Consider the following 57,671-nt stretch of genomic DNA (forward strand, 5'->3'; position numbering starts at 1 on the left):
TATTGCCCCTGACGGCTTTCTTGTAGATCACCAATAACCAGATCTCACCATTTGCCAACTTGGTGAAGTAAATGACTCGCACCCCACCGCGCTTCCCTGAACCCGCTACCGACCAACGAACCTTTCTACATCCGCCGCTACCCGGAATGGGGTCACCAATTTCCGGACTTGCCGCAAGCCAGGCAAAGAAAGCGCTTCGCTCTTCCTCAGTCCAGATTTTTCTGGCATCTGCTTCAAATGTAGGGGTTTCGATGATGGTAAACATGACAGTCAATATACGTCATTGACGGAGTTTTGCAAGATACTGGTCACAAGGGTTAACGCCTTGCTAAGCGGCAAATGTTTGATGGCGGTTTTTATGCGTGTTTTTGCATAAAAAGTGACAGCGAATATTTGTCCGTTTGAGCTTCTGGTTAGGCATGTTGTTCCAACACTATTGGCTCACTCCTAGAAAATACATGCAGCCACTCGTCAGCTGTTGCTACACAATAATGACTTATTTCACCAGTAGTCACCAGATACATCAGTGTTTTTTTTATGGAGGTAGTCTTGTAACGGAGATTCACTTATTAATGTGATAACACCACTATCATCGGCCTTATTATCTTGCCAAATATTAGCAGTCTCTCCAATTACTTGATACGAGACAGTATCGTCAAATACAACTTTATAACTAATACTATTCTCATCAACACCGACTGAGTAACAGTTGTTGATTACATGCCCCTCGCTAACTTCAAGGTCGGTAGATTCATCTAACCTTGAAGCCGACACTAGGTTGATAGTTAACACACCGTCTTTAAAAAACAACTGTATCGAGAAATAGGTATGCAAACCCAATATTATCAAGTATTGACTTCATAGCTTTGCCTAACGCCCAATTAAGTAGCCCGAAACGCTACTACCAACTTTCCGCACAACACCGTAATCACTAAACTCAACGCATAATAAAAATGCCACGCGTTGAGGGTCTGCTTGAATTGTTTGTTATGTTTATTTTTCGTACAACTCTAAGGGTAAACCATCTGGGTCTTTAAAAAAGGTAAATCGTTTACCTGTAAATTCATCAACTCGAATTGGCTCAACATCAATTCCGTGTGATTGTAACTCGTTAGCTGTCGATTCCACCGAGTTAACAACAAACGCCAAATGCCTTAAACCTTGAGCTTCTGGGTTACTTAATCTGGACGGTGGCTCTGGAAAAGAAAACAGCTCAATTTGTCCACCATTTGGTAACGCTAAATCTAATTTGTATGAATCTCGGCTTTCTCGATAATTTTCGGCAAGGATCTTGAGACCTAATATTTCAGTATAAAATGACTTAGATCGTTGATAATCTGAGCAAATAATCGCTACATGATGAATACTTTCTAAATTCACAACATTCTCCGATTTGAACTTTATCCGAGTAAACATAACGCCCGGCACAGCGGAAACCGTAACGGAGCGAATTTTTGTGTAAAAATGAGCGCCAGCGAATACACAAAAAGGCGCGTAGTGTAGGTTTTCCGGCTGGTGCCGATTGTTATCTGCATTCAATGTCCTGGCTCCCACTCCGAATACGCCACAATGTGGGAGCCATATTCTAGCCAGGGGACTTCGTGCGATCTCCAAATCTGACGCTCAGGTCTGCTGAGCGGGTCTTCATCAAGGCTGGCCACCCGCAAAATTACACGAGGACTTCCCTCTTTGTACGCGACCAGTTGTGAACCGCAGTTTGAGCAAAAGAAGCGGAATTTTCCGGGAGAGGATTCGAAGCTTTTTAACATTTCCTCGCCCTTCGTCCACCGGAAATGCTCGTGAAGGACTCCCGCTCCGGTATTGAATGCCGCCGAATGAGCTTTCCGGCACGTGCTACAAGAACAGTGCTGAATCGGGGTGTCCAATCGGTCCACCTCGTAACTAACTCCGCCGCAAAGGCAACTCCCTTTCATTTCTCATTCTCCGATGATCCGACACAGATAACAGTGATTATACGCCCTTCCACATAACACTTTTGAACGCGCCAGCATGATTATTGATGTTATATCGCCACTCAAGCAAGCATAAACCACTGTTTCTAATAGTCTATGCCTAGCACATGGCAGCATAACCAAAATTCGCGTGCCCGCTGCTTTTTACGACTCAATCATACTCTATTCATAAATTTGGCTTAGGTCACGCAGATTTTCGGAAAAATTGAGTTGGGTCAAGGGATGGAGTAGTTGAGGGAATGTGGCGGGTTCGGGGCGGCTGGGGGCCGCCTTCGCGGGTGCCTTCCTCGCTCGTTGCTCTCGCTCGGGCGTTACGCCGCGCTACGGGTGGGCTGAGGCTTGGTGACTTGATCGTCGCGAGCTGAAGCTCCCTCCCACAATGGGGGCTTCGTGCCGGTGTCCGCGGCGGGTGGTTGGGGCTCAGTTCGCAACGTCTCGCACTAACCTGTCACTCCTCTCCCCTTCCACTTTTCGCCTCACTTCAAAGCTCGATGCCTTTTTGGGCTTTGATGCCTTGGTCTTTGAAGGCGTGTTTGACGACTTTCATTTCGGTGACGGTGTCGGCGAGGTCGATGAGGGGTTGGGGGGCGTAGCGGCCGGTGACGATGGCGTGTTGCATGTCGGGGCGGGCTTGTAGGTCGTCGAGGACCTGGTCTAGGTCGAGGTACTCGTAGCGTAGGGCGATGTTGAGTTCGTCGAGCAGTACCACGTGGTAGCTGTCGTCTTGCAGCATGCGCTTGGCTTGTGTCCAGGCGGCGTTGGCGGCGGCGACGTCGCGTGCGCGGTCCTGAGTGTCCCAAGTGTAGCCTTCGCCCATGACGTGGTAGTCCACGTTGGGCAGGTTGCGGAAGAAGGCTTCTTCGCCGGTGCTGAACGCGCCCTTAATGAACTGTACCACGCCTACCTTCATGCCGTGGCCCAGGGCGCGGGCGAGCATGCCAAAACCGGAGCTGCTTTTGCCTTTGCCGGGGCCGGTGAGCACCAGCAAAATGCCCTGCTCTTTGTCGGCGCGGGCAATGCGCTCGTTCATGATTTTTTGCTTGGCCGCCATGCGCTGGGCATGGCGTTCCGGGGTTTTGGCATTTTCGCGCATGGGGGCTCCTTGGGGTGTTTTACCTTTACGCTTTCAATACGTAGCGCAGGGTTTCCACGACCTGATCGGTGGTGGTGCACCAGGCTTGGGCCTGGGCGTCGACTTCTTTCAGCGGGTGAACGATCTCTTCGCTGTGCAGCGTGATGTAGGGCTTGGCCAGGGCTGCGCAGTAGCCTGCATCGAAGGCGGCGTTCCACTGTTTGTACTTGTCGCCAAAGCGCACCACCACCAGATCGGCTTGTTCGATCAGGGTGCGGGTGCGGATGGCGTTCACTTTGGAGGACTGGTGGTCACGCCAGAACCCGTTCTCCGGTTTGCCCAGGTGGTCGCCAGCGGCATCAGAGGCGTCGTGGTCGGTCACCGGGGCGGTGAAGACCACGTCCAGGCCTGCGGCTTCTGCGCCGCGCTGGATCTCTTCGCGCCAGTCAGTGTGAATCTCGCCGGAAAGGTAGACGTAAAAGCTCATGGTAGCTCCTTTAGGGTTGGGGAGTGTCTCGCCGCTCTATGATAGCCCACTGCTGCTTTATGGAAAAACCTTCCATATTTTTTGGGCTAATAGCTGCGCGCTCCCCTGCCCGTTACTCCGCTTGGTGAATTGGTTGGCCGGTGAAAATATCCGCCACCAATTTAGGCGCGGAGGGAAAGTAGCCGTGGAAGTAGCTGGCCACCAGCGCGCCCTCGATGTAAATCGGTTCGGCTTCGCTGCCTGCCAGCTTGCGGGTGCGGGCCAGCGGCTTCAGGGAGGTGTCCAGCAGCGAGTGGTGGTAGGTGTGGCCGCGCAGTTCGCCGCGTTGGGTGTGCAGGCTTTGCAGCCCAAGCGCAGTGAGCTTTCCGGCCATTCTGGCGGTGCCGGGCAGTAGCCCCAGCATGGCGTGGCCGTTGCCGTCGCCATCTACCAGCTGCTCTACGCAGCTCATCAGCCCGCCGCACTCGGCCAGTATGGGCTTGCCTGCCCAGTGGTGGGCGCGAATGGCGTCGTGCATGGGCTGGTTGGCGCTGAAGCGGGCGGCGTGGAGTTCCGGGTAGCCGCCGGGCAGCCAGAGGGCGTCGCATTCTGGCAGTGTAGAATCGTTGAGCGGTGAGAAGAAGTGCAGCGCCGCGCCCATCTCCTCTAATACATCGAGATTGGCGCGGTAGATAAATGCGAAGGCGTCGTCTTTGGCGATGGCGATACGCACGCCGCGCAAATAGTCCGGTGCAGGCGTGGGGGCGTCAGCACTTAGCGATACCTCTTTAGGCAGGCGACCTAGCCCAGCTTCTTCTAACACCTTGGCGGCGGCGTCTAGCTGGGCATCCAGGCCGCTGAGCTCACTGGCTTGCACCAGGCCCAGGTGGCGGTCGGGGATCTGCATGGCCTCGTGGCGGGGAATGGCCCCCAGCAGGGCAATGCCTTCCGGCATGCTCTCATTCAGCAGCTTGCCGTGGCCGGGGCTGCCGATGCGGTTGGCGATCACTTCGTGAATGGCGAGGTCGGGGTGGTAGTTGGCCAGGCCTTGGGCCACCGCGCCGAAGGTTTGCGCCATGCTCCAGGCATCGATCACCGGCAGCGCGGGGATGCCCGCCAGGATGGCTAAGTCCGCGCTGGAGGGCGAGCCATCGAATAGTCCCATGGAGCCCTCCACCAAAATCACGTCGGCTTCTTGGGCGGCTTTGGCTAAGCGCCAGCGGCACTCATGCTCTCCGGTCATCCAGGGGTGAAGCTGATACACCGGCTGGCCGGAAGCGACTTCTTGCACCATGGGGTCTAGGTAATCGGGGCCGTGTTTGAAGACCCGCACGGTGCGCCCGGCGTTGCGGTGCAGCCGTGCCAGAGCCGCCGTGACCATGGATTTGCCCTGGCCCGAACCGGGGGCGCTGATGAGCGCTGCGTGTGCTTTACCTTGCAACATGTCTCTTCCTTAAATCACTCATGGTCGGTAAGGGGTGCCTGGATGGGCACAAACACCGGCGCACCATCCACATCTACCATAGCCAGCCGCTGTTGGTAGAGCCGTTCTAGGGCGCTGGGCACCAGCATGGTGTCTCGTGGGCCCCAGCAAGCTTCACCGCTGGGGTAAAGCAGCAGAATGTGGTCGCACCAGCGCGCGGCTAAATTCAAATCGTGCAGGCACATCATTACCGTGCTGCCCTTGGCGGCCTGCTCAGCCATTAGCGCCATCACCGCGCTTTGGTGGTGTAAATCCAGGTGGTTGGTGGGTTCGTCCGCCAGCCAAATATTGGGCGCTTGGGTAAGCACCGTCGCCATCGCCACCCGCTGGCGTTCACCGCCGGAAAGCGTGCTGACCAAGCGGTGGCGAAGATGTGCCACATCCAGCGCTTCCAGGGCGGCCTCGGCGCGGGCGTAGTCGTCGGCACCTTCCATCTGCCATAGGGAAAGGTACGGGTGGCGGCCAATCAGCGCGGTCTCCAGCACCGTGGCGGGAAAGCCATCTAGCCGCTCTTGAAACACCAGCCCTAGGCGTTGGGCCACTTGCCGCCTGCGCAGCTGGCTTAGTGGCGTGTCGCCTATCAGCACCTGCCCTGAACGGGGGGCGTTCAGCCCCGCCAGCGTATGCAACAGCGTAGTTTTACCCGCGCCATTGGGGCCAAGCACGCCCCACACCTGCCCCGGTTCAATGGTGAGGTTCAGCGCCGTGCCTTCGCTACGCTCTGGCACGTTAATGATCAGGTCTTGAGTCGCCAAGCGGGTCATCAGCGGCTCCGGTAGAGCAAAAAGAGGAAGGTGGGCACACCCAGCAGCGCGGTAATCACGCCTACGGGGAGCTGCTCGGGGGCAATCATGGTGCGCGCTAGGGTATCGGCGAGTACCAGCAGCGTGCCGCCTGCCAGGGCGCAGGCAGGTAAAATCAGCCGCTGGTCGTTGCCGAGCAGCAGGCGCAGCATATGGGGCACTACTAGCCCCACAAACCCAATGCTGCCTGCGGTGGTCACGGCGGTGGCGGTCAAGAGGCTGGCGGCAATGTAAATTCCCCACTCCAATGGGCGAACATCCACGCCCAGGGCGGCGGCCTGCTGGGGGCCACGGGCCAGTACGTTGAGGCTGCGCCCCAGGGGTATCAGCAATACACAGGTGGCGATTAATAGCAGCAGCGGCGGCCACGGCGCGCGAGCGTAGGATAAATCCCCCATCAGCCAGTAGAGCATCCCCGGCAGCCGCTCGGCAGGGCTTAGCGCGAGCATCAGGGTAATCACTGCGCCCCACCCCGCGGCCACGACCACGCCCGTCAGCAACAGCCGGGCAGGCGTCCAGCCGCCGCTGCCGTGGGCTAGGCCAAACACTAAAAACGTAGAGAGCAGCGCGCCTAAAAATGCCGAACCCGAAATAAGCACACCGCCCATCCCGGCCAACATGGCCGCCAATGCCCCCATCGATGCCCCGCCGGAAAGCCCCAGTACGTAGGGGTCTGCCAGCGGGTTACGCAGCAGCACCTGCATCAAGGCACCGGCCACCGCCAGCAGCCCGCCCACCGCAAAGGCAGAAAGCGCCCGTGGCAGGCGAAGCTCGATCACCATGGTACGCGCCAGCGCATCGCCCTGGCCCTGCACCACCGCCCAGAGCTGCGCTGCCGAAAGCTGCGCGCTACCCACCGCCAGAGACAATAGCATGGCGGCCACGGCGATCAACGCCAACAGACCAAGGGGGTGCCACAGGCGCGCCACCATCAAGAGGCCCCGCGCTTTTGGCGAGTTTGTTCAAGTTTCTCACACAGAATTTGTGCGCCTTCCAACAGGCGCGGAGTGGGCCGCTGAATTAAAGAAGGTGGCACAAAATAGAGGTTATCGCCCGTTACGGCGGCTAAATTGGGGTACTGTTCCCAGTGGGTGAGCCAGTGGCGGTTCTCCTCCCCCATTCCTCCAGCAATAATGGCCTCGGGGTTGGCGGCCAGCACGGCTTCGTCATCCAGTCTTGGCACCAGCCGTTCCAGCTCGCCAAAGACGTTCTCGCCGCCGCAAAGCTCTACTACCTGACCAATCAGATGTTCGTTATTAACGCTCATCAGCGGCTCGTCCCACACCTGATAAAACGTGGGTACCGGGTCGCGCTCCCTGTAGCGGGCGGTGAGCGCGGCCATGCCGTCTCTAAACTCGCTAGCCGCCTGCCGCCCAGTTGGTTCAGTTCCCGCTAAACGGGCCAGTCGCTCAATGGTGTGGGCGACGTCTTCCACGCTACGCGGCTCGATGTAGAACACCGGCATGCCCAGCGCTTCTAGGGTTTCCATCTGCTCGGCGGGGTTACCTGTTACCCAGCCGATGACTAAATCCGGGGCAAGCCCGACCAGGGCCTCTAAATCAATCCGCGTATGGCTGCCCACCGAAGCCACTTCTTGGGCTTGCGGCGGGTAGTCGCTGTAACTCACCACGGCCACGACCTGATCTCCTGCGCCTGCGGCGTAGGTCAGCTCCGTTGCCCCTGGGGAGAGCGTGGCAATACGCCGTGCAGCGTTGTGCAGGCATACTTCGCGGTCACGATCATCCACCACGCAGCGTGAGTGGTCGTGGCCCTGGGCGGGTATGGTTATGAGCAAAAACGCGAGGCCCAAGGCCCCGCGCATTAACCCACGTTGGCTACTGGCCAAAGTGAACACTCAAGAACCCTGCCCGGCCTGCGTTGATGTAGTCACGCGAGGTTTCATACTCTTTATCAAAGGCATTTTCTACCGTAACACGGGCCGTCCAAAGCGGTGCAAACTGCCATCCCGCACGTAGATTAACCAACCCATAGCCACCCAATCGCTGAGTATTAGAGGCATTATCATAGCGGTAACCTTGTGCTACTAACGACCCTCCCAATGACCAATCGCCAAGCTCGCGGTCAGCATCTAGCCGCACACTTTGGCTAGCACGGCGGGCTAGTCGATTGCCTGTTTCCTGATCTTCCGGGTCCAGGTAGGTATAGGCAGCTTGCAGTACCCAGTCGTTGACTTCTACGCCGCTTGAAAGCTCAGCACCGCGAATACGCGCATTATTGACGTTTTGTGGCGCCCACAAACCGCTTGGCGTCGGCGCCCAGGCAATCAGGTCGTCGTAGTCGTTTTGGAAGACGGCCACGTCCCAGAACCACTGGCTGTACTGGCCGCGAACGCCCACTTCAACGGTTTCAGATTTTTCCGGATTGAGATCAGGGTTGCCAGAGTTCGGCCAATAGAGGTCATTAAAACTCGGGGCTTTAAACGCCGTGCCTATACTGGCGCGCAGCGTATGGTAGTTATCCAGTTCGTAGCCCAGCGCCAAGCTGCCGGTCACTTCATCGCCATAGGCCTCGTTGTCGTCGTAACGCAGGCTTGCCTGAATAGCAAACGGCGAAAAGTCGAGCAGCGCTTGCGTAAATACCGCGGTGTTATCGCGACTGGTGACCTCAAACTCATTGGTGCTTGAAACGCGGTCTTCGCTAATTTCAGCGCCCGCGATTACCTCATGGGCGCCGAGCTGGATGTTGTTTTGCCAGCGAGCGGTTTGGGTGCGGGTATCAATCACCGACCCACCGAAGTTATCCATCGTGTCCAGCTCATCGCGGGCTTCGCTTAGCGTTAACCGACTGCGCCAGGTAGTAGTTACCGGTAGCTCACCGTAAATACCCGCCACCTGCTGAACGAAGTCATTCTCACCGCCATCATATTCGTTGTGGCCGCGAGCGCGCAGCGCCAGCACGCCCACTTCAGCGCCACTCTCGAAGGTGTGTGCAACACGGGCCAGCGCCGAGGTGTTGTCGTAGCCTTTGTCTTCGCCACCGCGACGAATGGGCTGGCCGTCGGTATTGAAATGGCTACCGGCAAAACTGTAGCGCGTGCCGCCTTCGCGTCCAGAAATACCGGCACTTACCCGCTGGGTATTGAATGAACCACCGCCGATGGAAATATTGGGTTGCGGGCCTTGTTCGTCACCATCAGGGGTAAAGAGCTGTATCACGCCGCCAACGGCATCCGCGCCGTAAAGACTACCCCGCGGGCCGCGCACGATTTCCGCGCGGTCAAACATACGAGGATCTAAATACTGAAAAGCGGCACTACCCGCTGTGGCTGAACGCAGCCGAATGCCATCTATCATTAGCACGTTTGCATCGCCGGGCGCACCACGCAAAGAAACGCTGCCGCTTTTACCAAAACTGCCGTTGCTGGTGACATCAACGCCCGGCTGGCCGCGTAGAAGATCGGTTAGGCTGGTGGGGTCTTGGCGGCGAAAAGTAGCTTCATCCAGCACGCTAACGGATGAGAGGCTTTCATTGGCGGTGCGGGGCGCTAATGCAGCGGTGACAACGACAGGATCAAGCGCCGCTAATTCCGTGGTCGCTTCGGCGTACTGGGCCTGGGCTGAAAAGGAGATGGCCAGCGGCAGTGCTGCCATCGCAAATGCCGCCCGTGTGGCGGTGGTGTGAAAACGGTGGTTCATGAAAGGTCCCTTGCTCACTGTGCTCACCCGCACAGCGTGTTTTTAGTGACCGGGCAGGGGCACACAAGGGAAAGCATCGGCTGAACGCCTCTGGTATTCGCCCTGCACATGCCCTCCGCATGCCGGTAATCTTTGGCTTTTTTAGTCGTCACTCTTAGGCCGGTCTCCGGGCTGACGAGCGAAAGGGGCGGCTTAACGTAAGCGCCATACCTTTCCGAACGACCACCTTCCCATGCGTAAGCACAGTGGCGTCTCTAGCCGTTCTTATCTCGATCACCGTTGCGGGGGCAGCGTTGGATTCACAAAAAACGTTCACCAACTTCCCGTTTAATTGATGGCGTTAGTGCCACCAGCACCTGAGAGTGCGCGTAAACTAGCAACTTGTTAGAGGTTGGTCAATTTACCGTCTAGCCTTTCAGCGCCTGTAATAGGCCGTGGCGCACGTACCATACCTGCTCAGCGTGGGCGGCGGCATCCTGGGTGAACCAGCCGCTTAAATCGCGCAGGCGGCGCTGGTCCCGGGCCATGGGCACCAGGCCACGGCCCAGTTCGTTGGCAATAATCACCAGCATGACGTTATCCTCTGCGGCGGTTTGGTTTAGGCGCTGTAAATCTTCCCGCCACTGGGCTCGCCACTCGTCGCTGCTGAAGCCAGAATCCAGCGCGGCGGTGAGCCACTCAAACAAGCCGTGGAGCACCAGCGGCGTATTCGGTAGCATGACGTGGGCGACCTCATGAAGGCGCTGGCCAGGGGCTAAGCGCCACCATACCGCACTGGGGAAGCGTTGTTTTACAGCGTTGCGCTTACCTGCACTGGCACCGCCGATGAATAGTTGCATTGCCATTCTCCTTTTCCATCCTCACCTGCCTGATACGCGAGCTGCCAGCGCCGTCCTTGGGCCTGATGCACAATTCCCTCCCAAAAATCGAGGGTTTCAAAACGGCGGCGTAGCTCACGAATCACACCGCCGTGGGTCACCACTAACACTTTTTGATAGCCATACTGCTGAGTGTGTGTCGCGACATCGTCGAGCCAAGCATCTAGACGTTCGCGCAGCTGGCCAGAAGACTCTCCACCGGGAATTTGCAGCTCTCCGGCGCTATCAATCCAGGCGCGATAGTGCGGCAATTCTTTTAATTCATCGTAAACCTTGCCTTCGTACTCGCCAAAATCGAGCTCCCGTAGGCGCGGTTCGGCATAGACGGGTATACCCGGTTTTGCTGCTTGTGACCACGCCAGCGTTTGCTGGCAGCGGCCAAGGTCACTGGCATAAATCGCGTCAAAGCGTTCATCCATCAGGGCTTTCCGAAGCGTTAGCAGCCCTTCCTCCGCATCGGGAAACAGCAGCGGAATATCCCGCTGGCCCTGGTAACGGCGCTCTAAATTCCAGGCGGTGATACCGTGACGAACTGCCACCAACTCCACATTAAGACCAGTAGCCAAAGCTCTCCTCCTTCAATGGTGGCACCGACCATATCGCCGTTAATGCCGTTAAATAGACGCAGCAGTGCCGCACGCGTCAGCGCTAACCAACACGCGACTGCGACCAGCCATAGCGCCATCGCGGGCCATACCAACACCAGCGGTAGCAGCGGCACCAGCGCTAGCCCAACATCGCGGCAGCTGAGCGACTGCTGCCAGCTCCAGGCCAGGCCGCGTGAGTGGGCGCATGGGGTCAGTACAAGTAGCGCGACTCCCGCCCAACGCCCCAACGCGGGCACCACCATCAGCCACCACAGCGGCGCGTGATACTGCAGCAGCGCCCAGAGCAGCACGCCCTTCCAGGCCAGCAAAAACAGCAGCGCTAACATACCGAAGCTGCCGATTTGTGGGTCTTTCATGATCTCCCAGCGCCGTTCCAGCGGCTGGTTGCTGCCCAGCGCATCGGCCAGGTCCATCACGCCATCCAGGTGCAGGCCACCGGAAATGGCCACCCACAGGCTAAGCAGTACCAGCGCCGCGATGGGCGATGGGGTTTGCCACTGGCCCAACAGCAGGGCGACACAGGCCAGCAGCGCCCCCACCATCAGGCCCACCAGCGGGTAGGCGCGAATGGCCCAGCGTCGGGTGGCTGGTGTCCAGGGGCAGGCAACGGGGAGCGGCAGACGCGTCAGAAACTGCAGCGCCAGCAGCATGCCGTAGAGGGCGTTTTTCATGGTGCGCCAGCCGCCTTCCATTCGATGGACTGCCCGGCCACCACCTCCACCACCCGGTCGGCCTGGGCCGCCAGCCAGCGGTGCAACCCTTGCAGGAATTCCACGTAGCGCCACACCTCTGCCGAGGCAGGCAAGGGCGCTTCGTTGAGGTCGTTGGAGACCACCACCAGCGTCACCCCCCGGCGGCGGGCATCGTGAAGCGCACGCACCAACAGTGCAAAGGCTTCCGTTTCGCTGACCGGTGCGGCGTCCTCCTGAGTATTGAACATCACCTGGCTGGCCCAGAGGGTCAGGCAGTCCAACAGGGCAGCATGGCCGTTGGGCACCTGGGCCACGGCCTGTTCGATGTTGAGCGGGGCTTCCAGGGTGACCCAGTGGTTGGCGCGGCGGGCCTGATGATGGCCTACCCGTTCGGCCATTTCGCTATCGTAGATGTCGGCGGTGGCCACGTAGTAACACGTCTTGCCGTCGGCGTACTGCTGAACACACTGCTCCGCCACCAGGCTCTTGCCCGACCGAGCCCCTCCACTAACAAAGACAATCATTCAGCACCTTTGACAACCGATCATTGGTCACACCATCGCGCAGTGCCAGCCTTAGCCAACCACCCTTCAAGCCAGCAAAACCATGGGTATGTCGCGCCAGCATACCTTGGTGAAGCAGGCGTTCAAGCAGCACGATACTGGAAATGCCCCGCTGCCACTGGGCGGCCCCAGGCCGCACCAGATGAAAGCAGCTGTGGCTGGGCACCACCTCCAGCCCCAGCGCGGCGAGGGCAGCCCCCATGCGCGGCTGCTCACCGGCCAACCACTGGTGGGTACGCCGGGCAAAGTTCTCATCCGCCAGTAGCGGCGCCACCAGTTCGGCGGCCAGATGATTGACGCTCCAGGGCGGTTGCTGCGCCTGAAGCTGAGCGATACGCCGCTCATCGGCCAGCACGTAGCCCAGCCGCAGGCCCGGCAGGGTAAAGAATTTGGTCATGGAGCGCAGCAGGATCAACGCCGGGTAGCGTTGGAGCAGCGGGGTCAGCGGTGCAGCCTCCAACGCCAGATCGATAAAGGCTTCATCCACCACCAGCGAGGCCCCCGATTTCAAGGCGTCCAGCAGCGCTTCGATAAGCGCCACGGGCAGCAGCGTGCCGGTGGGGTTGTTGGGGCGGCATACGAACACAACATCAGCGCTGGCCGCCGCCTGCAGCAACGCGGCCGCGGGCGGGTCGAAGGTGCCCGGCAACAGGCCAAGCTCGCTGATGCGCACACCGTGGGCGTTGCAGGCCCGGGCGTACTCGCCAAAGGTGGGGGTGACGATCATCGCCTGCTGGCCAGCGTGGTGCGCCGCCGCCAGAAAGATGGCTTCCGCACCGCCGTTGGTGAGCAGTACCTGCCCCGGCTCCACGCCTGCGTGTTCGGCAATTGCCTGCCTGGCGGCGCGGTAGTCCGGCTCGGGGTAGCGGCCCAGCCCAGCCAGACGCTGGGCCAGGTAGCCGGTTACCCAGCCGGGCGGGCCCAGCGGGTTCAGGTTGGCGCTGATATCTTCCAGCGGGTGGTCGGCAGGCAGGCCAAAGCGCTGCAGCAGCGCGGCGGCCTGGCCACCGTGGCTTGGCCAATGATGGAGAGGCAGGTTGCCGGGCTGGTCGCGCATCACCCGGCCCCCGTAGCCATCACGAGGCACAGCTGCAGGAAGAGCAGCAGCAGGAAGAACAGCAGCCAGGCCCCGTGCATCAGCCAAATCGTGGTAGTGATGTGGCTGGCTTTCAGTAAATCATGGGCGGTGCCCAGCGTGGCCCGGTGTGATACTTGCCCCTGGTAGACGTTGGTGCCGCCCAACTGGACGCCCAGCAAATTCGCCACCATCGCCTCGGGCCAACCCGCGTTGGGGCTTGGATGGCGGGGCGCTTCGCGCCAGGTGGCCGCCAGGGCGCCCCGCCAGCGCAGAGGTGAGCGGTGAAACACCCCATACAGCACGCCCGCCAGCCACAGGCACAGGGCGGTCAGCCGGGCAGGCAGCCAGTTGGCAAGGTCGTCCAGCCTGGCCGAGGCGTAGCCGAAGTCGCCGTAGCGCTCGTTCCGGTAGCCCACCATGGAGTCCAGCGTATTGATGGCCTTGTAGGCCAGCGCCAGCGGCGCGCCCCCCAGCAGCGCAAACAGCAGCGGCGAGGTAATGCCATCGACGGTGTTTTCCGCCACGGTTTCCACCGCGCCCCGGGTAATCTCGGCTTCATCCAGAGCCTGGGTATCACGCCCCACCACTCTGGACAGCGCCTGCCGCGCGCCGGGCAAATCGCCCTGCCGCAACGGGGCGGCAATGGCCCGCCCGGCATCCGCCAGCCCCTTGATGGCCAGCGTGGTGGCCAGCAGCCACAGCTCGGCGGCCAGCCCCAGCCAGGGGTGCACCCACGACAACAGCGCAAGCCCCAGCCAGGCCACCGACAAGGTGCCCAGCACCACCACCAGGGTAAGGCACCCGCCCAACAGGCGCCGCCGCTGGGGGCTGCCTTTGTTCCAGCGGTGCTCCAGGGCGCTAATCGCCTTGCCGATGATCACCACCGGGTGGGGCAGCGCGCGCGGGTCCCCCACGATCAAATCGATGACGATGGCCAGCGCGCCCCATCCGGCCAGAGCGGGCAGGCTCAGCAAGTCGAGGCTCATGGTGCCTTGCCACTCACCCCCGCCTGGGAGAACGTGGCCATGTCACTGAGCATAGCGGCGGCAGCCTGTAGCAGCGGGTAAGCCAGCGCCGCCCCACTACCCTCGCCCAGGCGCATTTCCAGGGCCAGCAGCGGCTGCGCCGCCAGGGCTTCCAGCGCCAGGACGTGGCCCGGCTCCGCCGAACGGTGGCCAAACACCAGGTAGTCGCACAGTGCCGGGGCCATGCGGCAGGCGGTCAGGGCCGCCACCGTGGCAATGAAGCCATCCACCACCGCAGGCACGCGGTGGGCCGCCGCCGCCAGGTACGCACCCGCCATGGCGGCAATTTCCAGGCCGCCCAGCTTGCACAACACCTCCAGCGGGTCGTCAGGATTCGCCTGGCGATTGGCCAGCGCCCGTTCGATGACCGCCGCCTTGTGGGCCTGCTGGGTGCTGTCGATACCGGTGCCCGCCCCCACCATCTGGGCGGCAGGCACCCCTAGCAAGGCCGCCAGCATGGCGCTGCTGGCGGTGGTGTTGGCGATACCCATTTCGCCCACGATGAGCCCATTGGCCCCCGCCTGTACGGCCCGCTCGACCGCTGCCATGCCGGCCTGCATGGCCTGGCGCGCGTCGTCCAGCGGCATGGCGTCGTGGTGCAGCATGTTGGCCGTGCCCGAACGCACGCGGGCATCGGTGGCTCCCGGCAGCGGTCGCGGCGACGCCACACCGACATCCACCACGTCCACCCGAGCTCCCAGCTGGCGGGCAAACACGTTGATGGCCGCGCCCTGCTGAACGAAGTTGGCGACCATCTGCGCGGTCACCTCCTGCGGAAACGCCGACACGCCTTCAGCGGCCACGCCATGGTCGGCGGCAAACACCACCACGGCAGGGCTATCCACCCGAGGGCGGGCGCTGCCCGTGATGGCGCTGAGCTGAATCGCCAGCGCTTCGAGCCTGCCCAGGCTGCCGGGCGGCTTGGTCAAGGTATCGAGGTAGGCACGAGTGCGCTCAGCGGCGGCGGCATCGACGGGGCCGATATCAGGCAGCCAGGGGTAAGCGGCAAGGGAGTCAGAAGCGGCAGCAGAGGACGCGCAGGGAGGCATGGCAGCTCCAGTGGCAGCAAAACCAGAGATGAAGTGATCGCAAGCGCAGCATGGTAACAGATGCGGGCGGCCAGCGGAGCCGCCCGGGCTGTGGTTACCGTACCGGCAATCAGTAAACGGGGGTTTCCTGCCAGCCACCCCCCAGCGCCTTGAACAGCGTGGCCGTGGCCGCCAGCTGTTCACGGCGCGCACCGGCCTGGGCCAAACGGGCCGAGAGCAGGTTGCGTTCGGCGTCCAGGCGCTCCAGCTGGCTCACCTGCCCCTGGTCGTACATCAGCACGGCCAGCTCCCGGGTACGGGCAACGGCCTCCAGCTGTTCGTCGATGGCGGCCAGCCGTCGCTCGCTGAAGTCGTAGCTGTAGAGTGCATCGCGCACTTCGTTGAAAGCGGTCAGCACGGTCAGGCGATACTGCGCTTCGGCCTGTTCGGCCAGCGCTTCGGCGCTTTCCACCCCGGACTGGCTACGACCGAAGTCGAACAGCGGCCCCATCACCGAGGCCCCGACGCCCCAGGTGCGGGCCACATCGCTGAACAGATCACTGGTGCTGGCGGCCGCAGTGCCCAAAAAGGAGCTGAGATTGAGCGACGGCAGGCGGTTGGCCTCGGCCACGCCGATCTGGGCGGTGGCCGCGATCAGCGCCGCTTCTGCCGAGCGAATGTCGGGCCTGCGCTGGAGCATCGCCGACGGCATCACGGCAGGTATGCCCACCGGCTGGGCCAGGTCATCCAGCCGCGACGTGCCGGTGTCCAGGGTAGTCAGCAGCTCATCAGGGGACATGCCCACCAGCGTGCCCAGGGCCCCGCGCAGGGTTTCCACCTGCTGCTTGAGCGACGGCAGCTCTGCCTGCAGGTTGCGCCACTCGGCTTCGGCCTGGCGCAGTTCCAGTTCGCTGATGTCGCCATGCTCGAAGCGCAGCGCCTGAAGGCGATAGGTCTCCTGGTACGCGGCCAGGGTCTCCTCCATCAGCGCTTGCTGGGCTTCGGCACTTTTCAGGCTGACGTAGGTGGTGACCACGTCACCGATCACGCCCAGCTCGGCGGCGTCTCTGGCAAACAGGCTCTCCTGCAGGGCGGCCATGGCCGCAGCGCGCTGGTTGGCCAGCCGCCCCCACAGGTCGATTTCATACTCCAGGCTAGCGGCCAGGGAGTACTGGTTGTTGGTGGAGGTCAGCAGCTCCTGCACGGACTGAACATCGATGGGCAGCAGCTCCTGCACGGACTGAACATCGATGGGCAGCGCCGCCCCCGGAGTGCGCTTACGGTTGGCTTCGGCCTGATAGCCCACGGTGGGAAAGCGCTCGGCATCGGCAAACCCCAGCTGGGCCCGGGCCTCGCGAATGCGCGCCAACTGAATCGCCAGTTCGAGATTGTCTTCGCTGGCGCGCTCGACCAGCCGGTTCAGCGCCGGGTCTTCGAAGCGCTGCCACCAACGGTGCCAGTCGTCACGGGCCTGCTGCTCCAGAGTGATATGGGCAGGCCAACTCTCCGGCAGCTCAATGTCGGGCGTTTGATACTCCGGGCCGACCGCACAGCCTGCCAGCAGCAAGGCCAGCGCCGAGGCAGTGGTGAACGGTTTGAGGCGGGGGCCCCACGGGTGATTCCTGTGCACGCTGATCATCCTTGCAGTTCGGGTGAATACCGATTTAGGGCGGCGTTTAACCAAACACCTGTTCGAAGTGGCTAAGAGTACCTATTATAGGGGGCTGACGAAACAGGGGATACATCACACCACCGTGATCCCCATTGACTTGCAGGGAGGCATTGAATGAGGTTCATCCGCAAGGGGAAGTGGCTACCCACTCTGGCCGGGTTGCTGGCATGCGTGACGTTATTGGCAGGTTGCAGAGACGCCGAAGAGCCCCCCGAGCTCCGGCTCAGGTGGTCAAACTGTTTGAGACTGGCCAGCAGCAGGCCTTTTCGGGCCGTCGTTTTGTGGGTCGCGTCGATGCCGTGAGCACCGTCAATCTGGCCTTTCAGGTGGGCGGCCGCCTGACCACCTTTCCAGCCGTACAGGGCACCACGCTGGCCAAAGGCGAGCTGATCGCCCAGCTCGATCAAACCGATTACGCCTTGCAGGTGCGCGCCGCGGAAGCGGAATTGTCCCAGGCCCGCCAGCATCTGCAGCGGCAGGAAAATCTGTATCGCCATAACGCCGTCTCCGCCTCGGTGCTGGAAGCGGCCCGCACTGATGCCGAGCTGGCCGCTACCCAGCTGGAGAGCGCCCGCCAGGAGCTGGCCTACACCTCATTGTACGCGCCCTTTGATGCGCTGATTGCCCGCCGCCTGGTGGAAAACCACACCACGCTGCCGCCCAATGCCGAAGTCGTCCGTATTCAGGACATCTCGGAGCTGCGCATTCGCATCAACGTGCCCGAAGCGCTGATGCAGCATCTCGATGGCGAACACGGTTTCAACGCCGAAGCCGAGATCGCCACGCTGCCCGGCGAGCGCATTGCGCTGGAGTACCGCGAACACATCACCGAGCCCGACGAGGTCGCCCAGACCTATCAGGTGGAGTTCGCGCCCGCCCAAGGCGAGCACCTGGTGGCGCTGCCCGGCACCACGGCCACCGTGTTCATCGAACCCGCCGAGCGGCTGGTGTCCGGGGTGATGATGATTCCAGCCAGCGCCCTGGACACCACCGAGAGCGGTGATTTTCGCGTGTGGGTCTACGACCCCGACGAGGGCACGGTATCGCCCCGGGAGGTCACCGTGGGTGAGCTGAGCGACGACGCCGTGATGCTGGTGGCAGGCGTTCAGCCTGGCGAGTCGATTGCGGCGGCCGGGGTACACCTGCTGCGCGACGGCATGCGCGTCAAACCGCTGGATAACGCCCTCTAGGAGCCGCCATGAACATCGCCAAGCTGTCCATCGAACGGCCTCTCAATACCTGGCTGATCGTGGTGATCTGCCTGTTGGGCGGTATCTGGGGATTCAATACGGTGGGCAAACTCGAAGACCCCGCCTTCACCATCCCCAACGCCATCATCAACACGCCCTACCCCGGCGCCACCGCCGTTGAAGTGGAAGAAGAGGTCACCGAACGTCTGGAGCGCGCCATCCAGGAGATGGAGCAGATCGACGTCATAGAATCGAAGTCGCTGCCCGGGCGCTCGGAAATCCAGGTGGAAGTCCACGCCAGCTACCGCAGCCACGAACTGCCACAAATCTGGGATGAGCTGCGCCACAAGATCAACGATGCCCAGGGGGCCCTGCCCGAGGGGGTGCTGGGCTCCCAAGTCAACGACGATTTCGGTGAAGTGTACGGCCTTTTCTATGCGGTCACGGCCGATGGACTCACCACGCGGGAGATCCGCGACATTTCGACGTTTCTTCAGCGCGAGCTGCTGGCAGTACCCGGCGTGGCCAGGGTGACCACCGCAGGCGAGCGGGAAGAGACCATCTACATCGACATCTCCAACGAGCGCCTGACCACCCTGGGCATTCCCATCAATCAGGTCATCAACACCATCCAGACCGAAAACGCCGTGGAAAACGCGGGCAGCCTGCGGGTAGGGGAACGCCAGGTGCGGCTGGTGGCGCGTAGCGACATCGACAGCACCGCGCTGATCGAAGCCATTCGCATCGGCCGCCCCGGCACCACCGAACAGGTGTCGCTGATGGATATCGCCACCGTCTACCGCGAGCCCAGCGACCAGCCCAACCAGCTGATTCGCTATAACGGCGAGGATGCCTTCACACTCGGCATTGCGGGCGCCGCCAACGACAACATCATCAGAGTGGGCGAAGCCGTCGAAGCCCGCATGGAAGAGCTGAAAAGCCGCCTGCCGCTGGGCGTAGAGCTACATCCTCTCTACGAACAGCACCATGTGGTCAACGATGCCATCAACGACTTCCTGCTCAACCTGGCCATGTCGGTGGCCATCGTGATCGGGGTGCTGTGCCTGGCCATGGGCTGGCGCATCGGCGTGGTGGTCGGCAGTACCCTGCTGCTCACCGTGCTGGGCACCCTGCTGTTCATGGGGCTGTTAAACATCGAGATGGAGCGTATCTCGCTGGGGGCGCTGATCATCGCCATGGGCATGCTGGTGGATAACGCCATCGTGGTCGCCGAAGGCATGGTCACCAACATCAAGCGCGGCCAGCGCGCCAAGGAGGCTGCAGGCAGCGCCGCCAAGCGTGCCCAGCTGCCGCTACTGGGCGCCACGGTGATCGGCATCATGGCCTTTGCCGGTATTGGCCTGTCGGACGATGTCACCGGCGAATTTCTCTACTCGCTGTTCATGGTCATTCTGGTGTCCCTGATGCTGAGCTGGCTGCTGGCGATCACCGTCACCCCGCTGTTTGGCTACTACCTGCTGCGCCAGAAAGGCGACGACGAGGATCAGCCCGCTGACGAGCAGCAAGCAGACGAGCACCAGGACGAAAACGAGAACGACGACGAGCCCAGCAAGCGCGAGCTGTACGGCGGCCTGCTCTATCGCGCCTATCGCCGGGTGCTGCTGCTGGCGCTGGGCATGCGCATCGTCACCGTCAGCGCGCTGGTGCTGATCACCGCCGTGTGCCTGTGGGCCTTCAGCCTGATTCCCCAGTCGTTCTTTCCGGACTCCAACACGCCGCTGTTCTTCGTCAATATGGAGCTACCCCAAGGCACCGACATTCGCTCGACCGCCGATTACGCCGCCGATATCGAGGCGTATATCCTGGAGCAGGAGGACGTGGTATCGGTGGCCAGCTTCATCGGCCAGGGCGCTACCCGCTTCATGCTCACCTACGCCCCGGAGCAGCCCAACACCGCCTATGCCCAGTTCATCGTGCGCACCGAAGACCTGGACGCCATTCCCGCGCTGGACCAGCGCTTCTACCGAGAGCTGAACGAAGCGTTTCCCAGCGCGCAGGTACGCACCCAGCGGCTGCAGTTCGGCCCGGGCGATGGCGCGGGCATCGAAGCGCGCTTTCAGGGGCCCTCCCCGGAAGTGCTGCGCTCGCTGGCCGACCAGGCCCAGCGCATCATGGCCGACAACCCCTACCTGATCGACCAGCGCACCGACTGGCGCCAGCAGGAGCTGGTAGTGCGCCCGCGCATCAACGAGGAGCGCGCCCGCATTGCCGGGGTCAGTCGTGAAGACATTACCCAGACCCTGCAGTTTGCCTCGTCGGGCATTCGGGCAGGCACCTACCGTGAAGGCGAGCACCTGCTGCCCATCGTCGCCCGCCCCCCGGCGGCCGAACGGGACGATGTGGCGCTGCTGGAAAACCGCAACGTGTGGAGCGCCGCGCAGCAGCGCTTCGTGCCCATCAGCCAGGTGGTCTCCTCCTTCGATACCGATAGCGAGGAAGCGCTGATTCAACGCCGCAACCGGGTGCGCACGTTGACCGTCGGGGCCGACCCCGCCGAGGGCTATACCGCCGCCCAGGCCTTCGGCGGCATTCGCGAAGAGATCGAGGCCATGACGCTGCCACCGGGCTACCAGCTGAGCTGGGGAGGTGAACACGAGGATTCCGGCGATGCTCAGGAGGCGCTGGCCCAGCAGTTGCCCATCAGCCTGCTGGTGATGCTGCTGACCTCGATTTTGCTGTTTGGCAAGCTCAAGCAGCCGCTGATCATCTGGCTGGTGGTGCCCATGTCGGTATGTGGCGTGGTGATTGGCCTGCTGGTGACCGGCCTGCCCTTCTCGTTTACCGCCCTGCTGGGCATGCTCAGCCTGTCGGGCATGCTGATGAAAAACGCCATCGTGCTGGTGGACGAGATCGATGGGCAGATCAAGGAGGGCAAGGCGCGCTTTTCTGCTCTGGTGGACGCCAGCATCAGCCGCTTGCGGCCGGTCTTCCTGGCCGCTGGTACCACCATCCTCGGCATGCTGCCGCTTTTGGCCGACGCCTTCTTCAACAGCATGGCGGTGACCATCATGGGCGGCCTGGCGTTTGCCTCGCTGCTGACGCTGATTGCCGTACCCACCCTGTATGCCATGCTGTTCCATATCAGCAGCGACGAGGTCGACTCCTGAGCAGGCGCGTTCGGCCCATGAGCGCTTTTTGGCTATCATGGGCTGGACGCTGGGATCATCCGACTCATCCTTTCGGGTAATAAAACTACAACTTAATCTATAAATAGCGTTTTTATTGCCGTAAAGTCTCTTATATCGACGCCATAAGATGTAAAATAACTACAAATCTGGATTCACCGTCTCTACACATGCAGAGGTCTCTATGCCTGGTTCAACACCCGCCACACTCAATCCTACGGTTGCTAAGGTTACCCAACGCATTCGTGAACGCTCTGCCGAGCGCCGCGCTCTCTACGAGCGCCGCATGGCCGACCAGCACAAGCGTGGCGTGCATCGTGCCGAGCTCTCCTGCGGCAACCTGGCCCACGGCTTTGCTGCCTGTAGCGCCCAGGAGAAAGACTCCCTGAAGCTGATGAACAGCGCCAACCTAGGGATTATTTCTTCGTACAACGACATGCTCTCGGCCCACCAGCCGTTCGAAACCTTCCCGGAAACCATCAAAGCGGCCGCCCGCGCCATGGGTTCTACCGCGCAGTTTGCCGGTGGCGTACCCGCCATGTGCGATGGCGTAACCCAAGGCCAGCCGGGCATGGAACTCTCGCTGTTCTCCCGCGATGTGATTGCCATGGCCACCGCCGTGGGCCTGTCGCACAACATGTTTGATGCCGCTCTTTACCTCGGCGTATGCGATAAAATCGTTCCCGGACTATTCATCGGCGCGGCGCGTTTTGGTCACTTGCCCGCCATGTTCGTACCCGCAGGCCCGATGCCAAGCGGCTTGCCGAACAAAGAGAAAGCGCGCATTCGCCAGCTCTACGCCGAAGGGAAGGTGGGCCGCGAGGAGCTGCTGCAGGCGGAATCCGACTCTTACCACAGCCCCGGCACCTGCACCTTCTACGGCACCGCCAACTCCAATCAGCTGATGATGGAAGTGATGGGCCTGCACCTGCCGGGTACCTCGTTCGTCAACCCGGGCACCGAGATGCGCGAAGCGCTCACCCGCTACGCCACCGAGCAGGCCATTCGCAACACCGAACCCGGCGGCGAGTACCGTCCGTTCTATAAGCAGATCGACGAGCGCGCCATCGTCAACGCCGTGGTCGGCCTGCTGGCCTCCGGTGGTTCGACCAACCATACCATGCACCTGATTGCTATGGCGGCAGCGGCGGGCATTACCCTCAACTGGGATGACTTCACCGATCTGTCAGCGGTCACCCCCAGCCTGATGAAGGTGTACCCGAACGGCCAAGCAGACATCAACCACTTCCAGGCCGCGGGCGGCATGAGCTACCTGTTCCGCGAACTGCTAGGCGCGGGCCTGCTCCACGGCGATATTCCCACCGTGTTTGGCACCGACCTGACCGCTTACACCCAAGAGCCCTTCCTGGAAGATGGCAAAGTGGTCTGGCGCGAAGGCCCGGAAAACAGCCTGGACGAAGAAGTGCTGCGCCCGGTCGCTACACCCTTCGCCCCCACCGGCGGCCTGACCGTGATGAAAGGCAACCTGGGACGTGGCGTCATCAAAGTCTCGGCGGTAGCCGAAGAGCACCGTGTAGTAGAAGCGCCGGTGAAGATCTTCGAGGATCAGAACGAAATGAAAGCGGCGTTTGAGTCGGGCGACCTGGACCGCGACGTCATTGTGGTGGTTCGCTTCCAAGGCCCCAAAGCCAACGGCATGCCCGAACTGCACAAACTCACCCCCTTCCTGGGCGTACTCCAGGACCGTGGCTTCAAAGTTGCCCTCGTCACCGATGGCCGCATGTCTGGCGCATCGGGCAAAGTGCCCGCCTCCATCCATATGAGCCCGGAAGCGCTCGACGGCGGCCCGCTGGCCAAGCTGCGCGATGGTGACGTGGTACGCCTGGATGCCAACGCCGGCACGTTGGAAGCCAAAGTAGACGCCGCCACCTGGGCCGAGCGTGAACTCGCCGTTGCCAATCTAGACCACTACCATGTGGGCCTAGGCCGCGAGCTGTTCTCGGGCTTCCGCCACTTGGCAATGCGCGGCGAAGAAGGCGCAGGCTCGTTGGGCGGCTTCGAAGCCGACGATCTCGCTCGTCAAGAAGGTCAGATTTTTCAAGAGGACGCCTGATGCGACCGGCATTAATCGGGGACATTGGCGGCACGAATGCTCGCCTAGCGTTGGTCACGCCGGGCGAAGTCACGCCCCACGACATTCTTAACCTACCCTGCGCCGATTACCCCGGCGTGATCGAAGCGATTCAGGACTATCTCGCTCGGGTAGGCGCAACGGGCGATAACGCCCCGCAAGAAGCCTGCTTGGCGTTCGCCTGCCCGGTGCACGCCGAGCGGGTAAAGATGACCAACAACCATTGGGACTTTATGAAAAGCGACGTTCAGCAGGCGCTGAATCTGTCGCTGTTCAAAGTCATCAATGACTTCACCGCCCAGGCGTTGGGCGTACCCCACGTAGGGGAAGATAACCTGGTGGAAGTGCAGACTGGGGAAGCCCAGTCGCACTCTACCCGCTTGGTCATCGGCCCCGGTACGGGCCTGGGCGTTGCCGGGGTGTTCCCCGGCCAACGCGCCTGGATTCCGCTGCCGACCGAGGGCGGCCACGTCACCTTTGCGCCTACCGACACCACCGAACGCGCGCTGCTGGACGTGTTCTTACAGCGCCACCAGCGGGTGAGCGTCGAGCGCATTCTGTGCGGCCAGGGGCTGCTAGAGCTATACCAAGCCCACTGCACCCTGGAAGGCCAAACGCCGCGCTGCGAGACCCCCGCCGAGGTGACACAAGCGGCCAACCAGGGCGATGCCCTGGCCACGGCTACCCTGCTGCGCTTTTTGAAAATTCTCGGCGACGTGTGCGGCGATGCCACCCTGACCATGGGTGCGCGCGGCGGCGTGTATCTCTGCGGCGGTATTCTGCCCCGCCTGTTGGACTGGCTGCCCAAGTGCGAGCTGCGCGCAAGCTTCGTCAATAAAGGGCGCATGGGCGCTTACAACGCCGATATTCCTGTGTGGATTGTGACTCACCCGTGGACCGGCCTGCTGGGTGCCGCCGAAGCGCTACATAACGAAGAAGTCTTTTAACAGATTGGAACACGCCATGGCTGCTGTAACGTTCAACGTGCCGTTTGTACTCGGCATGATGCGCCTGCATGAAGCGCAAGAGATGCACCAAGCGAGCCACTTGGCCGATTGGATAGAAGCTCGCTTAGAACAGGGTTTGCACTGGTTCGACCATGCCGACATTTACGGCAACGGAGCATGCGAAACACTGTTTGGCCAAGCGCTGCGCGCCCGCCCGTCACTGGCTAAGCGGCTGAATGTGGTGACCAAAGCCAGCATCGCCAACGACAATCCGGCACCGGGTTCCGGCAAGATCAAGCACTACAATGCCAGCCCGGAGTACCTAAGCCGCGCCATTGACGATGCGCTGGGCCGCTTGGGTGTCGAGCGTCTGGATCACTTTCTGATTCACCGCCCGGACCTGCTGATGGACGCCGCCGCAACAGGCCGTGCGCTGGATGACGCCATAGAGGCAGGCAAAATCGGCGCGGCGGGGATTTCCAACCATCTGCCCAGTCAGTGGCGCCGACTGCAACGCCATATGCATCACCCGCTACGCGCCAACCAAATCGAGCTTTCGATTGCCCATAGCGCGCCGTTGTTTGACGGCAGCTTTGACGACCTCGGTGCCGATGGCCATGCGCCCATGGCGTGGTCTCCGCTGGCGGGCGGCCAACTGATGCAGGGTGAAGTGAGCCGCGTATTGAACCGTTTAGCAGGCGAGCTTAGCAGCACCCCCGGCGCGCTGGCGCTGGCATGGCTGCGCACCCTGCCCGGCCGCCCAGCACCGGTGGTGGGCAGCGTGAAACCGGAGCGTATTGCCGATATGCTGAACGGCCCGGAAACGCTGCCTAGAGAAACTTGGTATGAACTGCTGGAGGCCGCCCGCGGCCACTGCGTCGCTTAGTACGCTCACTCAACATTGATGCCAATAATGACAAGGAAAGACCTATGACACCGGTGATTGCTTTCGGTGAAGCCTTGATTGATATGCTCTCTAGCCGCTTGGGCGATAACACAGGGCAGGAAACCTTTACCCCCTATGCTGGCGGCGCGCCCGCCAACGTGGCGGTGGCCTGCGCACGGCTCAACGTGCCCAGCCAGTTTTTGGGCATGGTGGGTGATGATACGTTTGGGCACTTTCTAATTCGTGAGCTGAAAAGCCACGGCGTGGATACCCAGGGCGTCGTGCTTACCAAAGAAGCGCGCACGGCGCTGGCGTTTGTCTCCCGCGACAGCAGTGGCGAGCGCACCTTCGATTTCTACCGCCCACCGGCCGCCGACCTGCTTTACCGCCTGGAGCATCTGCCCCACGGTGTGTTCGAGCAGCCCGCCATTGTGCACCTGTGCAGCAACAGCCTGACCGACACCGACATTGCCGAGACCACTCTCGCTATTGCCGCTATGGCCAAGCGTGCGGACTGTCTTGTGAGCGTGGACGCCAACCTGCGCCACAACCTGTGGGCAGAGGGTGCGGCAGATCCTTGGCTGGTCACCGAGCTGGTCGATAGCGCCGAGCTGGTCAAAGTCTCTCTCGAAGAGCTGGACTACCTGCGTGGCGACCACCCAAAGGAAGCGTGGCTCGCCGAGCGCATGGCCGCAGGGGTGAAGGTGATTGTAATTACCGACGGCCCCAATAATGTGGTACTCAAAGGCATCGGCATTGACCAAACCGTGACGCCACCCAGCGTCACGGCGGTGGACACCACCGCCGGTGGCGATGCCTTTATTGGCGGCCTGCTCGCGGAGCTTTCAAGCTACGGCATCAGCGAGAGCTGGCACCAGGACAGCGCGTTTCTCACCCGCGCGGTGGACATTGCCTGCCGCTGCGGTGCCCACGCGGTCACCCGCCCCGGCGCGTATGCCGCGCTGCCCACCCACGCCGACATCGAAGCCCTGCGCAGCTCGGCAGGCTAGCGCTCAGCGTCGTCGAGGCCGCTACTCGACGACGCTTTGGGTAACCCCTTCCGCCACATCCACCCGCCCGCTGACGACTTCCAACGTAACCGGTTGACGGCGATGATCGACAAAGCTCACCTGGGTGATGCTGCGCTGCTCGGTGGCTCCTTCAATCAACATTTCCAGCGTACCGTGATCGCACCACCACCGAACCATCACCGTTAACCCATCGACGCTGCCCGCCGAGTGGTCACAGGCAAAGTGCTCACCAAAGGCGGCCTGACCGTTACTCCCTTGACGCTCATAGTGTAGCGACGCTGTTGATTCGCCTGCGGTCAGCCATAGCCGCTGCTGATAGCCCTGCTGCAGCGACAGCGCCAGCCTTGTGCCTGCTTTAAGCACCAGCGTCAGCTGGCCGTAAACCGCCGCGCCCTCTGGCAAAGCAATGCAGTGCTCCCCTGCCGTTTGAAGCGAGCGAGGCGATAGGCGGCGAGGGGCGCTGAGCGCTTGAGCTGCTTCGCGAGCAAAGCGCTGTCGTAACCGCACCCCACGAGAAGTCGCACGCAGCGTCAGCTCTCGCGGCAGGCTCATGGTGCCCCGCCAGCCCGTTTCGGGGGCATGATTGGCGTACTGCCAGTTGTTCAACCACGCCAGCGCAAGCTGCCGCCCTGGGGTATTCGACCAACTCTGCACCGCGTAAAAATCCCGCCCTTCGTCCATCATCAGCACGGCGTCAGAAGCGTTGTCATTGGTGAAACGCTGGCCGTCAAACTCGCCGATAAAGTACTGGGTAAACGAGCCAAACGGGTTATCCGGCGTGGCGCCAATCCCCACCACCAGCACCCAGCGCGTGGCGGGCTCATCCGGCCCAGCGCCGTCAACCGGCAGCTCAAACAGATCCGGACACTCCCAGGGGTGCTGAGTATGCGCGCCCTCGCCTTCGCCAAAGGCGCTGGCAAACTGCCACTCCAGCAGGTTATGGGAGGTATAGAAGTGAATCTCCTGCCCACAGGCCAGCGCCATTACCCAGCGCTGGCTAGGGCCATGCCAAACCACTTTAGGGTCGCGGAAATCTTTAAATCCAGGCGGTGGCAGAACCGGACTCCCCTCGTAGCGCTGCCAGGTACGGCCCCTGTCGCGGCTATACGCCAAGCACTGGGACTGCTGGTAATCTTCTGGGTCATCTGAGAGCACCCGGTGGCAGGTGTAAAACGCCAGCAGCCCCGGCTGGCCGTCAAACAGCCCCGTGACATCGTGCTCATCCACCACGGCGCTACCCGAAAAGCAGGCACCCTCTTCATTGGGTGCCAGCGCAATGGGTAAATGCTGCCAGTGGCACAGATCACGACTGACCGCATGTCCCCAGTGCATTGGCCCCCAAACGGTGCTGAACGGGTGAAACTGATAAAACAGATGGTACTCGCCCTCGAAAAACACCAGCCCGTTGGGGTCGTTCATCCACCCCATCGGGGGAGTAAAATGCAGCGCAGGATGCTGAGGCTCAAAATCCGCTAACGTCATGCTTAAAACCTTAACTTAATCGGTCAACTTAATCGTTTAAGTTAGCGTATCACGCCTATTAACTAACGGAAGTATCCCCTTTAGGTGTAGACGTAAAAAAGCCCGAGCATGGCGACATGCTCGGGCAAACGTCCTGCTCACACGACCCGACATCAGTGAGGCAAGTGACGAGAGTGCTCGGTACTGTGTTTTACATAAGTGGTGGAACCGTTTAGTGGTGGAAACGCTCCGCTGCTTGGCGGGCCAGTTCGCGGATGCCGTCCCAATCTTCGGCGTCGACCATGGCTTTCGGGGTCAGCCAGGAGCCGCCGACGCACATCACGTTGGGCAGCGAGAGGTAGGATTCGGCATTGTCCACGGTGATGCCGCCCGTGGGGCAGAAACGCGCTTCCGGGATCGGCGCACCGAACGCCTTGATTGCCTTGGCACCGCCGCTGGACTCCGCGGGGAAGAATTTGAAGCGGCGGTAGCCGTACTGCCAGCCGGTCATCAGCTCGGAAATGGTAGAAACGCCCGGCAGCATGGGCACGGGGCTCTCGACGCCGTAGCGGTAAAGCGCGTCGGTGGCACCTGGCGTAACGACGAAATCAGCGCCGACTTGCTCGGCTTGGCGATATTGCGCGGGCGTCAGCACGGTGCCGACCCCAATGCTGGCACCCGGTAGCGCCTCTTTCATGCGCTTGATGGCTTCCAGGGCGCAGTCGGTACGCAGGGTAATTTCCAGAACGCTCAGGCCGCCTTCGACCAGAGCTCGGCCCAGCGGCACGGCGTCTTCCAGGCGCTCGATGGTGATCACCGGGATCACTTCGGCTTTTAGGCAGATGCTGTCTAGCTCGGCGGTGCGCGTTGAGGGAAGCTGTTTATCGATGGTCATCAGTGAGTCTCCAAGCAATTTGTTATTGGCGAAGGCGGTTTATTAGGGCGCCCAATAGATCGCCAGCGGGCAAGATAAGAAAGCGCGGATGGGCAATGTACGAACGTCGTCGCCACCCATGGCGTTGGCCAATACGGCACGCTTATCGTCGCCGGTGATATGTAGAATGTGGCGCTTCGCCTGATGCAGGCGGTCCGCCGAGAAGGTAATACGCGGCTGCGGCTGGCTGGGGGTGCGCACGGCAACCAGCGGCTCATCGGTAGAAAGCGCCAGGCCCAGCTCTTGGCTATCGGGGAACAGCGAGGCCGTGTGGCCATCGCCGCCCATGCCTAAAATGACGACGCTCGCGGGCCAGGCAAGTCCTGCCGTCGCTTCTGCCACCGCTGCCACGCCCTCTTCCGGGGTGCCAGCGTCCGAGGTGAGCGGCACGAAGTTAGCCGCCGCCGCCGGGCCCTGCAGCAGGTTCTCGCGCACCAGCTTGGCGTTGCTGTCGCTGCTTTGCTCATCTACCCAGCGTTCATCGGCCAGGGTGATGTCCACCCGCGCCCAGGCCAGCGGCTTTTGCGCCAGCGCTTTGAAAAACGGCACCGGCGTCGAACCGCCCGATACCACCAGCAGGGCACGCTCCTGGTGCGCAAGGTCTGCCGCCAGGGCTTGATAAACGGCTTCAGCCAGCTGCTCGGCCAGCGCTTGTCGTGTAGTGCTCATTTCAATAATCCTCGTACCAGCTGCGGCCATCCTGGGTAATCATGGCAATCGAGGCGACCGGCCCCCAAGAGCCTGCCGGGTAGCGGCGCGGCGGGGTTTCGCGTGCTTTCCAGCCGCTGATGAGCTGGTCGCACCAGCGCCACGCGTGCTCCACTTCATCACGGCGCACAAACAAGTACTGCTGGCCTTTCATGACTTCTAGCAGCAGACGCTCGTAGGCATCCGGGATACGCGATTTCGGGAAGGCGCTGTTGAAATCCAGGTGCAGCGGGCCAGGGCGCAGGCGCATGCCTTTATCCAGGCCGCTATCCTTGGTGAGTACCTGAAGGGCAATGCCCTCTTCCGGCTGCAGGCGGATAATCAGCTTGTTGGAGGCGATGCCGCGCTGGTCCGGATCAAAGATGTAGTGCGGTTGCTGACGGAAATGAATGACGATCTGCGACAGTTTCTCCGGCATCCGTTTACCGGTACGCAGATAGAACGGCACGCCCGCCCAGCGCCAGTTGGCCACTTCGGTCTTCATGGCCACGAAGGTTTCGGTCTGGCTCTGGGTGTTGGCGCCCTCTTCTTCCAGGTAGCCCGGCACGGCCTGGCCATCGCTGGTACCGGCAATGTACTGGCCACGCACCACGTCGTGGCCCAGCGCTTCGCCGGTAAACGGCTTCAGCGCCTTGAGCACTTTTACCTTCTCGTCACGGATGGCATCGGCATCCAGGTTGGAAGGCGGGTCCATGGCAATCAGGCAGAGCAGTTGCAGCAGGTGATTCTGCACCATATCGCGCAGCTGGCCCGCATCATCAAAGTAGCCCCAGCGGCCTTCAATACCCACTTTTTCGGCGACGGTAATCTCGACGTGGGAGATATGGTTCTGGTTCCACTGGGTGCCGAACAGCGGATTGGCAAAGCGCAGGGCGATCAGGTTTTGAACCGTCTCTTTACCCAGGTAGTGGTCAATGCGGTAAATGCGTGATTCAGGGAACACGGCACCGATGGCGTCATTGATCTCTTCTGAAGAGGCCAAGTCATAACCAATCGGCTTTTCCACTACCACGCGGGTATCGTCATCCAGGCTGTTGCTGGCCTGGAGATTGCGGCAAATGTCGCCATAAATACGCGCGGCGACGGAGAGGTAGACCACCATTGGGCGCTTGCTGCCTTCGCGCCACTGGCGAATGGCGTCGTAGCCCTCTGCGGTGGCAAAGTCGAGCTTGAGATACTCTAAGCGGTTCAGGAAGCGTTCAAGGCTTGCCTTGTCCTGCTCCTCTTTTCTCAGGCGCTTCTGCAGCGCGCCCTTGACCAGCTGACGGAACGCGGCAGTGTCGTGCTCCTGACGCGCCAGCCCCATGATCCGCGTGCTTTCGGGCATTAAGCCTTCGCGGTCAAGATGATACAGCGCAGGAAACAGCTTGCGCATGGCAAGGTCGCCTAGCGCCCCAAAAAGCGCTAAATCAATAGCGTGATTCGGATCGCCCAGCGGGGCATGTGACTGGCTCATCTCAACTCCTGTTTATAATTAGGCCGTCTAATGTAGTTAGATTACCTAAAATCTATCTTATATGAGGCATTATACGCAATAATTCGTGTAATTTTACTACAAAATATTGTCGCCTGCTGCCCTTTCCGGTGGGTTTTACAACGACGATGTCGCGCCCTGACCGCCTACGCTTCTACCTTTACTCTACGCCCCTTGGATACGCCACCCCTCCTCCCCCCAAGGAGGAGGTGGTCTTGCGCTGAATTAGCGACGCTGGCAGTGAACAAAGCACGTCCAACAACGAACGTGCCCGACAACAACAACGTCACAACGAGGTATGCACATCATGGCAATGGTTCGTCCATTTTTCACGCCGCTGCTCGCCGCTACGCTAGCAGCCACCGCCACACTCCCCGCCTTCGCCTTTGAGGATGACCGTTTAACCATCTGGATGGGCGACAATAAAGGCCAGGAAGGCATCCGCGCGGTCGCCGACCAGTTCTTAGAAGAGACCGGCATCGAAGTGGAAGTCGTGTTTCCGGACAACCTGACCGACCGCTTCCAGCAGGCGGCAGGCAGCGGCCAAGGGCCGGATATCGTGATTTGGGCCCACGACCGCATGGGTGAATGGGCACAGAGCGGCCTACTCAAACCGATTGCACCCAGCGACAGCTCCGTGAAGCGTTCTACGACTTCACCTGGGAAGCCGCGCTGTGGAACGGCGATACCTATGCCTACCCGATTTCCGTGGAATCCCTTGGGCTGATTTACAACAAAGCGCTGGTGGAAACACCCCCCGATAGCTTTGCCGAACTGATGGAGCTGGACGCCACGCTGGCTCAAGAAGGCAAGAAAGCCATCCTGTTCGATTACAGCGAACCCTACTACGGCTGGACGCTGCTAGCCGCCAACGGCGGCTACCCGTTCAAGCAAACCGATAGCGGCTATGATGTCAGCGACATTGGGGTCAACAATGCCGGTGCCCTACAGGGGGCCGAGCTGCTGGTGGAGCTGATCGAGAGCGGCGTGGTGCCCCGGGGCACCGACTACAACCTGATGGATACCCGCTTCAACCAAGGCGAAGTAGCCACCATGATCAGCGGCCCCTGGGCGTGGCCCAACCTGGAGCGCAGCGGCATCGATTATGGCGTGGCGCTGCTGCCCCGGGTAGGCGACGAGCGCGCCCGACCGATGTTTGGCGTGACGGCCGCGATGATCAACTCCGCCACGCCCAACGACTTCCTGGCGGTGGAGTTTTTAGAGAACTACCTGCTCAGCGAAGAGGGTATGCGCACCTTCAACAGCGATGGTTCGCTGGGTGCGGTTGCCCATATCAACTATCAGGCGGAGCTGGCGGATAACCCCAACATTGCCGCTACGCTGGAAAACGCCGAAGTGGGCATGCCGATGCCCAACATTCCTGAAATGGGTGCGTTCTGGGCCGCCATGGAGCCAGCGCTGCAAAACATCGGCAGCGGGCGCCAATCGCCCCAGGAAGCGCTGGATGCCGCTGCACGGCGCATGCGTCAGTAGCCTCTCTTTTTTGCTCATCTGCCCAGCGGCATTAGCCGCTGGGCAGCTTTCAGGAAGCCATCATGTATACCACCAACGCGTCTCGTGGCCTTCCCCGCCATCGCTCTCGCCATCTTACTGAACGCTACACACGCTGGGCCATGCGTGGCGTGATTGCTGTTTTGGTGATTGCGCTACTTTGGTTAGTCTTGGCCTTTCATTTGAACGGCCAGTGGATGTTCGCACTGCTGTTTCTGCTTCTCGGCGGCTCGCTGGGCGTGGTCTTCACCAAGCGTTCGCTGATGAGCCACCGCTATATTTTCCCAGCCGTGGCAGGGCTGGGGGTGTTCGTCATTTTTCCACTGATCTACACCTTCGGGATCAGCTTCAGCAACTACAGCTCCACTAACCTGCTCTCAGAAGAGCGGGTGCGCGACCAGCTCATGAGCCAAACCTATCAAGCGGAGGGTAACGCCTTTGACCTAGCGCTCTACCCCGAAGGTGATTTGGTACGGCTCTATTTAGAGAGCCCTCAGGGCCAGCGGTTCGTGTCTTCCCCACTCAATTTGGCCAATCAGGAAAACCGCCAGATTGGCGTTCAGGCCACCGATGCCCCACCCGCACAGGAAGCGCTGGGCATGCGGGCCGTTATTCAGGCACGGGATGCCCTACAAGGCTTGCGGCTGGTCACTCCAGACGGCAGCGAACTGCGTATGGCGGGCTTGCGCCAGTTTGCGCCCATGCTCGACCGCTACGAGGCCCGGGAGGATGGCACGCTATATGATCGTCGAGACGACCGCGTGCTGACACCGGACCACACCATCGGCTTTTTCGTCGCCGACGATGGCCAGCGCATCACTCCGGGCTGGCCGGTCAACGTGGGCTTCTCGAACTACACGCAAATCTTCACCGACCCGGACATTCGCGGCCCGTTCATGCAAATTTTCGTATGGACCTTCGTGTTTGCCAGTCTCACCGTGGTGTTCACCCTGGCCGTGGGCTTCGTGCTGGCCTCTTTGCTGCAGTGGGATCAGCTGCGCGGCAAAGCGATATACCGTACGCTGCTGATTCTGCCCTATGCGGTGCCAGCGTTTATCTCGATTCTGATTTTCAAAGGCATGTTCAACCAGCACTTTGGCGAAGTGAACATGATTCTGGACACCTTGTTTGGGGTGCGCCCCGAGTGGTTTACCGACCCGTGGATGGCACGCAGCATGCTGCTGATCGTGAACACCTGGTTAGGCTACCCCTACATGCTACTGCTCTGCATGGGCTTGATTCAGGCCATTCCCCAGGATTTATACGAAGCCTCGGCGGTAGACGGCGGTGGCCCGCTCACCAACCTGTTCAAAATCACCCTGCCGCTGATCATCAAGCCGCTCACGCCGCTGCTGATTGCCGCCTTTGCGTTCAACTTTAATAACTTCGTGCTGATCGCGCTGCTCACGGGTGGCAACCCGGACATTCTGGGGGCCAGCACCCCGGCGGGCACCACCGACCTGCTGGTGAGCTACACCTACCGCATCGCCTTCCAGGATGCCGGGCAGAACTTTGGCCTCGCGGCGGCCATTGCCACACTGATTTTCCTGCTAGTGGCGGGCATGTCGCTGCTCAATTTGCGCCTTTCCAAAGTGAAGGTATAGGAGGTTACACATGGCCATGGTTCAACCCCGCTCCGTTGGTGTGCGCCGCCTAGGAGCGCACTTAGCGCTGATCTGCTTTGTATCGCTGATTGTCTTTCCGCTGCTGCTGGTCATCTCGATTTCATTTCGCGAGGGCAACTTTGCCACCGGCAGCCTGATTCCAGAAAATTTCTCGCTGGAGCACTGGTCGCTGGCGCTGGGGATTCCTTGGGAGCGGCCAGACGGCACCGTAGTGCAGCCGCCCTTCCCCGTGCTGCTCTGGCTGTGGAACTCCATCAAGGTGGCGGTGGTGTCGTCGGTGCTGATTCTCATGCTGGCTACCACCAGCGCCTACGCGTTTGCCCGCATGCACTTCAAGGGCAAAGCGCCGCTGCTCAAAGGTATGCTGATTTTTCAGATGTTCCCAGCGGTGCTCTCGCTGGTGGCACTGTATGCCCTCTTTGACCGGCTGGGGCAGTTCGTCGGTTGGCTAGGCATCAATACGCACGGCGCGCTGATTGTGGCTTCGCTGGGTGCGGTAGCGCTGCATATCTGGACGATCAAAGGTTATTTCGAATCCATCGATGGCTCGCTTGAGGAAGCTGCCATGGTGGATGGCGCCAGCACTTGGCAAGCGTTTCGCTACATTCTGCTGCCGCTCTCTATCCCAATCTTGATGGTGGTGTTCATTCTGGCGTTTGTGATGAGCATTATGGAGTACCCCATGGCCTCGGTACTGTTGGTCGACGAGCACAAGCTGACGCTCGCCGTGGGTGCCCAGCAGTACCTAGCCGACCACAACCAGCGCTGGGGTAACTTCGCCGCCGCTGCTGTTCTCTCCGGCCTACCGATTACCGTGGCGTTTTTGATCTGCCAACGCTGGATTATCGGCGGTTTAACCGCAGGGGGTGTGAAGGGTTAAGCAGGAACTTACTAGGCTGTTTCCTCGCTTGAGCATGTTGCTCATGACCGGCGCTCATCAGCGCCGGTTTTTTTATGGGTTAGGTAATCTTTAGCACTACAGTCGTAACTACTGCCGTGATCGTTCATGCTAAGAAGCCCATTGGCGGCCCAAGGAGTTAGGTTTTTGGACTGATGGTGCGTTCTTCTCGTTACTGTTATGTTGAAAGATTGTTCATGGCTGAAGCGAGAAGCGCGATTATGGCGGGTGGATGGGCGAAAGATGGCGCAGAACACGAGCAGATGGAGAGCACGCTGGAGGATGCGGTGCAGCGTGCGCGTAGCCAATTACCCCGCGGCGAAAGTCTTGAGTTTTGTGAGGAGTGTGGCGACCCCATTCCCGAAGCACGCCGCAAGGCTATTCCTGGCGTTCGACTCTGTGTGGTGTGTCAAGGTGAATTGGACAAAAAGCAGTCGGCTTATAGTGGCTACAATCGTCGGGGCAGTAAGGATAGCCAACTGCGTTGAGATGGGGCTGTATGTCTACGCGTCCTGGTCGGTGTCCGGCAACTGCTTGAAATAGACATAGCGGTGAAGGCGAATCGCTGGGCGAATCAGCATTCGAGAGCGACGGTGTTGCCGTCCGGTACTTTGACGTCGGCGGGCGTCATGTCAGCCAGCGCGACGTGACTGAAGGATGCAATCAAGATAGCGGCGAGCGTCGCACGCGTCATAGGCTGGATGGTCATTTCAGTCTCCTTGGGTTTTGTATCAACCGCTTTAAATAGCGGCTGTATAGGGGATACACACAAGGAGACCGATTGGATGCACTCTTTTTAAAAAAATTAATTATTTAAAAAATTATCGGCTTACCCCGTCCACCGTGACTTGGCGAGGGCAGGCGTTGCCGTTGGAGTCAAACAGATGGCAGCGCTGCCCTGCCAACCCCAGATGTGACGCTTGCCCTTCTTCAAGCCGGGTTAAACCATCCAGGCGTTGGGTTAAAGGCGCTTCAATGCCCTCTACCTGCCAGTGGGCCAGAGTTTCATAGCCCAGCTTTTCGGCCACCATCAGGGTCGCGCTCAGCGTTGCATCCGCTTGCTCAGCCGCCACGAAGTCTTCGGCACGCAGTCCCAGGGTGGCCCTATCGCCTGCCTGGAGCTGCTGACCGTTGACTGCCACCGGCAACGTTTCACCGCTATGCAGGCGCACCACGGTCTGACGCTCGCCGGGGTCGACCACCGTCACCGGCAGCGTATTGATACGCGGCGAGCCGATAAACTCCGCCACCTCAAGGGTATTGGGAAAGTGATACAGCGACAGCGGCGCGCCTACCTGGGCAATACGCCCTTTCGAGAGCAGCACGATACGGTCGGCCAGAGTCATCGCCTCCACCTGATCGTGGGTGACGTAGATCATGGTGGCGTTCAGGCGCTTGTGCAGCGCGGCGATCTGTACCCGCATATCCACGCGCAGCGCGGCATCCAAGTTGGAAAGCGGCTCGTCGAACAGAAACACCGCCGGCTCTTTGACCAGGGTGCGGCCAATGGCGACCCGCTGGCGCTGGCCGCCGGAGAGGTCTTTGGGCTTGCGCTCCAGAAGCTCGGTGAGGTGCAGCATCTCGGCGGCGTGCTCCACGCGGCGGCGAATTTCTGCTTTGTCGGTGCGCGCCAGCTTCAAGCCAAACGCCATGTTCTCGGCCACGCTCATGTGCGGGTAGAGGGCGTAGGATTGGAACACCATGCCGATGTCCCGCTCCTGGGGCGGAATCTCGTTGATCCGCTGGCCATCGAGCTGCATATCTCCGGTGGTAATGTCCTCCAGACCCGCAATCATGCGTAGCAGCGTGGATTTACCGCAGCCGGAGGGGCCCACGAAAACGACGAACTCGCCGTCTTCGATGGTGAGGTCGATATCCCGTGAGATTTCGACACCATCGAAGGATTTACCGATACCGCTGAGGGTTAAACGTCCCATGGCGCATCCTCCTGGGTTTGCGGGCAGCGGGCAATCGCCACGCCAAACGGCGGCAGCGTCAGCGTACCTGCCTGCCACTCGCCGCTTAGCCACTTAGGCGCATCGTCGAGTGCTTCTGCGCGCTCGGGAGCTGTGCGAGTAACGGTCTGATCGCTAAAGTTGAGTGCTACCAACAAGCGCGTTTGCTGATAGGTGCGCTCAAAACAGAGCACCTCGTCGCGTACCGGATGGTAGCGCACGCCGCCTTTAACCAGCGCAGGCTGGGTGCGGCGAAACGCTAGAAAAGCACGGTAAGCGTTAAGCAACGAATCGGCATTCTGCTCTTGCTGATCGACTGCCAGCGCTGCGTGGGCTTCGGGCACCGGCAGCCAGGGCGTGGCACGACTGAAGCCAGCATGGCGGCTATCTGCCTGCCAGGGATGCGGCGTACGGCAGCCATCGCGGCCTTTATAGGCAGGCCAGAAGGTGATGCCCGCCGGATCGACAAGCTGCTCGAAGGTCAGCTCCGCCTCGGGCAGACCCAGCTCTTCGCCCTGATAGAGGCATACGCTGCCCCGCTGGCTGAACAGGAACACCAAATAGAGGCGCAGCTTCTCCAGCTGCCCTTCCGCCTGCCAGCGAGTTGCTAGCCGCGTTACGTCGTGATTTCCCAACGCCCAGCAGGGCCAGCCATCGCCAATGCGCGCTTCCATTTCAGTAAGCGTTTCGTGCAAATAGCCGGGGTCGGCTTTATCGGTCAGCAGGTTGAACGAGTAGCACATGTGCAGCCGCTTGCCGCCCTGGGAGTACTCCGCCATCACGCCGAGCGCGTCATCGTCGCCCACTTCGCCCACGCTGGTGGTGCCGGGGTACTCATCCAGCAGCGCCCGCAGCCGCTCCAGAAACAGCAGATTTTCCGGCTGGGTTTTGTCGTATTGGTGGAGCTGATAGCCGTAGGGGTTATCAGGGCGAACGCCCAGGAAGCTCTCGATAATTTCCTGGCGCGGCGGGTTGTCTTTTAACTCGCCGTGGGTGCAGAAATTCACCGCATCCAGCCGGAAGCCATCCACGCCGCGCTCCAACCAGAAGCGCACCTCTTCCAGCATGGCGTCGACTACCGCAGGGGTGCGGAAGTTAAGATCCGGCTGGCTGGCCAGGAAGTTATGCAGATAGTACTGGCAGCGGCGGGTATCCCACTGCCACGCGCTGCCGCCGAATACCGACTGCCAGTTGGTGGGCGGCGCGCCGTCGGGTTTGGGGTCGGCCCATACGTACCAGTCGGCTTTGGGGTTGTCGCGGCTTTGGCGGCTCTCTTCGAACCACGCGTGCTGGTCGGAGGTGTGGGACATCACCTGATCGATCGTCACTTTCAGCCCCCGCGCGTGGGCCGCCTCGACCAGGCGGTCGAAGTCTTCCAACGTGCCGAACATCGGGTCGACATCACGGTAGTTGCTGATGTCGTAGCCGAAATCTTTCATCGGCGAGGTAAAAAATGGCGAGAGCCAAATCGCATCGACGTTTAATGAAGCGATGTAGTCGAGCTTGTCGATCACCCCTTTCAAATCGCCAATGCCGTCGCCGTTACTATCCATAAAGCTGCGCGGGTAGATTTGGTAAATCACCGCGCCGCGCCACCAGTCGGCCCCCTGGCTGCCAACGTAGTGAGAAGTAGAAGGTGTCTGCATCATGGTGAGTCCTTATCCTTGTTATTGCCGACGGTTTTATTAACAACCGAGTAATTACCCATAGTCGGCATGATGCAGGCTACGCCAAGGGATAAAATCCTCCCCCCGGGGGAGTGCCAGGCGTAGGTGCGGGGAGGAGTGGTAACGCGGCGCCTTACTCCCCCTGGATATGCGCCAAGAGCTGTCCGGCCAGGGCAATGGCCTCGTCCCGGCGGCGGATATTCTGCTTTTGGTAGAGGCTGCGGATATGGGTTTTGATGGTGGTCGGTGCTACCGAGAGCTGCTCGGCAATCTGTTCGTTGGAGAGCCCGGCGTGAATCAGCCCCAGGATTTGCCATTCGCGGCGGGTCAGCGGCGAGGTGCGGATCAGCTCTGGCACGTCGGGCCTCGCGACAATATCCGCGATGACCGTTTCATCTAGCATTAAGCGTCGGGCGCAGCCGAAATCCTTCTGTTGGCCCGCCAGCGCCAACAGCCGTTCTGCCCTCGCCTGCTCTAAAGCCGCTAGCGTGCCGCTGGCGAGTAAGCCGTTGAGCAGTTCCCCAAGCGGTTTCCCCAAGCGCAGAAAACTGCCTACCAGCGCGGTACGGGAAGCCAAGCTGAGCGCTTGATGCATGTGGTGGCGGGCTTGCGTCTCCTGGCCAGCCGACCACGCAGCGGCCGCGAGGCAGAGCTGATTGCGGTTGGCATCGGTAACCAGCCCTAGTCTTTGAGTATGCACTTCGAGCGCTTCCAGAAGCGTGCGGGCCTCCTCGCACTGGCCCAACAGCGTGAGCGCTCGGGCGTGGTTGCGCACGTTGCATTGGGCAAAGTGGTTGGTGGCCCCTTCGGTAACGGGAGCGGGCGCTTCTTGGCGCCAGCGCTCCACCGCGTCGAGATCTTGCGTGGAGTGCCACCAGGCCAGCAGCGTGGCGTGGGCGTTAGCGACCCAGTCGATATGGTAATCGCCTTCGGCCAGGATTTTACGCAGCCGCCGGATATGGTCGGCGCACTGAGCCTGATCGCCACGGCTCTGGGCAATTTTGGCCAGTTGAATATGGCACTGCAGCGTCCATCGCTCGCCCTGGTTATCCAGCACGGCAATGCCTTTCAGCGCGGCCTGCTCGGCTTCATCCAGACGGTGCCACTCCCAAAGCACTTGGCTACGAATCCGGTAGAGAAATTCCGCCACGGGCAGGTGCTCAAGCTCTGCTCGCTCCAGGTGGGCAAAGGCGCGTTCTTGAATATCGTAGGCAGCCTGCAAGCGCCCTTGAGCCACCAGCGTTTCCGACTGATGGCAGAACGACCACAGCAGCAGCTGATGATCCTCACGCTGACGTGCCAGACGCTCCACCTCGCGCACCCGCTGCAGCGACTCATCCAGATAGCCCAGCACAAAGCGCGCCTCGCTCAAAATGGCGGTCGCGGTCAGCGGTGTGGAGGCTAAATAGCGGGCGGGCACGGCCAGCGCCTGTTCGGCGAGCGGAGCGGCACGCTCGGCGTTGCCTTGATTGATCGCTAACTGGGCACGCAGGGTGGCAAACTCCGCACCCAACACCTGCCACTCGGACACCTCAAGCTGCGCTTCGATCCAGCTAATCACCCGTGCGGTGATATCAAACTGAAACTGCGCGTGGGATACCCAGCCGTAAAGCAGCACCAGCTCTGGGCGTGTCGAGATTTGCGGCTCCCCCAGCAACCCAAGCCCTTGAGCCAGCAGCGCGTAGGCCCCGCTGGCAAGCAGTGCAGGCCCTTGAGAAACCAGCAGGCTAGCCACATCGCCAGGCGATTCGGCCAAAATGGCTTGTCGCAGCGCCATTACCGGGTCGTTGAGTGCTAGCCAGGCTTGGCTGGCCCGCTGGTGCAGCGTGCGCTGGGTGGCCAAGCTTAGCTCGTGACGGCGGTGGCGCAGGTACTCACCAAACAGCCGTTGAAAGCGGTACCACTGAGCGTGAGGGTCGGGCCGCTCGATAAATAGCCCCGCCTGTTCAAAGGCTTCCAACCGCTGGGTAAGCCGCTCGCCCTCCAGTAGCGCGCCATCAATTCAGGGGTAAAGCGCTCCAGCACCCCAAGCTGCAGCAGGAGTTCACGCTCTTCAGGGGGCAGCGCCTCGGCCAGCCGTTCATCGAACCACGCCACGAAATCGGGATGACCGCCGTTTAGCCGCTCGACCAGCGCATCGAATCCCGCGCGGGTCGTCGTACGCTCCACCAGCCAGTTCAGGGCCATCACCCAGCCGCCGCTTCGACGCAGCGCCCGCTCCAGGCTCACCCGAGTAGGCGGAAAACTGAGCTGCTCGGCGCAGAGAGTTTGCGCCTCTTCGCTATCGAAGGCCAGGGCGCTAAGGTCGATCTCTTCAAGCTCGCCGCGTAACCGCAGGCTGGCAAGGCCCAACGCAGGGCGGGAGCGGCTGGCCAGCGTTAAGGTCAGCCAGGGTGGCTGGTGGCGTAGCCAGTGGGCCAGCCCGGCTAAAATATCGGGATGGGTAAGGTGTTCGAACTCATCCAAGACCAGCCGACAAGCGGCTCGCTGCTTTGGCAGCTCGCCCAGCCAGCGCTCTAGCTGCTCCACGCAGTCCGCCGCCTCGGACAAAGGCGACAGCAGCGCATCCTCACGTAACAGCGTATCGATGGCGGCCTGCCAGTAGCGCAAAAAACGCTCGGGCTGATTATCGCGCTGGTCCAGGCGCAGCCAGGCGGCGTCTTGTTCCAGAGCCGGTAGCCGTTCCGCCAGCAGCGTGGTTTTGCCATACCCCGAAGGCGCTTGCACGACCAGCAAGCGTATCCGCTCGTTCAACGCGAAGAAATCGTTCAGGCGCGGCCTTGCCACGACGCTCAGTGGCAGCGGCGGTGCTTTTAGCTTTTCTTGAAGCAGCGGCATGGCCCTCTCCTTTCACTACCCAAAACCTAGCCTAGTAAACCTAGGCTAATAAAAAGCCCGCGACGAATCGCGGGCAATCAGCATTGGTGAAACAAACGTATCAATAACAGCCTTGCTAGTGAGTGGTTCGCCCTTAGAACCATACCTCGGTTTGTACGCCGAAGGTGAACTCACCGCCAGTAAAGCCATCGCTGCCAAGTAGTGAATTCCCACCGTAACTGTTCAGGCTCTCATCCCAGTCGCTATAGGAGTGAACAGACGAATTTCAGGACGCTTCCAGAACCCGCCAACTTCCGGCTTGAAGGTCGGGGCGATGGTGAACTTCATGTAGTCGCCATCGACAGCGTTGCGGTCGCTGTAGCCCTGCGGTTTGAAATCCATCCACTGGTAGCTGGCTTCGTACTGCATTTCAAAGTTCTGGTTAATCTCGTTCGCCAGACGAACGTTCAGGGTCGCCCAGTCGTAGCTGTCACCGCTAGCAAAACGGTCATCGCTGGTTTCCGCCAGAATGGCGGGAGCAATGCGCCACTTCGGAGCAACATAGGTTGTACCGTAAACGGCCAGACGCGTCGTGGAGGCATCGTCGGTTAGATCACCATTGCTACCGAGCTCCTTCACTTCGGCACCCAAGCCTTGGCCATGCAGAACCGCCGCTTTGAAGTTACCTTCACCCAAGCCGAAGAAGCTGTCGCCGTGTTAGGCCACCATGGTATGAAAGCCATTCTCGGCTGCTTCCTGCCCAGCGCCAATATTACGGGTGTCGTTATCGGCGGCGGACATGCCGTTAACCATCCACTGCCAATTACCGAAGTAATTGTTGGAGGTCAGGATCAAGTTATCGGTATCGTCTTTGAGGCCTGGGTTTTCGCTACTAACCACATCAAAGTCGGCGAAACTGCGTCCATAGATTGATAGGTTAGAGGTCCAGTTATCGGCTAGTTGCATATCATAGATACCGCCACCGGTACCGGCGAGGAAGACTACATCGCTATCGAACCAGTGGATGTCGAAGTTATCCCGGTCGAAGCGCTTACCCGCCCAGATGGAGGCATTTTCGAAGGCCCCGGTGAAGCTGGGCAGGTCGCTGAACTCGGCATAGGCCTGACGGACGTTGAGCTGGGACTCATCTCCCGTCCAGTCGTTGCTGGTATTGACACTGTCCGCAATCATCGTGGTGTAGCGGGCTTTTGCACCGTTATCAAACTGCATCCGGTAGTTCAGGATGGCTTCAGAGTAGGTGTCCGGCTCGTTACCCAAACGCCCCACTGCGCCGCCATTACCACCGGCGGGCGTTAGGTACGGGCCGCCCGGTGCGCTTTTGCCATCTTCACCGATCAACAGGCCAGAACGAGCATACACGTTGAACGAGAAGCCCTCTTCGCCGCTGGCCTGGCGTTCGACGCGGGCCAGGCGCTCTTCGATATCGGCATCGGTAGTTGCCGCTGCTGGCGCGCTTGAAGCAGGCGCAGCACCGCGCCCCTGCTCAGCTAACTCCGCGCGGCGCTCGGCAGCCTCAGCCCGCTGCTCGGCGGCCGCAATGCGCGCTTCTAGCTCGGCAAAGCGCTCTTCCATCGTCGTGTCGGCGTTGGCAACACCGCAAAGTCCGAGGCTGGCAGTGGCAACGGCGATGGCTAATGGTGTCTTGAATGTCATTTTGTGCATTGTTTTAAATCCTATTTTTGTTCTGATCGTGACGCTGGCTCCAGGCACCGCCTTCCCTTGAATAATGTTGCAAAGCAACTTCTATTTTGAGCCGAAGAGCGACAGCCACTAAAACTTAATCGATTAAGAGCTAGTAAACCAACAAGCTTTTACTAATTATCGACCAATGTCTAAAGCACTATTTATCTTAGAGAAACCGAATTGAAATAGATTAGACAAAAGTCTCTATTGAACTTCACGACGACAGACGGCTAACTGGCAGCGTACTTAATCGTTTAAGTAGGCGCTACAAGCGCTCTGATCCCCCATCACCCACAACAATAAACGCCGAGGAACGCCGTAATGAAAAAGACACTACTCACTTCAGCTATCGCTTTGGCCAGTCTTGCCAGTGCCACCGGGTCTGCCCAAGCGGCCGAACTGACGATCTCCTGTGGTGCGGTTGGCGCAGAGTTGACCCTTTGCCAAGAAGGCGTACGCGCTTGGGAAGAGAAAACCGGCCACAGCGTCGATGTGGTTTCAACGCCCAACTCGTCCACCGAGCGCCTATCTCTCTATCAACAAATTCTCTCCGCCAACTCCAGCGATATCGACGTCATGCAAATCGACGTGGTGTGGCCCGGCCTGTTGGCCAATCACCTGCTCGATCTTCGCGAGGTATTGGGCGACAACGCAGCCGACGGCCACTTCGAAACGATCGTGGTCAACAACACCATCGATGACCGGCTGGTCGCCATGCCCTGGTTTACCGATGCAGGCGTGCTTTACTACCGGGAAGACCTGCTGGAAAAGCACGGTCATGACGTTCCGACCACCTGGCAGGCACTCACCGACACTGCGCGCGATATTCAAAACGCCGAGCGTGAAGCGGGCAACGACCGTATGCAAGGCTTCGTATTCCAAGGGCGCGCCTATGAAGGGCTGACCGTCAACGCCTTGGAATGGGTCGCCAGCTTTGGCGGCGGTACCGTGGTCGATAACGACGGCGAAGTGACCATCAACAACGAGCGCGCTGCCCAAGCGTTGGATCTCGCTGCCTCTTGGATCGGTGACATCTCCCCGGAAGGCGTGCTGAACTACACCGAAGAAGAAGCACGGGGTGTTTTCCAGGGCGGCAATGCCGTCTTCATGCGCAACTGGCCCTACGCGTGGTCACTGGCCCAGAGTGACGATAGCGACGTACGCGGCAAAGTAGGCGTCGTGCAGCTGCCTGCTGGCGGTGAAGAGGGCCAAAGCGCTGCGGGCCTGGGCGGCTGGAACCTGGCCGTGTCGCGCTACAGCGAGCATCCTGACATTGCGGCGGATTTGGTGGCTTACCTGACCGGTGAAGAAGAGCAGAAACGTCGCGCCATTCAGGCGTCCTACAACCCCACCATCGATGCGCTCTACCAGGACCAGGAAGTACTGGAAGCGGTGCCCTTCTTCGGCACGCTCTACGACACCTTCACGAGTGCGGTTGCCCGCCCCTCTGCACCTACCGGCGGTGCCTATGGCCGGGTCAGCAACGCCTTCTTTAGCACCTCTCATGACGTGCTGTCCGGCACCAAAGATGGCGCTCAAGCCGTCGCTGACCTTGAAGGCGAATTGCTGCGCCTGAAGCGTCGCAACTGGTAAACGCGGAGACACCTATGTCGAGCTCTTCTCACCACTCTCACCAAAACGCGCCCCTCGGGGCGCGTTCCGCCACGCCAGCGCGGCGGCAACGGGGTACCAAGGTCCGCCGCCAACGCGTCAAGGCGGCGTGGCTGTTCTTAGCCCCCATGCTGATTGCCCTCACGCTGGTGGCGGGCTGGCCGTTACTTCGCACCTTCTTTCTCAGCTTTACCGATGCGTCGCTGTCCGATTTAGGCGCCGCAAACCTGATTGGCTTTGAAAACTATCTGGTTTACGACAACGGCCGCTGGTTTGGCGTGCTAGCCGACCCGGTATGGTGGCAGTCCGTGTGGAACACGGTCTACTTCTCGGTCGTTTCCGTTTCGCTGGAAGTAGTGTTTGGCGTCATCGTGGCGCTGATTCTGAACGCAGAATTTAAAGGCCGTGTGATTGTTCGTGCGGCGGTCCTCATCCCTTGGGCCATCCCCACCATTGTCTCAGCCCAGATGTGGGCGTGGATGCTGAATGATCAGTTCGGCATCATCAACCACCTGCTGATGGTGGTTGGCATTATTGATAATCCCATCGCCTGGACAGCCAGCGCCACCTACTCCATGTGGGCGGTCATTATGGTTGACGTTTGGAAGACCATTCCTTTCGTCGCGCTGCTGGTGTTAGCCGCGCTGCAGATGCTGCCTAAAGATTGCTATGAAGCTGCTGAGGTGGATGGCATTCACCCCGTGCGCGTGTTCTTCAAGGTTACGCTGCCACTGATCACACCCGCGCTGATGGTGGCGGTAATCTTCCGCCTGCTGGATGCCCTGCGGGTCTTCGACGTGATCTATGTATTGACCTCCAACTCCACCAGCACGATGTCGATGTCGGTGTATGCGCGCCAGCAGCTCGTCGAATTCCAGGACGTCGGCTATGGCAGTGCGGCCTCTACGCTGCTGTTCCTGATCATCGCGCTGGCCACCGTGGCTTATCTCTACCTTGGCCGCAAACAGATTCAATTGGGAGGTGACTGATGAACAGCCGCCAGTTCGCCAAAATTGCTAAACGCGTTGGTTTTTGGGCACTGATTGCCGTCATTATGGTGTATGCAGTGTTCCCGTTTTACTACGCGGTGATCACCTCGCTCAAACCCTCTAGCGACCTGTTCCGCGTGGAGCTATGGCCCTCGAACTGGAACCTGGACAACTACGCGCAAATCTTTAGCCAATCGAGCTTTGTGCGAGCGATTTTCAACTCCATCATCGTCGCCTTTAGCGTAGTGTTTATCGCCCTGCTGCTGGGTATCACCGCCTCTTATGCGCTTGGGCGGGTACGCTTTCGGGGCCGTTCGACGGTGCTGCTGGTCATTCTGGGCGTTTCGATGTTCCCTCAAGTGGCCGTGCTCTCTGGGCTGTTCGAGGTAATTCGCGCGCTGAATCTATATAACAACCCCGCAGGCCTGATCCTCAGTTACACCATCTTTACGCTGCCCTTCACGGTGTGGGTGCTCACCACCTTTATGAAGCAGCTGCCCATGGAGCTGGAAGAGGCGGCGATCATGGATGGCGCCACGCCCTGGGTGACCATCACCAAGGTATTTCTGCCGCTGATGTGGCCGGCCATGGCCACCACCGGGCTGCTGGCGTTTATCGCCGCCTGGAACGAATTTCTATTCGCCCTGACCTTCACCCTCACCGATGCCCAACGCACGGTGCCGGTAGCTATCGCGCTACTGTCCGGCGGTAGCGCTTACGAACTGCCCTGGGGGCCGATTATGGCCGCCTCCGTTGTGGTAACCGTGCCGCTGGTGATTTTGGTCATTATTTTCCAGCGCCGCATTGTTTCCGGCCTAACGGCGGGTGCCGTGAAGGGCTAAGCCCCTGCGCAATAACGCCTCTATGAATTCGCTGATAAACCTCAGCAACCGTTTTTAAGGAACACAGTAATGCAAGACAACATGATGTGGTGGCGCGGCGGTGTAATCTATCAAATTTACCCGCGCAGCTTTTTAGATAGCCGTGGCGACGGCGTAGGCGATCTGAACGGCATCACCGAAAAGCTGGATTACGTGGCTTCCCTCAACGTGGACGGCATCTGGCTATCGCCCTTTTTCACCTCGCCGATGCTCGACTTTGGCTATGACGTGAGTGACTACCGCGACGTAGACCCGATGTTCGGCACCCTGGACGACTTCAAGGCGCTGCTGGAAAAAGCTCACTCGCTGGGCTTGAAAGTGATGATCGATCAGGTGATCAGCCATACCTCCGATCAGCACCCCTGGTTCCAGGAGAGCCGCCAGGATCGCACCAATCCTAAAGCCGACTGGTTCGTATGGGCCGACCCGAAACTCGACGGCACGCCGCCCAACAACTGGCTGTCGATTTTTGGCGGCTCGGCGTGGACCTTCGACTCCCGGCGCCAGCAGTACTATCTGCACAACTTCCTGACCAGCCAGCCGGACGTCAACTTCCACAACCCGGAAGCGCGTCAGGCACAGCTCGACAACATGCGTTTCTGGCTGGATTTGGGTGTCGACGGTTTCCGCTTGGATACGGTCAACTTCTACTTCCACGATGCCGAGCTGCGGGACAACCCGCCGGTGACCAAAGGCGAAGCCAAAACCCTGGGCGCCCCGGAAGCCAACCCCTATACCTGGCAGCGCCATGTCTACGACCTCAGCCGCCCGGAAAACCTGGACTTCCTCAAAGACCTCCGTGCGCTGATGGATGAGTACCCCGGCACCACCACCGTAGGTGAAATTGGCGACGATAACCCGCTAGAGCGCATGGCCGAGTACACCGCCGGTGGCGATAAGCTGCACATGGCGTACACCTTCGACCTGCTCAACATGCCCCACTCCGCGAGCTACCTGCGCGAAGTGATTGAACGCTTCCAGCGCTTAGCAGGCGACGCTTGGCCCTGCTGGGCAACCTCCAACCACGATGTGGTGCGTAGCGCGACTCGCTGGGGGGCTGACGAAGACCCCAACGCCTACCCGAAAGTGATGCTGGCCATGCTGTTCTCACTGCGCGGCAGTGTGTGCCTGTACCAAGGCGAAGAGCTGGGCCTGCCGGAAGCGGACGTGCCCTTCGAGCGCATTCAAGACCCCTACGGCAAAGTGCTGTGGCCTGAGTTTAAAGGCCGCGACGGCTGCCGCACGCCCATGCCGTGGACCGACGGCGAACAGGGCGGCTTCTCTCCGGTGGAACCGTGGCTGCCCATGGAAGCTCGTCACTTGGATTTGGCGGTGAGCCGCCAGCAGGATGACCCCAACGCCACGCTCAACACCGTACGCGCCCTGCTAGCGTTCCGCCGCAGCCAACCGGCCATGTTCGATGGCGACTTGGCACTGGTAGACGTTGGCGAGGAGCTACTTGGCTTTACCCGTCAAAAAGGCGACGAGACCCTGCTGTGCGTGTTCAACCTGACCGGGCAAGAGCAGCAAACCACCCTGCCTGTGGAGGTCGCCAGCGACTTGCCGGTCGCCCACTTTACCGCCACGCGAGACGGCAGCACGCTCACGCTGCCCGCGTACCAAGCCGCCTTTATGCAGGTTGCCTAAACGCCGCCCATAACAGTTAATAACGATAGCCGACCCGCTCCGATCGAGGTCGGCAAGGAGTTACCATGGCAAGTGTTACGCTTGAAAAGGTCAATAAGGTATTTGGCCGCGATCACATCATCAAAGACGTTGATCTTTCCATTGGCGACGGTGAGTTTGTCGTATTTGTTGGCCCCTCCGGCTGCGGTAAATCCACGCTGCTGCGCTTAATCGCCGGTCTTGAATCAATCACCGATGGCGACCTGAATATTGGCGGCACCGTGGTCAACGACTTACCGCCTCGTGAACGCGGCGTAGGCATGGTGTTTCAGTCCTACGCGCTCTACCCGCACATGACCGTTTACGACAATATGGCGTTTGGTCTTAAGCTGGCCAACACCGCCAAAGAGACCGTTCACGAGCGGGTGATGAGCACGGCAAAAATCCTGCAGTTGGAAGAGCTTTTACACCGTAAGCCCAAAGCCCTCTCTGGCGGCCAGCGCCAGCGGGTGGCGATGGGCCGTGCCATGGCGCGGGAGCCGCGCATTCTGCTGTTTGACGAGCCGCTCTCCAACCTGGATGCCTCGCTGCGGGTGCAGATGCGTAACGAGATCGCCCGCCTGCACAACCGTCTCGGCTCTACCATGATTTACGTCACCCACGATCAGGTCGAAGCCATGACCCTGGCGGATAAAATCGTGGTGCTAAACCGCGGTCATATCGAGCAAGTGGGCAGCCCTCACGAGCTGTACCAGCGTCCGGCCACCAAGTTCGTCGCCGGCTTTATTGGCTCGCCCACCATGAACTTTATGCCCGCCGAGCTACTGAGCGGCACCGCCGACGGCTGCCGAGTGAAAGCGGCGGGAGTGGGAGAAGTATCATTGCCCCAAGCGGGCGACGCTTACTCGAAAGGCACCTCGCTCACACTTGGCGTGCGCCCCGAGCACCTTCGCCTGGAAGCGCCTCAGGGCGATAACTGCTTTGATATCGTCAACGTTGAATACCTGGGTAACGAAGTCTACGTGTATCTGGAGCCGAAAGAGGGCTCTACCTTGCTGATCCATCGCAGCGAAGCGCCCAGCCAGTGGCAAGAGGGCCAGCAGGTATCGCTGGTACCGGATACCGAGCATGTACATCTGTTCGACGAAAGCGGGGCCGCGTTAATCCTCTCTGCTACACGCACAGCAGCTTAAATACTGCTAGAAAGCCCCATCACGGCCTTGGCTGGGTGAAACGTCTTCCCAAAGAGTGTAGTCGTCACACCATCAAGGCCGTTATTCTTGTGCACTACAAGTTAATAATTAGCCTGCGCTGTATATGTGTCAGGCACGCACCCTCTCCGCTAACGTTCTTCACCTGTTTAGGAAGCACCGTGACCGCCCCTCGCCGAATGACCCTAAAGGATCTTGCGCTCGAACTCGGCGTCTCAACCGCGACGATTTCCAACGCCTTTAACCGACCCGACCAGCTCTCCCCGCTACTGCGCGACCGCATTCTTAAGGAAGCTAAGCGGCTGGGGTATAGTGGACCCGACGCCAAAGCACGCAGCCTGCGCACCGGACGCTCCAGCATCGTGGCGGTGATTCTGGCCGAAAGCCTGACTTACAGCCTGAACGATGCCGTGGCCAGTGAGTTTCTCTCTGGCGTGGCTGAAGTGCTGGATGCCCACGGCCATACCATGCTGTTATTACCGGGCCGAGGCCATGCTTCCCAGCCACCCGGCTCGGCTAATATCGCCGATGGATTTATCGTTTACGGGCTGATGCCCAACAATAAACTGCTGAACGAACTGTCCTCTCAACGCCCTTTGGTGTCGGTAGACTTCGATATCGACGGCAGCCCTACCGTGCACATCGATGATCGTGATGCCAGCTACGCGATGGCAACCCATGCGCTTAAGCAGCGCCCTCTTCGGCCTGCCATTATCAACCTGCGTTTAACTAAAGAGCACTGCAATGGCCGGGTGACCAAAGAGCACACGATGCTGCCCGACAGCAGCACGATAAGCCGTGCGCGCCTGGCCGGTTTTCATGCCGCGCTCACTGAGCATGGCTTTGATACCGAACAGGTTCCGCTGTGGAATATTGAAGAGAACGTGTTTGACGTGTGCTCGCCGGTGATTACCGAGATCATCGATCTGCCCGCTGAGCAGCGTCCAGATCTACTACTATGCATGTCAGACCGAATTGCACTCACTGCGCTAACGCTAGCAGAGCAGCGAGGCATTCACGTCCCAGGGGAGTTACGAATTACCGGCTTTGACGGCATTGCCGAAGGGCAGTACCGGGCGCCACGTTTAACCACCGTACGCCAGGACAGCGCAGGTAAAGGACGTGTGGCAGCCAAAATGATTTTAGGCCGAATACCAAAAACCCAGCAGCTGCTCAAAACCGAGCTGCTGCTGGGCGATACCTGCCCTTAAAGATCAAACAGGAGTTATTTGGCGGTTTTCTGCATGGCGATGGCGGTATCCAACATACGGTTGGAGAAGCCCCACTCGTTGTCGTACCACGCCATGATCTTCACCAGACGACCATTAACGCGAGTATGGTTAGCGTCAAAGGTAGACGAGTGCGCATCGTGATTGAAGTCGATAGACACCAGCGGCTGGGCGTTGACGGCCAAGACCGGGGAGTTTGCGGCGGCTTTCTCGACAATCGCGTTGATCTCTTCTTTGGTGGTATCACGACCCGCAGTAAAGGTTAGATCCACCAGAGAAACGTTGATCACCGGCACGCGCACGGCCAGGCCATCGAACTTACCCGCTAGCTCCGGCAGTACCAAACCCACGGCTGCCGCCGCGCCGGTTTTGGTCGGAATCATGGAGTGGGTGGCACTACGCGCACGGTAGGGGTCGGAGTGATACACATCCGACAGGTTCTGGTCGTTGGTGTAAGCGTGAACGGTAGTCATCAGGCCGTTTTCGATACCGACTGCATCGTTCAGCGCTTTAGCGACCGGAGCCAAGCAGTTGGTGGTGCAGGAAGCATTTGATACCACGGTGTGCTCGGCGGTCAAAATGTCGTCATTCACACCGTAAACGATAGTGGCATCCGCATCCGGGCTAGGCGCAGAAATCAGTACGCGCTTTGCGCCTGCAGCAATATGCTTGGCCGCCGCTTCGCGCTTGGTAAACAGACCGGTACACTCCATGACGAGGTCAATATTCATAGAGGCCCAGGGCAGGTTGGCCGGATCGCGCTCAGAAGAGATCACAATACGATCCCCATCCACGCTGATGCTCTCTGCATCGTGCTCGACCGCAAATGGGAAATGGCCGTGAACGGTATCGTGGCGCAGCAGATGGGAGTTTAGGGAAGGGTCGCCCAGATCGTTAATCGCAACCACCTGAACGCGATCACGGTAGCCATTTTCGTACAGCGCACGCAGTACGTTACGGCCAATCCGTCCAAATCCGTTAATGGCAACTCTTATTGTCATGGTAGCACCTCAATCAAGCAGTGGTCGTAGATGGCGTATCCAGTAAAAAAATTACTAAAAATACGTATTTAGTCACCTATAGGCCGATTAAAACCTGCCATAACCGCCCCTAAAGGCTAATAACTATCCAATATGTAGTAAAATTACTATATAAAGGCTATCGTAGTCCAATACTTAATCAACGATTCATCAGCCCTTTTTATAGTCTATGTTCAGCCCACGCTGCTCATTAGGAGTACCACTATGACACGCGCAACGTCCCCAACCCCCCTTCGTCGTACCAAAATCGTCGCCACGCTTGGCCCAGCCAGTGACCGCCCCGGGGTGTTGGAAGCCATGCTAAAAGCGGGCGTTGACGTGGTGCGGCTGAATTTCTCCCACGGCTCTGCTGATGATCATCGCCGCCGCCTCACCGAAGTACGCGAGATTGCTCAGCGCTTAGGCCGCAGCGTAGCGGCACTGGGCGACTTGCAAGGCCCTAAAATTCGCATTTCCCGCTTCAAAGAAGGCGCTATCCACTTAGACATCGGCCAAGCGTTTGTGCTCGATATGGCCATGGATGCTAATAGCGGCACCACCGAACGGGTTGGCTGCGACTACAAAGCGCTGGTAGATGACGTTTCACCCGGCGACCGCCTGCTGCTGGATGACGGCCGCGTCGTGCTGAACGTCACGTCTATCGTTGGGCAAGAAGTTCACACCCGAGTTCACGTGGGTGGCAAACTGTCCAACAATAAAGGCATCAACAAGCAAGGCGGCGGCCTTTCCGCCCCAGCGCTGACCGATAAGGATAAAGAAGACCTGAAAACCGCCATCGAGATTGGTGTGGATTACCTCGCCGTTTCGTTCCCACGCAGCGCCGCCGACATGCAGGAAGCGCGTGCTCTACTGGGCGACGAGGGCAAAGAGATCGGGCTGGTGGCGAAATTGGAGCGTGCCGAGGCCGTTGCCAACGACGAAACTCTAGACGCCATCATCGAAGCGTCAGAAGCAGTCATGGTCGCTCGTGGCGACCTGGGCGTAGAGATTGGCGATGAGGCGCTGATCGGCACGCAAAAGCGCATTATCAAGCATGCCCGTTCGCTGAATCGCGCGGTGATCACCGCCACCCAAATGATGGAGTCGATGATAGAGTCGCCGCTGCCTACGCGTGCCGAAGTGTTCGACGTGGCCAATGCCGTGCTGGATGCCACCGATGCGGTGATGCTCTCTGCGGAAACGGCGGCAGGCGACTACCCGGTGGAAACCATTGAAGCCATGGACCGCGTCTGCCTGGGTGCCGAGCGGGAGCGCATTGCTCAAGCCTCCGGCCACCGCATCCATGAAGGCTTCGAGCGGATCGATGAAACCATCGCACTCTCCGCTATGTACGCCGCCAACCATCTGACCGGCGTACGCGCCATTGCCTGCATGACCTCCACCGGCTACACGCCGCTGATTGCCTCGCGCATTCGGTCGGGCCTGCCAATCGTAGGCTTGGCCCATAGCCCCATCGCCCAGCGGCGCATGGCGCTTTACCGCGGCGTGGTCTCGCTTCCATTCGATACCACGCACATGGAGCCGACCGAAGTGAACCAGGAAGCCATCAAGCTGCTGAAGGCCCATGGATTGGCACGCCCAGGCGAGCATGTCATTCTTACTCGCGGCGACCACATGAATGCCCACGGCGGCACCAACACCATGAAAGTACTGGCCGTTGACGCCGAGTAACTAACCGCCTCGCCGCACTATCAATAATAAGCGAATGACCAGGAGAGCCATGCCATGAACGATGCCCGCCCACCCCGCCAAGCCGTGCGCACGCTGCAACCGCGCAAGCGTATTGCGCTGATTGCCCACGATGGCAAAAAAACCGAGATGCTGGAGTGGGCGACGCGCTGGCAAGACACACTCAGCCAGCACACGCTGATTGGCACAGGCACTACCGCCGGGCGGCTGAAAACCGCCCTGGGGCTAGAAGTGGAAGGCTTAATGAGCGGGCCGCTAGGCGGCGACCAGCAGATCGGGGCGCGTATCGCCGAGCAGCAGCTCGACGTGCTGATCTTCTTTTGGGACCCCTTTGCACCGCAGCCCCACGACCCGGACGTGAAAGCGCTGCTGCGTTTAGCGGCGCTATGGAACGTGCCGGTAGCGTGTAATGCGGCAAGTGCCGACTTTCTGCTCTCCTCGCCCTACTTGGCCGAACGCTACGATATGTCGATTCCAGACGCGAATGCCTGGGCAAAGGCCCGCACGGTATAATAGGCACGCACGGTATAGCCGCGCGCACCTCTTACTTAGCGAGTACGCAGGTGGCGTGCCACCACCTGCTGCCCGCATTGGTAGCTTCCATTCATCGCGCCCAGCGCGCACTGAAGCGTCAGCTCGGCGATGCGGTCATAATCCTGCAGCGCCGAATTAACCGGCTGGGGCAGAAAATCTAACAGGCGGTGGTCACCAAAAGTGGCTAACCGCAGCGTCTCTGGCAGCCCGCCCTGGGCAAGCAGTTCATCAAACACACCTTCCATCAGCGCGTAGGAGGCCGTGACCAGCGCATCTACCTCGCCTGCAGCAAAGAGCTGTTGCGCCAGTTCAACGCCCACATCCCGCTCGTAGCGCCCACCGCTAAAGGTAACGGCTTCAACCCCCGTCCCTTCCAGCGCGGCAAAAAAGCCCGCACGCCGCTCACGACTCACCGAGAGTTCGGGCATGGCATCCAACCAGGCAATGCGCCGTGTTGAACTCGTCATCACCGAGCGCGTCAGCGCGTAAGCCGCCTTTTGGTCATTGCTCACCACGCTGGCAAAACGCTCGGGGGTCAGGCCACGGTCCATCCCAACGACGCTCCAGCCTTCGTCGGCCAAATCCGTATAAAAGGTGTCGTTTTCCGGCAGGCAGCTGGCGGTAATCAGCACCTCACAGCGCTGGGCACGCAGCGCCAAGGCCAGCGTGCGCTCACTATCCGCGCAGTCATCGGAACTCACCACCAACAGCTGGTAGCCGCGCTCGCGAGCACCGCGTTCCAGGCGTTTGGCGAGGCGCGCGTAGCTGATGTTTTCCAAATCCGGCACGATCAAACCGATCAACCGGCTAGCGCCCCGGCGCAGCGCGGCTGCCTGGGGGTCAATGTGATAGCGGTGCTGACGCACCACAGCCATCACTTTATCGATGGTAGCTGAACTAATGCGCCGCTGTTCAGCCTGGCCGTTGATTACATAGCTTGCCGTGGTGCGCGAAACCCCGGCGAGCCGGGCAATATCGGCAAGTGTCATGCTGGTTTCTCCCTAAATGAAGACGGCAGTTTAGCAGCCGTTTTACCCTCTTCAGACAAAAGTCTAAAGAAACAACCCTTGTGCCAAAAAGTGAATCGATTCAGCATAGCCAACTAACCACAGGTGACACGATTCATCCAGCTAACCTTAACGATCTACGACTAACGTTTTATGCGCGCACTTTCGCCGCCAATCGCAGACGTTGCCGTTGCCTGACCGCGTTTACAGGAGACCCCTATGTTGACACTCGGCCCCGATGACATCTTGCTCGACCGCCACGCGGACAACTGGCAAGCTGCGCTCGACAGCGCCGCCAACGCTCTGGCAGAGGCTGGCTTGGTTGCGGCCGAGTATCGCGATGGCCTCCACGCCCGCGAAGCGCAGTCCTCAACGTACCTAGGCAACGCCATTGCCATTCCCCACGGCACTCCAGAAAGCCGCCATCACGTCAAACGTACCGGCGTACGGGTGCTGCAGTTCCCTAAAGGGGTGCAGTGGCACGACGGCCACACCGTACATGTGCTGGTCACCATTGCGGCACAAAACGACGAGCACCTAGATATTCTGCGCCAGCTACCCACGTTCTCGACCGCGACGGCGTAGCAACCGAATTAGCCCGCGCCAGCTCCGCCGCCGATGTTGCGCGCCTGCTCTCGAAGCCGTCATTAGCACCGCGCCTGGATGCCGATACGCTGTGTGTTAACTTCCCCGCCCGCGACCCGCAGGAACTGGCCCTGGCGGCGGCAGCGCGGCTGCGTCAAAGCGGCTGCGTGGATAACGGCTTTATTAGTGCCGTGGCGAGCGCCCAGCCCCAGTGGTTGGGTAAAGGCTTATGGCTTTCAAGCCACGCCCAAGGGGTCAACCAGCCCGCACTAGGCGTGGCAACGCCCGCCGATAGCACCATCGAGCATGGCGGTCATCCGGTTCATGCGCTGTTCTGCTTGGCCGCCAGCGGCGATGCCCACCGGCCGCTGCTCGAACAGTTGATGGCGGTACTAGAGAACGGCGAAAGCGACAGCTTTGTGGGCAAAAATAGCGCCCAACTGCTGGCAGCGCTGGCCGGTGAAACCGCCAGCACCCAAACCCGCCGCGTGCGCGTTCTGAACCCCCACGGCCTGCACGCCCGCCCGGCCAAACAGCTGGTACAGATCGCTCGTGCCCAGCCCATGCCCATCAACGTACGCCTGGAAGAGGGCAGCGCCACTACCGTCTCCGCCGCCAGCTTGACCAAAGTGATTGGCCTGGGTGCACGCCGTGGCCAATGGCTGATTTTCTCCGCCGAGGGCGAACAGGCAAATGCCGCGTTAGACGCCATTGCCGCCGCCGTCGAGAGTGGCTTGGGTGAGAAAGTCACGCCCTTCGATGGCGGTCGCGACGCGGCCCCAGCCGCTAGCACCAGTAAGCCCGCCGTCGAACCACTCGCTGCCGATACGCCCCATTCTGGCGTTGCCGCTTCGCCGGGTTTGGCGATTGCCCCGGTGTTCGTCATTCGCCCGATGCAGTTCGACTATCCTGAGCACGCCAATCAGCCCGACGACGAGATCGCCCGCCTGGAGGCAGCGCTAAAAGAAGGGGCTGCCCAGCTTCAGGCGCTGGTACACAAAGCCCCCGGCGGCGAAGTGGCCGACATTCTCTCCATGCACGAAGAGATGCTCGACGACCCCGAACTGCACCAGGCGGCGATTGACGCCATTCGCGAAGGCCGCTCAGCGGAAGCGGGCTGGTGGGAAGCTATCGACACCGCCGCCCACGCCCAAGAGATGCTGGCCGACCGGCTGCTGGCCGAACGCGCCGCCGACCTGCGCGATGTCGGCCGCCGCGTGCTCGGCGTGCTTTGCGACGTCAGCCTGCCCGAGCCGCCCGACCACCCCTATATCTTGGTGATGGACGATATCGGCCCCTCCGATGTGGCCCGCTTGGATACCTCCCGCGTGCGTGGCCTGCTGACCGTGCGCGGCGGCGCCACCGCCCACAGCGCGATTTTGGCCCGTGCGCTGGGCATTCCTGCCGTCGTAGGCGCCGGTGAAGCGGTCATGGCGCTACACAACGGCAGCATGATGATTCTGGATGGCGAGCGCGGCCGTGTAACTTCGCAGCCGTCTGAAGAGCGCCTGCGCCGCGCCGAGCAGCAGTTGCTCGACCAGCAGCAGCGTGAAGCGGACGCCTGGGAGCTGCGCTTCGAGCAGGCGCAAACCCGCGACGGCCACCGGGTTGAGGTTGCCGCCAACCTGGGCAACACCGCCCACGCCGCCGATGCGGTAGAGCGCGGCGCGGAAGGGGTCGGCCTGCTGCGCACCGAGTTCCTGTTTATGGCCTACTCCAGCGCGCCGGATCTCGCCACGCAAATCGCCGAATACCGTGAAGCCACCGATGCGCTTAATGGCCGCCCGCTCGTCGCCCGCACCCTGGACGTCGGCGGCGACAAGCCGCTGCCCTACTGGCCGGTGCCCCAGGAAGACAACCCCTTCCTCGGCCTGCGCGGTATTCGCTTAGCGCTGACCCAACCAGAAGTGTTGGAAACCCAGATTCGCGCGCTGCTGATGGCCGCCGTCGGTAAACCGCTACGCATTATGCTGCCGATGGTCAAAGACGTGGCCGAGTTCCGCGCGGCGAAGGCGATTTACGACCGCCTGCTCAACGAGATCTCCCCGCAGCAGCGCGCTACCGATGTACAGCTTGGCGTGATGATCGAAGTCCCTTCCAGCGCTCTGCTAGCACCGACGCTGGCCGCCGAGGTCGACTTCTTCTCAGTCGGTACCAACGACTTAACCCAGTACACCCTCGCGATTGATCGCGGCCACCCAGAGCTATCCGCCCAAGCCGATGGC

General features: G+C 60.4%; 48 protein-coding genes, 2 pseudogenes and 1 riboswitch (1 of these 51 running past the window's edge). Of the genes and pseudogenes, 20 read left to right on the forward strand and 30 right to left on the reverse strand.

Annotated features, from left to right (window positions below):
* The 18 genes from A3220_RS09230 to A3220_RS09310 form a co-directional block, all read right to left on the reverse strand.
* Positions 1 to 265, reverse strand: a 265-nt coding sequence (locus tag A3220_RS09230) for a hypothetical protein (RefSeq protein WP_062374512.1), incomplete at its 3' end; no start/stop codon positions are given.
* A 728-nt stretch (positions 266 to 993) separates the two neighbouring features.
* Positions 994 to 1,416 carry a VOC family protein gene (locus A3220_RS16870; protein WP_172465334.1) on the reverse strand — a complete coding sequence of 141 codons (423 nt, stop codon included), beginning with the start codon at positions 1,414 to 1,416 and terminating at the stop codon, positions 994 to 996.
* Positions 1,417 to 1,535: 119 nt separating this feature from the next.
* Positions 1,536 to 1,934, reverse strand: coding sequence for a GFA family protein (locus A3220_RS16875; protein WP_084812760.1), 399 nt, complete (start codon positions 1,932 to 1,934; stop codon positions 1,536 to 1,538).
* 520 nt (positions 1,935 to 2,454) lie between these two features.
* Positions 2,455 to 3,066 (reverse strand): cob(I)yrinic acid a,c-diamide adenosyltransferase, encoded by a 612-nt coding sequence (cobO, locus tag A3220_RS09240; RefSeq protein ID WP_062374516.1) that lies wholly within the window; start codon positions 3,064 to 3,066, stop codon positions 2,455 to 2,457.
* A gap of 25 nt (positions 3,067 to 3,091) precedes the next feature.
* Positions 3,092 to 3,532 (reverse strand): YtoQ family protein, encoded by a 441-nt coding sequence (locus A3220_RS09245; RefSeq protein ID WP_044629351.1) that lies wholly within the window; start codon positions 3,530 to 3,532, stop codon positions 3,092 to 3,094.
* 112 nt (positions 3,533 to 3,644) lie between these two features.
* Positions 3,645 to 4,955, reverse strand: coding sequence for a cobyrinate a,c-diamide synthase (locus tag A3220_RS09250; RefSeq protein ID WP_062374518.1), 1,311 nt, complete (start codon positions 4,953 to 4,955; stop codon positions 3,645 to 3,647).
* A gap of 14 nt (positions 4,956 to 4,969) precedes the next feature.
* Positions 4,970 to 5,758: an ABC transporter ATP-binding protein gene (locus A3220_RS09255; protein ID WP_062374520.1), complete on the reverse strand. Its 789-nt coding sequence runs from the start codon at positions 5,756 to 5,758 to the stop codon at positions 4,970 to 4,972.
* Entirely contained in the window at positions 5,758 to 6,729 is a 972-nt protein-coding gene (locus tag A3220_RS09260) for an iron ABC transporter permease (RefSeq protein WP_062360321.1), read from the reverse strand. The genes A3220_RS09255 and A3220_RS09260 overlap by 1 nt, the downstream gene beginning before the upstream one ends.
* The gene (locus tag A3220_RS09265) at positions 6,729 to 7,619 is read right to left on the reverse strand and encodes a cobalamin-binding protein (RefSeq protein ID WP_062374522.1); all 891 of its coding nucleotides are present in this window, start codon (positions 7,617 to 7,619) and stop codon (positions 6,729 to 6,731) included. The genes A3220_RS09260 and A3220_RS09265 overlap by 1 nt, the downstream gene beginning before the upstream one ends.
* Positions 7,620 to 7,632: 13 nt before the next feature.
* The gene (locus A3220_RS09270; protein ID WP_054641777.1) at positions 7,633 to 9,453 is read right to left on the reverse strand and encodes a TonB-dependent receptor; all 1,821 of its coding nucleotides are present in this window, start codon (positions 9,451 to 9,453) and stop codon (positions 7,633 to 7,635) included.
* A gap of 139 nt (positions 9,454 to 9,592) precedes the next feature.
* Positions 9,593 to 9,828, reverse strand: a riboswitch (cobalamin riboswitch).
* Positions 9,829 to 9,860: 32 nt separating this feature from the next.
* Positions 9,861 to 10,292, reverse strand: coding sequence for a bifunctional adenosylcobinamide kinase/adenosylcobinamide-phosphate guanylyltransferase (locus tag A3220_RS09275; RefSeq protein ID WP_062374525.1), 432 nt, complete (start codon positions 10,290 to 10,292; stop codon positions 9,861 to 9,863).
* Entirely contained in the window at positions 10,244 to 10,879 is a 636-nt protein-coding gene (locus A3220_RS09280; protein WP_228168887.1) for a histidine phosphatase family protein, read from the reverse strand. The genes A3220_RS09275 and A3220_RS09280 overlap by 49 nt, the downstream gene beginning before the upstream one ends.
* Entirely contained in the window at positions 10,834 to 11,610 is a 777-nt protein-coding gene (gene cobS, locus A3220_RS09285; protein WP_062374585.1) for an adenosylcobinamide-GDP ribazoletransferase, read from the reverse strand. The genes A3220_RS09280 and cobS overlap by 46 nt, the downstream gene beginning before the upstream one ends.
* On the reverse strand, positions 11,607 to 12,155 hold the full coding sequence (locus tag A3220_RS09290; protein WP_054641776.1) for a bifunctional adenosylcobinamide kinase/adenosylcobinamide-phosphate guanylyltransferase: 549 nt from the start codon (positions 12,153 to 12,155) through the stop codon (positions 11,607 to 11,609). The genes cobS and A3220_RS09290 overlap by 4 nt, the downstream gene beginning before the upstream one ends.
* Complete coding sequence (cobD, locus tag A3220_RS09295; RefSeq protein ID WP_062374527.1) at positions 12,139 to 13,251, reverse strand: threonine-phosphate decarboxylase CobD; 1,113 nt, start codon at positions 13,249 to 13,251, stop codon at positions 12,139 to 12,141. Before cobD ends, A3220_RS09290 begins: the two co-directional genes overlap by 17 nt.
* On the reverse strand, positions 13,251 to 14,258 hold the full coding sequence (cbiB, locus tag A3220_RS09300) for an adenosylcobinamide-phosphate synthase CbiB (protein ID WP_044629360.1): 1,008 nt from the start codon (positions 14,256 to 14,258) through the stop codon (positions 13,251 to 13,253). Before cbiB ends, cobD begins: the two co-directional genes overlap by 1 nt.
* On the reverse strand, positions 14,255 to 15,346 hold the full coding sequence (gene cobT, locus A3220_RS09305; protein WP_044629361.1) for a nicotinate-nucleotide--dimethylbenzimidazole phosphoribosyltransferase: 1,092 nt from the start codon (positions 15,344 to 15,346) through the stop codon (positions 14,255 to 14,257). Before cobT ends, cbiB begins: the two co-directional genes overlap by 4 nt.
* A 109-nt stretch (positions 15,347 to 15,455) precedes the next feature.
* Positions 15,456 to 16,955, reverse strand: coding sequence for an efflux transporter outer membrane subunit (locus A3220_RS09310; RefSeq protein WP_062374528.1), 1,500 nt, complete (start codon positions 16,953 to 16,955; stop codon positions 15,456 to 15,458).
* A 269-nt stretch (positions 16,956 to 17,224) separates the two neighbouring features.
* Between A3220_RS09310 and A3220_RS09315 the strand changes: the two genes are divergently transcribed.
* The 6 genes from A3220_RS09315 (at position 17,225) to A3220_RS09340 (ending at position 26,268) form a co-directional block, all read left to right on the forward strand.
* Positions 17,225 to 18,187, forward strand: coding sequence for an efflux RND transporter periplasmic adaptor subunit (locus tag A3220_RS09315; RefSeq protein ID WP_252860443.1), 963 nt, complete (start codon positions 17,225 to 17,227; stop codon positions 18,185 to 18,187).
* An 8-nt stretch (positions 18,188 to 18,195) separates the two neighbouring features.
* Positions 18,196 to 21,315 carry an efflux RND transporter permease subunit gene (locus A3220_RS09320; RefSeq protein WP_062374530.1) on the forward strand — a complete coding sequence of 1,040 codons (3,120 nt, stop codon included), beginning with the start codon at positions 18,196 to 18,198 and terminating at the stop codon, positions 21,313 to 21,315.
* Positions 21,316 to 21,517: 202 nt separating this feature from the next.
* On the forward strand, positions 21,518 to 23,407 hold the full coding sequence (edd, locus tag A3220_RS09325; protein ID WP_062374531.1) for a phosphogluconate dehydratase: 1,890 nt from the start codon (positions 21,518 to 21,520) through the stop codon (positions 23,405 to 23,407).
* Positions 23,407 to 24,372, forward strand: coding sequence for a glucokinase (gene glk / locus A3220_RS09330; protein WP_062374533.1), 966 nt, complete (start codon positions 23,407 to 23,409; stop codon positions 24,370 to 24,372). Before edd ends, glk begins: the two co-directional genes overlap by 1 nt.
* 16 nt (positions 24,373 to 24,388) lie before the next feature.
* Positions 24,389 to 25,258 carry an aldo/keto reductase gene (locus tag A3220_RS09335; RefSeq protein ID WP_062374534.1) on the forward strand — a complete coding sequence of 290 codons (870 nt, stop codon included), beginning with the start codon at positions 24,389 to 24,391 and terminating at the stop codon, positions 25,256 to 25,258.
* Positions 25,259 to 25,302: 44 nt separating this feature from the next.
* A complete protein-coding gene (locus A3220_RS09340; protein ID WP_062374535.1) occupies positions 25,303 to 26,268 on the forward strand; it encodes a carbohydrate kinase in 966 nt (321 codons plus the stop codon).
* A 21-nt stretch (positions 26,269 to 26,289) separates the two neighbouring features.
* On the opposite strand, the gene A3220_RS09345 is transcribed toward A3220_RS09340, so the two are convergent.
* From A3220_RS09345 to zwf, 4 genes are all read right to left on the reverse strand, one after another.
* Positions 26,290 to 27,771, reverse strand: coding sequence for a glycoside hydrolase family 32 protein (locus A3220_RS09345; protein ID WP_062374536.1), 1,482 nt, complete (start codon positions 27,769 to 27,771; stop codon positions 26,290 to 26,292).
* A gap of 211 nt (positions 27,772 to 27,982) precedes the next feature.
* Positions 27,983 to 28,645, reverse strand: coding sequence for a bifunctional 4-hydroxy-2-oxoglutarate aldolase/2-dehydro-3-deoxy-phosphogluconate aldolase (locus A3220_RS09350; RefSeq protein WP_062374538.1), 663 nt, complete (start codon positions 28,643 to 28,645; stop codon positions 27,983 to 27,985).
* A gap of 42 nt (positions 28,646 to 28,687) precedes the next feature.
* The gene (gene pgl, locus A3220_RS09355) at positions 28,688 to 29,353 is read right to left on the reverse strand and encodes a 6-phosphogluconolactonase (protein ID WP_062374539.1); all 666 of its coding nucleotides are present in this window, start codon (positions 29,351 to 29,353) and stop codon (positions 28,688 to 28,690) included.
* Between the two features lies 1 nt (position 29,354).
* Positions 29,355 to 30,848, reverse strand: a complete 1,494-nt coding sequence (zwf, locus tag A3220_RS09360; RefSeq protein ID WP_062374541.1) for a glucose-6-phosphate dehydrogenase — start codon at positions 30,846 to 30,848, stop codon at positions 29,355 to 29,357.
* Between the two features lie 325 nt (positions 30,849 to 31,173).
* Here zwf and A3220_RS17925 point away from each other — a divergent pair, with 325 nt between their 5' ends.
* The 5 genes from A3220_RS17925 (at position 31,174) to A3220_RS09380 (ending at position 35,389) form a co-directional block, all read left to right on the forward strand.
* On the forward strand, positions 31,174 to 31,593 hold the full coding sequence (locus A3220_RS17925) for an extracellular solute-binding protein (protein WP_252860444.1): 420 nt from the start codon (positions 31,174 to 31,176) through the stop codon (positions 31,591 to 31,593).
* Positions 31,539 to 32,360 (forward strand): maltose/maltodextrin ABC transporter substrate-binding protein MalE, encoded by an 822-nt coding sequence (gene malE / locus A3220_RS09365; protein WP_252860447.1) that lies wholly within the window; start codon positions 31,539 to 31,541, stop codon positions 32,358 to 32,360. The genes A3220_RS17925 and malE overlap by 55 nt, the downstream gene beginning before the upstream one ends.
* A gap of 62 nt (positions 32,361 to 32,422) precedes the next feature.
* Positions 32,423 to 33,982: a maltose ABC transporter permease MalF gene (malF, locus tag A3220_RS09370; protein WP_062374543.1), complete on the forward strand. Its 1,560-nt coding sequence runs from the start codon at positions 32,423 to 32,425 to the stop codon at positions 33,980 to 33,982.
* 10 nt (positions 33,983 to 33,992) lie between these two features.
* Positions 33,993 to 34,883: a maltose ABC transporter permease MalG gene (gene malG / locus A3220_RS09375; RefSeq protein ID WP_044629373.1), complete on the forward strand. Its 891-nt coding sequence runs from the start codon at positions 33,993 to 33,995 to the stop codon at positions 34,881 to 34,883.
* Positions 34,884 to 35,122: 239 nt separating this feature from the next.
* Positions 35,123 to 35,389 carry a DksA/TraR family C4-type zinc finger protein gene (locus A3220_RS09380; protein ID WP_044629374.1) on the forward strand — a complete coding sequence of 89 codons (267 nt, stop codon included), beginning with the start codon at positions 35,123 to 35,125 and terminating at the stop codon, positions 35,387 to 35,389.
* Between the two features lie 86 nt (positions 35,390 to 35,475).
* Here the strand turns inward: A3220_RS09380 and A3220_RS18160 are convergent, their stop codons facing one another.
* The 6 genes and pseudogenes from A3220_RS18160 to A3220_RS09400 all read right to left on the reverse strand — a co-directional run bounded on the left by A3220_RS18160 (position 35,476) and on the right by A3220_RS09400 (position 43,023).
* Entirely contained in the window at positions 35,476 to 35,610 is a 135-nt protein-coding gene (locus tag A3220_RS18160; protein ID WP_288101853.1) for a hypothetical protein, read from the reverse strand.
* Positions 35,611 to 35,722: 112 nt separating this feature from the next.
* On the reverse strand, positions 35,723 to 36,838 hold the full coding sequence (ugpC, locus tag A3220_RS09385; RefSeq protein ID WP_062374545.1) for a sn-glycerol-3-phosphate ABC transporter ATP-binding protein UgpC: 1,116 nt from the start codon (positions 36,836 to 36,838) through the stop codon (positions 35,723 to 35,725).
* A complete protein-coding gene (locus tag A3220_RS09390; RefSeq protein ID WP_062374547.1) occupies positions 36,826 to 38,505 on the reverse strand; it encodes an alpha-amylase family glycosyl hydrolase in 1,680 nt (559 codons plus the stop codon). Before A3220_RS09390 ends, ugpC (A3220_RS09385) begins: the two co-directional genes overlap by 13 nt.
* A gap of 151 nt (positions 38,506 to 38,656) precedes the next feature.
* The gene (gene malT / locus A3220_RS09395; protein WP_252860445.1) at positions 38,657 to 40,483 is read right to left on the reverse strand and encodes an HTH-type transcriptional regulator MalT; all 1,827 of its coding nucleotides are present in this window, start codon (positions 40,481 to 40,483) and stop codon (positions 38,657 to 38,659) included.
* Positions 40,369 to 41,361: an AAA family ATPase gene (locus A3220_RS17930; protein WP_252860446.1), complete on the reverse strand. Its 993-nt coding sequence runs from the start codon at positions 41,359 to 41,361 to the stop codon at positions 40,369 to 40,371. The genes malT and A3220_RS17930 overlap by 115 nt, the downstream gene beginning before the upstream one ends.
* Before the next feature lie 133 nt (positions 41,362 to 41,494).
* A pseudogene (locus A3220_RS09400) lies at positions 41,495 to 43,023 on the reverse strand (carbohydrate porin).
* 342 nt (positions 43,024 to 43,365) lie between these two features.
* Between A3220_RS09400 and A3220_RS09405 the strand changes: the two are divergent.
* The 6 genes from A3220_RS09405 to A3220_RS09430 all read left to right on the forward strand — a co-directional run bounded on the left by A3220_RS09405 (position 43,366) and on the right by A3220_RS09430 (position 50,573).
* A complete protein-coding gene (locus A3220_RS09405; protein ID WP_062374548.1) occupies positions 43,366 to 44,637 on the forward strand; it encodes an ABC transporter substrate-binding protein in 1,272 nt (423 codons plus the stop codon).
* A gap of 14 nt (positions 44,638 to 44,651) precedes the next feature.
* Positions 44,652 to 45,644, forward strand: coding sequence for a sugar ABC transporter permease (locus tag A3220_RS09410; protein ID WP_062374551.1), 993 nt, complete (start codon positions 44,652 to 44,654; stop codon positions 45,642 to 45,644).
* Complete coding sequence (locus tag A3220_RS09415) at positions 45,644 to 46,486, forward strand: carbohydrate ABC transporter permease (RefSeq protein WP_062374552.1); 843 nt, start codon at positions 45,644 to 45,646, stop codon at positions 46,484 to 46,486. The genes A3220_RS09410 and A3220_RS09415 overlap by 1 nt, the downstream gene beginning before the upstream one ends.
* A gap of 69 nt (positions 46,487 to 46,555) precedes the next feature.
* Positions 46,556 to 48,172: an alpha-glucosidase family protein gene (locus A3220_RS09420; RefSeq protein ID WP_062374554.1), complete on the forward strand. Its 1,617-nt coding sequence runs from the start codon at positions 46,556 to 46,558 to the stop codon at positions 48,170 to 48,172.
* A gap of 65 nt (positions 48,173 to 48,237) precedes the next feature.
* The gene (gene ugpC, locus A3220_RS09425) at positions 48,238 to 49,344 is read left to right on the forward strand and encodes a sn-glycerol-3-phosphate ABC transporter ATP-binding protein UgpC (RefSeq protein ID WP_062374555.1); all 1,107 of its coding nucleotides are present in this window, start codon (positions 48,238 to 48,240) and stop codon (positions 49,342 to 49,344) included.
* A 179-nt stretch (positions 49,345 to 49,523) separates the two neighbouring features.
* The gene (locus A3220_RS09430) at positions 49,524 to 50,573 is read left to right on the forward strand and encodes a LacI family DNA-binding transcriptional regulator (protein ID WP_228168883.1); all 1,050 of its coding nucleotides are present in this window, start codon (positions 49,524 to 49,526) and stop codon (positions 50,571 to 50,573) included.
* A gap of 14 nt (positions 50,574 to 50,587) precedes the next feature.
* On the opposite strand, the gene gap is transcribed toward A3220_RS09430, so the two are convergent.
* Complete coding sequence (gene gap / locus A3220_RS09435) at positions 50,588 to 51,592, reverse strand: type I glyceraldehyde-3-phosphate dehydrogenase (protein WP_044629385.1); 1,005 nt, start codon at positions 51,590 to 51,592, stop codon at positions 50,588 to 50,590.
* A gap of 243 nt (positions 51,593 to 51,835) precedes the next feature.
* Here gap and pyk point away from each other — a divergent pair, with 243 nt between their 5' ends.
* Both pyk and A3220_RS09445 read left to right on the forward strand, forming a co-directional pair.
* Positions 51,836 to 53,302 carry a pyruvate kinase gene (gene pyk, locus A3220_RS09440; RefSeq protein ID WP_062374557.1) on the forward strand — a complete coding sequence of 489 codons (1,467 nt, stop codon included), beginning with the start codon at positions 51,836 to 51,838 and terminating at the stop codon, positions 53,300 to 53,302.
* Positions 53,303 to 53,356: 54 nt separating this feature from the next.
* Positions 53,357 to 53,833, forward strand: coding sequence for a methylglyoxal synthase (locus tag A3220_RS09445; RefSeq protein WP_062374559.1), 477 nt, complete (start codon positions 53,357 to 53,359; stop codon positions 53,831 to 53,833).
* A gap of 35 nt (positions 53,834 to 53,868) precedes the next feature.
* Here the strand turns inward: A3220_RS09445 and cra are convergent, their stop codons facing one another.
* On the reverse strand, positions 53,869 to 54,843 hold the full coding sequence (gene cra / locus A3220_RS09450; protein ID WP_062374562.1) for a catabolite repressor/activator: 975 nt from the start codon (positions 54,841 to 54,843) through the stop codon (positions 53,869 to 53,871).
* A 237-nt stretch (positions 54,844 to 55,080) separates the two neighbouring features.
* On the opposite strand from cra, the pseudogene ptsP reads away from it, so the two are divergent.
* Positions 55,081 to 57,671: pseudogene (gene ptsP / locus A3220_RS09455) on the forward strand (phosphoenolpyruvate--protein phosphotransferase); it runs 279 nt beyond the window's last position.

Origin of the sequence: Halomonas sp. KX33721, from assembly GCF_001596805.1 — a bacterium.
Lineage (GTDB): Bacteria > Pseudomonadota > Gammaproteobacteria > Pseudomonadales > Halomonadaceae > Vreelandella > Vreelandella aquamarina.

Bases quoted from the DNA above. Each gene is read 5' to 3' on its own strand.
- A3220_RS09260 (WP_062360321.1), bottom strand. From the start codon at position 6,729: ATGGTGGCGCGCCTGTGGCACCCCCTTGGTCTGTTGGCGTTGATCGCC.
- A3220_RS09445 (WP_062374559.1), top strand. From the start codon at position 53,357: ATGAACGATGCCCGCCCACCCCGCCAAGCCGTGCGCACGCTGCAACCG.
- ugpC (WP_062374555.1), top strand. From the start codon at position 48,238: ATGGCAAGTGTTACGCTTGAAAAGGTCAATAAGGTATTTGGCCGCGAT.
- A3220_RS09265 (WP_062374522.1), bottom strand. From the start codon at position 7,619: ATGCGCGGGGCCTTGGGCCTCGCGTTTTTGCTCATAACCATACCCGCC.
- glk (WP_062374533.1), top strand. From the start codon at position 23,407: ATGCGACCGGCATTAATCGGGGACATTGGCGGCACGAATGCTCGCCTA.
- A3220_RS09345 (WP_062374536.1), bottom strand. From the start codon at position 27,771: ATGACGTTAGCGGATTTTGAGCCTCAGCATCCTGCGCTGCATTTTACT.
- cbiB (WP_044629360.1), bottom strand. From the start codon at position 14,258: ATGAGCCTCGACTTGCTGAGCCTGCCCGCTCTGGCCGGATGGGGCGCG.
- A3220_RS09410 (WP_062374551.1), top strand. From the start codon at position 44,652: ATGTCGAGCTCTTCTCACCACTCTCACCAAAACGCGCCCCTCGGGGCG.
- ugpC (WP_062374545.1), bottom strand. From the start codon at position 36,838: ATGGGACGTTTAACCCTCAGCGGTATCGGTAAATCCTTCGATGGTGTC.
- A3220_RS09380 (WP_044629374.1), top strand. From the start codon at position 35,123: ATGGCGGGTGGATGGGCGAAAGATGGCGCAGAACACGAGCAGATGGAG.
- A3220_RS16875 (WP_084812760.1), bottom strand. From the start codon at position 1,934: ATGAAAGGGAGTTGCCTTTGCGGCGGAGTTAGTTACGAGGTGGACCGA.
- pgl (WP_062374539.1), bottom strand. From the start codon at position 29,353: ATGAGCACTACACGACAAGCGCTGGCCGAGCAGCTGGCTGAAGCCGTT.
- zwf (WP_062374541.1), bottom strand. From the start codon at position 30,848: ATGAGCCAGTCACATGCCCCGCTGGGCGATCCGAATCACGCTATTGAT.
- cobO (WP_062374516.1), bottom strand. From the start codon at position 3,066: ATGCGCGAAAATGCCAAAACCCCGGAACGCCATGCCCAGCGCATGGCG.
- gap (WP_044629385.1), bottom strand. From the start codon at position 51,592: ATGACAATAAGAGTTGCCATTAACGGATTTGGACGGATTGGCCGTAAC.
- A3220_RS16870 (WP_172465334.1), bottom strand. From the start codon at position 1,416: ATGTTTACTCGGATAAAGTTCAAATCGGAGAATGTTGTGAATTTAGAA.
- A3220_RS09420 (WP_062374554.1), top strand. From the start codon at position 46,556: ATGCAAGACAACATGATGTGGTGGCGCGGCGGTGTAATCTATCAAATT.
- cra (WP_062374562.1), bottom strand. From the start codon at position 54,843: ATGACACTTGCCGATATTGCCCGGCTCGCCGGGGTTTCGCGCACCACG.
- A3220_RS09270 (WP_054641777.1), bottom strand. From the start codon at position 9,453: ATGAACCACCGTTTTCACACCACCGCCACACGGGCGGCATTTGCGATG.
- malG (WP_044629373.1), top strand. From the start codon at position 33,993: ATGGCCATGGTTCAACCCCGCTCCGTTGGTGTGCGCCGCCTAGGAGCG.
- A3220_RS09405 (WP_062374548.1), top strand. From the start codon at position 43,366: ATGAAAAAGACACTACTCACTTCAGCTATCGCTTTGGCCAGTCTTGCC.
- A3220_RS09340 (WP_062374535.1), top strand. From the start codon at position 25,303: ATGACACCGGTGATTGCTTTCGGTGAAGCCTTGATTGATATGCTCTCT.
- A3220_RS18160 (WP_288101853.1), bottom strand. From the start codon at position 35,610: ATGACCATCCAGCCTATGACGCGTGCGACGCTCGCCGCTATCTTGATT.
- cobT (WP_044629361.1), bottom strand. From the start codon at position 15,346: ATGCCTCCCTGCGCGTCCTCTGCTGCCGCTTCTGACTCCCTTGCCGCT.
- A3220_RS17925 (WP_252860444.1), top strand. From the start codon at position 31,174: ATGGCAATGGTTCGTCCATTTTTCACGCCGCTGCTCGCCGCTACGCTA.
- A3220_RS09275 (WP_062374525.1), bottom strand. From the start codon at position 10,292: ATGCAACTATTCATCGGCGGTGCCAGTGCAGGTAAGCGCAACGCTGTA.
- A3220_RS17930 (WP_252860446.1), bottom strand. From the start codon at position 41,361: ATGCCGCTGCTTCAAGAAAAGCTAAAAGCACCGCCGCTGCCACTGAGC.
- A3220_RS09245 (WP_044629351.1), bottom strand. From the start codon at position 3,532: ATGAGCTTTTACGTCTACCTTTCCGGCGAGATTCACACTGACTGGCGC.
- A3220_RS09390 (WP_062374547.1), bottom strand. From the start codon at position 38,505: ATGATGCAGACACCTTCTACTTCTCACTACGTTGGCAGCCAGGGGGCC.
- A3220_RS09250 (WP_062374518.1), bottom strand. From the start codon at position 4,955: ATGTTGCAAGGTAAAGCACACGCAGCGCTCATCAGCGCCCCCGGTTCG.
- edd (WP_062374531.1), top strand. From the start codon at position 21,518: ATGCCTGGTTCAACACCCGCCACACTCAATCCTACGGTTGCTAAGGTT.
- cobS (WP_062374585.1), bottom strand. From the start codon at position 11,610: ATGAAAAACGCCCTCTACGGCATGCTGCTGGCGCTGCAGTTTCTGACG.
- malF (WP_062374543.1), top strand. From the start codon at position 32,423: ATGTATACCACCAACGCGTCTCGTGGCCTTCCCCGCCATCGCTCTCGC.
- A3220_RS09415 (WP_062374552.1), top strand. From the start codon at position 45,644: ATGAACAGCCGCCAGTTCGCCAAAATTGCTAAACGCGTTGGTTTTTGG.
- A3220_RS09350 (WP_062374538.1), bottom strand. From the start codon at position 28,645: ATGACCATCGATAAACAGCTTCCCTCAACGCGCACCGCCGAGCTAGAC.
- cobD (WP_062374527.1), bottom strand. From the start codon at position 13,251: ATGCGCGACCAGCCCGGCAACCTGCCTCTCCATCATTGGCCAAGCCAC.
- A3220_RS09290 (WP_054641776.1), bottom strand. From the start codon at position 12,155: ATGATTGTCTTTGTTAGTGGAGGGGCTCGGTCGGGCAAGAGCCTGGTG.
- A3220_RS09335 (WP_062374534.1), top strand. From the start codon at position 24,389: ATGGCTGCTGTAACGTTCAACGTGCCGTTTGTACTCGGCATGATGCGC.
- A3220_RS09255 (WP_062374520.1), bottom strand. From the start codon at position 5,758: ATGACCCGCTTGGCGACTCAAGACCTGATCATTAACGTGCCAGAGCGT.
- A3220_RS09320 (WP_062374530.1), top strand. From the start codon at position 18,196: ATGAACATCGCCAAGCTGTCCATCGAACGGCCTCTCAATACCTGGCTG.
- pyk (WP_062374557.1), top strand. From the start codon at position 51,836: ATGACACGCGCAACGTCCCCAACCCCCCTTCGTCGTACCAAAATCGTC.